Annotated in this window: 47 protein-coding genes and 3 pseudogenes; 9 read left to right on the top strand and 41 right to left on the bottom strand. The window is 49.2% G+C overall.

The window, feature by feature from the left end; all coding sequences use genetic code 11:
- Positions 1 to 299 precede the first annotated feature (299 nt).
- Positions 300 to 701, top strand: a complete 402-nt coding sequence (locus tag BGX12_RS10825; RefSeq protein ID WP_109736064.1) for a phosphatase PAP2 family protein — start codon at positions 300 to 302, stop codon at positions 699 to 701.
- Positions 702 to 727: 26 nt separating this feature from the next.
- Here the strand turns inward: BGX12_RS10825 and BGX12_RS10820 are convergent, their stop codons facing one another.
- Positions 728 to 1288 (bottom strand): flavodoxin, encoded by a 561-nt coding sequence (locus BGX12_RS10820; RefSeq protein WP_233246368.1) that lies wholly within the window; start codon positions 1286 to 1288, stop codon positions 728 to 730.
- 171 nt (positions 1289 to 1459) lie between these two features.
- Between BGX12_RS10820 and BGX12_RS10815 the strand changes: the two genes are divergently transcribed.
- From BGX12_RS10815 to BGX12_RS10805, 3 genes are all read left to right on the top strand, one after another.
- Complete coding sequence (locus BGX12_RS10815; RefSeq protein WP_109736073.1) at positions 1460 to 1999, top strand: nitroreductase; 540 nt, start codon at positions 1460 to 1462, stop codon at positions 1997 to 1999.
- Between the two features lie 144 nt (positions 2000 to 2143).
- The gene (locus BGX12_RS10810) at positions 2144 to 2791 is read left to right on the top strand and encodes a DUF4405 domain-containing protein (protein WP_109736063.1); all 648 of its coding nucleotides are present in this window, start codon (positions 2144 to 2146) and stop codon (positions 2789 to 2791) included.
- A 37-nt stretch (positions 2792 to 2828) separates the two neighbouring features.
- Entirely contained in the window at positions 2829 to 4247 is a 1419-nt protein-coding gene (locus tag BGX12_RS10805) for a flavodoxin (RefSeq protein WP_109736062.1), read from the top strand.
- A gap of 55 nt (positions 4248 to 4302) precedes the next feature.
- Here BGX12_RS10805 and BGX12_RS10800 read toward each other — a convergent pair whose 3' ends face one another.
- From BGX12_RS10800 to larE, 12 genes and pseudogenes are all read right to left on the bottom strand, one after another.
- Positions 4303 to 4650, bottom strand: a complete 348-nt coding sequence (locus BGX12_RS10800) for a MerR family DNA-binding protein (protein ID WP_233246367.1) — start codon at positions 4648 to 4650, stop codon at positions 4303 to 4305.
- Between the two features lie 26 nt (positions 4651 to 4676).
- Positions 4677 to 4799: pseudogene (locus tag BGX12_RS15815) on the bottom strand (TIGR02147 family protein); the annotation flags it as partial.
- A gap of 20 nt (positions 4800 to 4819) precedes the next feature.
- Complete coding sequence (locus BGX12_RS10795) at positions 4820 to 6193, bottom strand: SGNH/GDSL hydrolase family protein (RefSeq protein ID WP_233246366.1); 1374 nt, start codon at positions 6191 to 6193, stop codon at positions 4820 to 4822.
- 113 nt (positions 6194 to 6306) lie between these two features.
- Positions 6307 to 7566: a nickel pincer cofactor biosynthesis protein LarC gene (larC, locus tag BGX12_RS10790; protein WP_109736061.1), complete on the bottom strand. Its 1260-nt coding sequence runs from the start codon at positions 7564 to 7566 to the stop codon at positions 6307 to 6309.
- Between the two features lie 35 nt (positions 7567 to 7601).
- The gene (gene larB / locus BGX12_RS10785; protein WP_109736060.1) at positions 7602 to 8309 is read right to left on the bottom strand and encodes a nickel pincer cofactor biosynthesis protein LarB; all 708 of its coding nucleotides are present in this window, start codon (positions 8307 to 8309) and stop codon (positions 7602 to 7604) included.
- A gap of 28 nt (positions 8310 to 8337) precedes the next feature.
- The gene (tatC, locus tag BGX12_RS10780; RefSeq protein ID WP_109736059.1) at positions 8338 to 9246 is read right to left on the bottom strand and encodes a twin-arginine translocase subunit TatC; all 909 of its coding nucleotides are present in this window, start codon (positions 9244 to 9246) and stop codon (positions 8338 to 8340) included.
- A gap of 99 nt (positions 9247 to 9345) precedes the next feature.
- Complete coding sequence (locus BGX12_RS10775) at positions 9346 to 9558, bottom strand: twin-arginine translocase TatA/TatE family subunit (protein WP_109736058.1); 213 nt, start codon at positions 9556 to 9558, stop codon at positions 9346 to 9348.
- Positions 9559 to 9602: 44 nt separating this feature from the next.
- On the bottom strand, positions 9603 to 10586 hold the full coding sequence (locus tag BGX12_RS10770; protein ID WP_109736071.1) for a DUF362 domain-containing protein: 984 nt from the start codon (positions 10584 to 10586) through the stop codon (positions 9603 to 9605).
- A gap of 13 nt (positions 10587 to 10599) precedes the next feature.
- Positions 10600 to 11607 carry a DUF362 domain-containing protein gene (locus tag BGX12_RS10765; protein WP_109736057.1) on the bottom strand — a complete coding sequence of 336 codons (1008 nt, stop codon included), beginning with the start codon at positions 11605 to 11607 and terminating at the stop codon, positions 10600 to 10602.
- A complete protein-coding gene (locus BGX12_RS10760; RefSeq protein ID WP_109736056.1) occupies positions 11608 to 11907 on the bottom strand; it encodes a hypothetical protein in 300 nt (99 codons plus the stop codon).
- A complete protein-coding gene (locus BGX12_RS10755; RefSeq protein ID WP_109736055.1) occupies positions 11907 to 12302 on the bottom strand; it encodes a hypothetical protein in 396 nt (131 codons plus the stop codon). Before BGX12_RS10755 ends, BGX12_RS10760 begins: the two co-directional genes overlap by 1 nt.
- A gap of 77 nt (positions 12303 to 12379) precedes the next feature.
- Entirely contained in the window at positions 12380 to 13231 is an 852-nt protein-coding gene (gene larE / locus BGX12_RS10750) for an ATP-dependent sacrificial sulfur transferase LarE (protein WP_109736054.1), read from the bottom strand.
- A gap of 132 nt (positions 13232 to 13363) precedes the next feature.
- On the opposite strand from larE, the gene BGX12_RS10745 reads away from it, so the two are divergent.
- A complete protein-coding gene (locus BGX12_RS10745; RefSeq protein WP_109736053.1) occupies positions 13364 to 13828 on the top strand; it encodes a MerR family transcriptional regulator in 465 nt (154 codons plus the stop codon).
- A gap of 18 nt (positions 13829 to 13846) precedes the next feature.
- Here BGX12_RS10745 and BGX12_RS10740 read toward each other — a convergent pair whose 3' ends face one another.
- Both BGX12_RS10740 and BGX12_RS10735 read right to left on the bottom strand, forming a co-directional pair.
- Complete coding sequence (locus BGX12_RS10740; protein WP_109736052.1) at positions 13847 to 15598, bottom strand: right-handed parallel beta-helix repeat-containing protein; 1752 nt, start codon at positions 15596 to 15598, stop codon at positions 13847 to 13849.
- A 154-nt stretch (positions 15599 to 15752) separates the two neighbouring features.
- Positions 15753 to 16004: pseudogene (locus tag BGX12_RS10735) on the bottom strand (KilA-N domain-containing protein); the annotation flags it as partial.
- Between BGX12_RS10735 and BGX12_RS10730 the strand changes: the two are divergent.
- Both BGX12_RS10730 and BGX12_RS10725 read left to right on the top strand, forming a co-directional pair.
- A pseudogene (locus BGX12_RS10730) lies at positions 15996 to 16286 on the top strand (DUF1349 domain-containing protein); the annotation flags it as partial. The pseudogenes BGX12_RS10735 and BGX12_RS10730 sit on opposite strands and share 9 nt — an antisense overlap.
- 32 nt (positions 16287 to 16318) lie before the next feature.
- Positions 16319 to 16939, top strand: a complete 621-nt coding sequence (locus BGX12_RS10725) for a flavodoxin family protein (RefSeq protein WP_109736051.1) — start codon at positions 16319 to 16321, stop codon at positions 16937 to 16939.
- A gap of 6 nt (positions 16940 to 16945) precedes the next feature.
- Here the strand turns inward: BGX12_RS10725 and BGX12_RS10720 are convergent, their stop codons facing one another.
- Positions 16946 to 17791, bottom strand: coding sequence for a DUF3737 family protein (locus BGX12_RS10720; protein WP_109736050.1), 846 nt, complete (start codon positions 17789 to 17791; stop codon positions 16946 to 16948).
- Positions 17792 to 17831: 40 nt separating this feature from the next.
- Here BGX12_RS10720 and BGX12_RS10715 point away from each other — a divergent pair, with 40 nt between their 5' ends.
- Positions 17832 to 18437, top strand: a complete 606-nt coding sequence (locus BGX12_RS10715) for a hypothetical protein (protein ID WP_109736049.1) — start codon at positions 17832 to 17834, stop codon at positions 18435 to 18437.
- A gap of 30 nt (positions 18438 to 18467) precedes the next feature.
- On the opposite strand, the gene BGX12_RS10710 is transcribed toward BGX12_RS10715, so the two are convergent.
- The 18 genes from BGX12_RS10710 to BGX12_RS10625 form a co-directional block, all read right to left on the bottom strand.
- Positions 18468 to 19880 carry an SO_0444 family Cu/Zn efflux transporter gene (locus tag BGX12_RS10710; RefSeq protein WP_233246364.1) on the bottom strand — a complete coding sequence of 471 codons (1413 nt, stop codon included), beginning with the start codon at positions 19878 to 19880 and terminating at the stop codon, positions 18468 to 18470.
- An 11-nt stretch (positions 19881 to 19891) separates the two neighbouring features.
- A complete protein-coding gene (locus BGX12_RS10705; RefSeq protein WP_199220761.1) occupies positions 19892 to 20299 on the bottom strand; it encodes a helix-turn-helix transcriptional regulator in 408 nt (135 codons plus the stop codon).
- Between the two features lie 136 nt (positions 20300 to 20435).
- Complete coding sequence (locus BGX12_RS10700) at positions 20436 to 22862, bottom strand: DUF4859 domain-containing protein (RefSeq protein WP_109736067.1); 2427 nt, start codon at positions 22860 to 22862, stop codon at positions 20436 to 20438.
- A 105-nt stretch (positions 22863 to 22967) separates the two neighbouring features.
- Positions 22968 to 24158: a LamG-like jellyroll fold domain-containing protein gene (locus tag BGX12_RS10695; RefSeq protein WP_109736048.1), complete on the bottom strand. Its 1191-nt coding sequence runs from the start codon at positions 24156 to 24158 to the stop codon at positions 22968 to 22970.
- Positions 24155 to 25003: a TIGR02147 family protein gene (locus BGX12_RS10690; RefSeq protein WP_233246363.1), complete on the bottom strand. Its 849-nt coding sequence runs from the start codon at positions 25001 to 25003 to the stop codon at positions 24155 to 24157. Before BGX12_RS10690 ends, BGX12_RS10695 begins: the two co-directional genes overlap by 4 nt.
- A gap of 20 nt (positions 25004 to 25023) precedes the next feature.
- Positions 25024 to 26058 (bottom strand): alcohol dehydrogenase, encoded by a 1035-nt coding sequence (locus tag BGX12_RS10685; RefSeq protein WP_109736065.1) that lies wholly within the window; start codon positions 26056 to 26058, stop codon positions 25024 to 25026.
- Positions 26058 to 26450, bottom strand: coding sequence for a hypothetical protein (locus BGX12_RS10680; protein ID WP_109736047.1), 393 nt, complete (start codon positions 26448 to 26450; stop codon positions 26058 to 26060). Before BGX12_RS10680 ends, BGX12_RS10685 begins: the two co-directional genes overlap by 1 nt.
- Positions 26451 to 26612: 162 nt before the next feature.
- On the bottom strand, positions 26613 to 27494 hold the full coding sequence (locus tag BGX12_RS10675; RefSeq protein ID WP_109736046.1) for a phosphatidate cytidylyltransferase: 882 nt from the start codon (positions 27492 to 27494) through the stop codon (positions 26613 to 26615).
- Positions 27487 to 28197 carry an isoprenyl transferase gene (locus BGX12_RS10670; RefSeq protein ID WP_109736045.1) on the bottom strand — a complete coding sequence of 237 codons (711 nt, stop codon included), beginning with the start codon at positions 28195 to 28197 and terminating at the stop codon, positions 27487 to 27489. The genes BGX12_RS10675 and BGX12_RS10670 overlap by 8 nt, the downstream gene beginning before the upstream one ends.
- Before the next feature lie 39 nt (positions 28198 to 28236).
- Positions 28237 to 28770 carry a ribosome recycling factor gene (frr, locus tag BGX12_RS10665; RefSeq protein WP_109736044.1) on the bottom strand — a complete coding sequence of 178 codons (534 nt, stop codon included), beginning with the start codon at positions 28768 to 28770 and terminating at the stop codon, positions 28237 to 28239.
- A 34-nt stretch (positions 28771 to 28804) separates the two neighbouring features.
- On the bottom strand, positions 28805 to 29512 hold the full coding sequence (gene pyrH / locus BGX12_RS10660; protein WP_109736043.1) for a UMP kinase: 708 nt from the start codon (positions 29510 to 29512) through the stop codon (positions 28805 to 28807).
- 203 nt (positions 29513 to 29715) lie between these two features.
- Complete coding sequence (tsf, locus tag BGX12_RS10655; protein ID WP_109736042.1) at positions 29716 to 30600, bottom strand: translation elongation factor Ts; 885 nt, start codon at positions 30598 to 30600, stop codon at positions 29716 to 29718.
- Positions 30601 to 30602: 2 nt separating this feature from the next.
- The gene (rpsB, locus tag BGX12_RS10650; RefSeq protein WP_109736041.1) at positions 30603 to 31337 is read right to left on the bottom strand and encodes a 30S ribosomal protein S2; all 735 of its coding nucleotides are present in this window, start codon (positions 31335 to 31337) and stop codon (positions 30603 to 30605) included.
- Between the two features lie 217 nt (positions 31338 to 31554).
- Entirely contained in the window at positions 31555 to 32295 is a 741-nt protein-coding gene (locus BGX12_RS10645) for a ThiF family adenylyltransferase (protein ID WP_109736040.1), read from the bottom strand.
- 70 nt (positions 32296 to 32365) lie between these two features.
- Positions 32366 to 32746, bottom strand: coding sequence for a 30S ribosomal protein S9 (gene rpsI / locus BGX12_RS10640; RefSeq protein WP_199220764.1), 381 nt, complete (start codon positions 32744 to 32746; stop codon positions 32366 to 32368).
- A 45-nt stretch (positions 32747 to 32791) separates the two neighbouring features.
- Positions 32792 to 33220, bottom strand: coding sequence for a 50S ribosomal protein L13 (gene rplM / locus BGX12_RS10635; RefSeq protein WP_109736039.1), 429 nt, complete (start codon positions 33218 to 33220; stop codon positions 32792 to 32794).
- 471 nt (positions 33221 to 33691) lie between these two features.
- Positions 33692 to 35539 carry a cellulase family glycosylhydrolase gene (locus tag BGX12_RS10630; protein ID WP_109736038.1) on the bottom strand — a complete coding sequence of 616 codons (1848 nt, stop codon included), beginning with the start codon at positions 35537 to 35539 and terminating at the stop codon, positions 33692 to 33694.
- A gap of 163 nt (positions 35540 to 35702) precedes the next feature.
- Positions 35703 to 37607 (bottom strand): endo-1,4-beta-xylanase, encoded by a 1905-nt coding sequence (locus BGX12_RS10625; protein WP_233246362.1) that lies wholly within the window; start codon positions 37605 to 37607, stop codon positions 35703 to 35705.
- A gap of 353 nt (positions 37608 to 37960) precedes the next feature.
- Between BGX12_RS10625 and BGX12_RS10620 the strand changes: the two genes are divergently transcribed.
- The gene (locus BGX12_RS10620; protein ID WP_109736036.1) at positions 37961 to 39475 is read left to right on the top strand and encodes a PHB depolymerase family esterase; all 1515 of its coding nucleotides are present in this window, start codon (positions 37961 to 37963) and stop codon (positions 39473 to 39475) included.
- A gap of 381 nt (positions 39476 to 39856) precedes the next feature.
- Here BGX12_RS10620 and BGX12_RS10615 read toward each other — a convergent pair whose 3' ends face one another.
- From BGX12_RS10615 to BGX12_RS10585, 7 genes are all read right to left on the bottom strand, one after another.
- Positions 39857 to 42856: a glycoside hydrolase N-terminal domain-containing protein gene (locus BGX12_RS10615; RefSeq protein WP_109736035.1), complete on the bottom strand. Its 3000-nt coding sequence runs from the start codon at positions 42854 to 42856 to the stop codon at positions 39857 to 39859.
- Between the two features lie 248 nt (positions 42857 to 43104).
- Positions 43105 to 47028 (bottom strand): glycoside hydrolase family 2 TIM barrel-domain containing protein, encoded by a 3924-nt coding sequence (locus BGX12_RS10610; protein ID WP_158278225.1) that lies wholly within the window; start codon positions 47026 to 47028, stop codon positions 43105 to 43107.
- 195 nt (positions 47029 to 47223) lie between these two features.
- Entirely contained in the window at positions 47224 to 49368 is a 2145-nt protein-coding gene (locus tag BGX12_RS10605; protein ID WP_109736034.1) for a family 43 glycosylhydrolase, read from the bottom strand.
- A 163-nt stretch (positions 49369 to 49531) separates the two neighbouring features.
- Entirely contained in the window at positions 49532 to 51097 is a 1566-nt protein-coding gene (locus BGX12_RS10600; protein WP_146196318.1) for a hypothetical protein, read from the bottom strand.
- Positions 51094 to 51924 carry a TIGR02147 family protein gene (locus tag BGX12_RS10595; RefSeq protein ID WP_109736032.1) on the bottom strand — a complete coding sequence of 277 codons (831 nt, stop codon included), beginning with the start codon at positions 51922 to 51924 and terminating at the stop codon, positions 51094 to 51096. The genes BGX12_RS10600 and BGX12_RS10595 overlap by 4 nt, the downstream gene beginning before the upstream one ends.
- Before the next feature lie 232 nt (positions 51925 to 52156).
- Complete coding sequence (locus BGX12_RS10590; RefSeq protein WP_109736031.1) at positions 52157 to 54799, bottom strand: carbohydrate-binding protein; 2643 nt, start codon at positions 54797 to 54799, stop codon at positions 52157 to 52159.
- Positions 54800 to 54965: 166 nt separating this feature from the next.
- Positions 54966 to 55667 (bottom strand): hypothetical protein, encoded by a 702-nt coding sequence (locus BGX12_RS10585; protein WP_109736030.1) that lies wholly within the window; start codon positions 55665 to 55667, stop codon positions 54966 to 54968.
- Positions 55668 to 56177 lie beyond the last annotated feature (510 nt).

The raw sequence follows: 56177 nt of genomic DNA, 5'->3' as shown, positions 1-56177 counted from the left end.
TGTAGATGTAAAGATAGCCTACGAATGGGAATCGGAATCGAGAGAATCATCTAGCAAGGCTGCCTAAATGCTTCCACACATGTTGATGATGCCTCAAAAATTTAGATAATTACCATTATGCAATCATCGTCAATTAGCCAAAATCCCACAAAAAAAGCCTAACCAATCAAGACCATTTTTTTCACTTGACAGGAGGCGGGGCAACCTATCTGCTCTCCACCAATGATGTGGTTTTAAAGGTGGCTCGGTTTGCCGCTCGCTAGAACGAAACCGCATTTGGCATCGCCTTTACGCCCGGCATGATGATGGGAACCTTCTTTCCAATTCTTGTGCCCGGCTACATGTATTTCATCAGCAACAACAAGTCCCTGAACAATACTGGTGCGGTGGCAGCCCAGGCGACAGCAGTGGCATTTCTTTATAACAATATCCTGAAGGCTGTTTCTGGTCGAGCCCATCCTGATGCAGAAAATAATAGTGGGTCTCTTTCTCGGGATTTCAAGTGGGGCTTTTTCAGACGAGGTGTTTTTTACGGCTGGCCTTCGGGACATTCCATGACCAATGCCGCCCTCGCCACGAGTATCGCCAGTTACAATCGTGACAACCCCTTTGTGGTTGCCGGCTGCGGACTATTCGCCGGCTATGTGGCTACCAGCATGGTTCTTGGGGGAGAAAGGGGAGGCGCATTGGTGCAGTTCTAGTCTGCGAATGCCCAAATATCGCACCTTTACTTAATCCACTTTTCCACGTCTTTTTCGGCCTTGGACTTTTCGTTCTGGGCAACGTGACCATAAATGGCGAGACCCATAGTAACATTGGCGCCGGTCAATTTCTTAAGTCGGGCTACACCGCTGAGACCGCTACCTTCGTGAGTGACAAAAGGATGAATAGTTTTACCCTTCAGATTGTACTTTTCGAAGAAGGTTACCATGGGCATAGGCATTTCGCCCCACCACACGGGATATCCGACATAGATTTCGTCGTATTCTTCCGGATTGACACTAACCGGTTTAATTTCGGGACGGGCGTCGTTTGCCAATTCCTTTTTTGCAACCGCAATACACTCATCGTAAACCTTCGGGTATTCCTTGGCGGGTTCCACTTTCAGAAGCGTTGCGCCAGTCTTTGCCGCGATGATTTCGGCAATGATTTCTGTATTGCCTTTTTTGATGTAGCCCACACTGTAGTTTTCGTCAGCGCGAGAATAGTAGACGACTAGTTTCTTGGATTCAGCAGCCATGGCAGCCCCCATAAGGATTGTTAAAAAGATGAGGATGATCTTTTTCATTGAAACCTCTTTTTGTGCTATAATATATCACCTAGAGTTGACTCTAGGTCAAGACCTTATTTGAATAAATTTCAATTTTTTTAAAGTCGGTTATTTGAAAATGCTATTTTTATAATGAACGTGGTGCCGAATGGCCCTCGTCAAAACTTTTTCGCCATAGGTAAAGCAATGATGAACGAAACCCTGATGACTCTGGAAACTCGCCGCAGCTGCCGCAAGTTCAAGCCCGACATGATTACCGACGAGGAATTGGAAGCCGTGCTTCGCGCAGGCACATTCGCCCCTTCCGGAAAGAACCAGCAGTCTTCCATCATCATTGCCGTTACCAACAAGGAAGTCCGCGACCAGATTGCCGAAGAAAACCGCAAGATTGGCGGCTGGGAAGAAGGTTTCGATCCCTTCTATGGCGCGCCCGTCATCCTGATTGTCATCGCCGATCGCGATGCCAATAATGCTTCTGGCACCTACATCAACGATGGCAGTCTTGTTATGGGAAACCTGATGAATGCCGCAGCCAGTATCGGCCTGGGCAGCGTCTGGATCCACCGTGCCCGTCAGGAGTTCGACAGCGAATTTGGCAAGGCCCTTCTTGAAAAGCTGGGCATCAAGGGCAACTACGAAGGCATCGGCCACGTGGCATTAGGCTACCGCCAGACTCCCGAGCCCAAGGCACTCGCCCGCAAGGAAAACTACGTCTATTACATTAAATAAGTACAGATTGCGCGTCGCGGCACTTTAAAAATAATTTTCTAAAAAATGCGATGCAACCCTTGACCTAGAGCTAGCTCCAGGTCTTATATTTATGGGAAATTCTTTTGATGACCAAATCCATCGGCAGGGAATATTTGCACCTAAATGAAACGAACTGCAAAAATCATCATTGACGTATTGATGTACAGCTGCTTTCTGTACCTCATGAGTTATGGAGCCATCCATGACCTTACCAGCCATGGGTATGTGGGCATAGCTCTCTTCGTTTTATTTGTGGTTCATCATGGGATGAACTTCTGGTTTTATAGATCTATGGCCAAGGGAAAATGGAATGCCCGACGTATCGCCATGAACGTTATGGACTGGATCCTTTTCGCCCTGATGATTACCATGGCTGTCAGCTCCATTTTCATGACGGGGCTTGTTTTTGAATGGTCCCCTATGAAGGCGACGCAGACTGCTCGCGAAGTTCACTTGGCTAGTTGCTGTTGGGGCTTTATGGTGATGCTATTTCATTTAGGATTCCATCTTGACACGAAACTGGATAAGTTGGAAAATTTCTGTCGCAGCCGTATCTGGAAAATGTCATTGTTGTCTATCGCCTACGGACTGTTGATTTCTGCCGGCGTTTACGGATTTGTACAGTCCCAACTTTATGTATACATGTTCGTTACCGGCGGTTGGAAGCTGGCCGCAGAAAGCGTCTCCGCTGCAGTTTTACAGTTGCTTGGGATTTCAGCAGGCATGTGTATCATGACCCATTTGGGAATGAAACTTCTTAAAAAATCTTGATTAATCCACGAGCCTTAAAATTCGCAAAGGTCGTTTTATGAAAAAATGCGTTATTGCAATCGGCATATTCAGTCTTGTCGTTTCTGCATTTGCAGAAAGTAAGATGATGCTTGTAAAGGGCGGAATGTTTACCATGGGAAGCCCCACTACGGAACGCCAGCGTCAACTGGACGAAAAACAGCATTCCGTAACTCTCGGCGATTTTTATGTGGACGCCTACGAAGTTCAGCAAAAGGATTACGAAAAAATCACCGGCAAAAATCCCAGTACCTTTAAAGGCGGGAATCTCCCTGTTCAGAACGTCACCTACTACGACGCCATTGAATTTTGCAACGCCAAAAGTCGAGCGGAAGGTTTGCAGGAAGCCTATAGGGTCAGTCGTGGCGAATCTGGCAGGGCCCGCGACATAACTGTCACCTGGAATCGTGGTGCCAACGGCTACCGTTTGCTTACCGAGGCGGAATGGGAATACGCCAATCGTGCAGGAACTACAACAGTTTTCAGCACCGGAAACTGGAACCGCGTTGAAGACGCCAACTATTACGGAAGCTATCCGTACCTAATTGAAGAAAACTATATGCATCACACCAACAAGAATGTGGTGCCCGGCTCCGTTATTGATGAACCCGTTGCCGTTGATTCCTACAAGCCAAACGCTTTTGGATTGTACAATATGCACGGCAATGTCAGCGAATGGGTCTTTGACTACTACGGTGAATATAATGAAACGGAAAAGCTGAACCCTGCAGGACCGCGCGTTGGAATTTACCGTGTGAATCGTGGCGGTGCCTACAACGATTTTGGAAAGCACCTGAGAAGCGCCTACCGTTCTGCCACCAATCCGCTGGATAATGATCGTAATCTCGGCTTTAGAATTGCACGCAATGCAAAGTCTGGAGATGCAAATTCCGCCGCAATCATTGAAACGAAATTCAATCCCGAAATCAATGCCATCAGCATTCCAAAAAATCTGAAAATTCTCATAGCCTACTTCAGCTATTCCGGCAACACCCAAAGTGCAGCGGAATACGTTTCAAAGCAGATGAAAAAGAAGTACGGCGACGGAAATGTTGACCTTGTGGAAATCGAAATGGCAAAGCCTTACCGCGGTGGCATTTACGAAGTTACCCAAAAGGACTTGAATAGCGACGCTCGCCCTCCTCTCAGGACAAAAATCAAAGACATGTCCAAGTACAGCGTTGTCTTGCTGGGGTATCCTACCTGGTGGGCCACCATTCCCATGCCCGTATTCACCTTCCTGGAAAGCTATGATTTCAAGGGCAAGACCGTTGCCGGCTTTTCCAGCCATGGGGGCACCCGCTACGGCGACAGCGTTTCTGACTTAAACAAGAAACTGCAGAAAAGCTATGTAGGGTTCCCCTTTGAATTCTACTACAGCGGCGGAAGAGACCTGAATTCTCGTATAGATCGCTGGCTGAAAAGTAACGGCCTTTAAAAAAAGTCCCGGGCGTTGCCCAGGATTTTTTGTTTGTGAAAACTTGATTCGTCTGCTATTTGTCGGTGAAATGATTAGCCGGCGACTTTCTTGTCAAAATCATCCGGAGAGTCAAAGAGCTTTTTTTCAGGCGCATGATGGTCTTGTCGTTGTCGGCAGCGGCGAGACTTCCCAACTTGAGGGCTGTGGTGTACAAGGTTTCCTTGAAGGTGATCTTGTTCATCACGGTCTGCATGCGGGCCATTTCTGCTTCCAGGGCCTTACGGCGGTTCTGGAAAAGTTCAAGACGCTGTTGAAGGGTAGAATCTCTCTGACGGAACCATTCGATGTACTGGCGGATTTCCTTAATCTGGAGGCCGGAATCCTTGAGGCATTCAAACGACCACGAATCACATTCAGACAATAGGAGGATGTCTTGAAACCGGCCTTCGCCGCAAAAAAACGGTGAGAAAATACAGCACTTTGATTTTTCTGCTCTTCAAAATAATCCTGCAGAAACTTACGATAATCATCGTATTCAAAGAGACGTTCAATCACTTTACTTGCGGCCATAGGTCCATCCAGCAGAAAATTTACTTCACCGTAACTTTCGTCGTGTAGGAAACTCCTGCGGCGCGAATGACAACAAAGTAATTTCCATTGGGCAAATTGCGATTTGTAACCGCATGGCCCATGGCGTCCATCACCGTAATGTCTGCGGAACTATTCACATTGGAAACGGTGATCGCCTTGTCCGCCACGCGAACCTGGGGTACAGCAAAATGGGCGTTCTTGAATTTGCGAGCATCAAGACCTTCGGAGCCTTCGCCTGCATTTTCACCTTCATAAAGAGGGGCTACAGCCTCGGCCCACAAACGATGCATACTGGCAGCGCCCTTTTCGTTAGGATGAACACCATCAGTAGAAGAAAGTTCTTCCGGATGCTTGGAGAAGTAATCAAAGAAATCCGGACCCTTGGGCAAATTATTCTTTGTAGTCAATTCATCAATGGCATCTAGGTAACCTTGGTAAACCTGCCACTTGGCAACTTCAGGATTGGTAGCAATCATGCGGGCAATAATCGGAGTAACACCACTTCTCTTTGCCACATCGATAATATCCTGCATGTTGCTTGCAAAGTGTTCAACGTTCCATCCAGTCTCATCACCCCAGGCATCGTTGGTTCCCATTTCAATGGCCCAGTACTTCACGTTGCTCACATATTCAGTATAAGAGGAAAGACCGTCGATAATGCCGTCGGTATTCACGCAGCCGATACCACCGCGAAGCATTGCCGGGTAGTAATCCGGATAGCGAGCGTGAATCAACTGTGCAAAATTGGAGTCAACTTCAATGGATTTCATGCCCATCTGACTGATGCTCGTGCCCATAAAGAACCAAGTGTCGTTTCCGCCATTGCTAATATCGTATGCGCCCACTTCTTCAAGATTTTTCACAGGAGATTCAGCGACTATCCTGAACCAGGATTTCCCGGCAAAGTCGATGGCCATACCGCGGGACATGGCGCCGCTCTCGCCGACTTCCGCAGCAACTTCCCAATCGCCGTCCACACCGTTGGTGGAATTGGCAGAAGTCATGATCTTGAAATTTTGCAGAGACGCATCAGCCTTAGGGTTGTGCTGGCAAGAAGCCGCATGCACATACTGGTCGCCAATCCAGGCTTCGTCACCGCGGGTTTCCCAAGTCACGAAAAGTTTGGTGGGACCCTCCCCCACATTCAATGCGAAATCAGATGCAGAAGCCACCTGATTAAAATCCAGATGGCCGTCGGTATAAACTTCCGGCTTCCAGTTGGAATTTACAGCACCGCCCACATAAAGGTTCTTACCCATGCTCACATTAGGATTTGCCGTAATTGCAAAAGCAGAGGTCGCAGCGCCAAAGGCAACTGCTACAAAAATTGCACCGAAATTCGATGAACCAACACCTTGAAAAATTTTTCTCATATCACCATCTCCATAAACACAAGGTTAAATTACCCTATTTCGGAAGGCAATGCACCTTTTTTTTTCGATGGTGAGAACAAAACGTAGAGAAAGTCTCAACCAGCCGCCTGATTTTACCTTTTTGCAGCTTCTGAAACTTCGCGGAAGGTAACGCCAGCCTTTTCGGCAACTTCCTTCACGCTTTCGAATTCGGGTTTACACTTTTCGATGTCGCCCAGTTTGCACTTCTTGACTTTCACTGTTCCATAGGGAGTTTCTACGTCGGCAAAAGTCCGTCCCATACAGGTGCGGGTGACGGGATAACGACGGATGCCCACCGTATTCGTGTGACGCAAAATGGCGGTTTCCACCTGGGGAAGCTTTTCGCTATCCGCAAGAGCGTGAAGAACGACGGCCGGGCGGTTCTTCTTCATGTAGCACGGAACAAAGTAAACGTCCTTGGCTCCAGCTTCGAAAATCTTGTCCATGGCAAGACCCAGTTCTTCGGGACTCTGGTCATCGATATTGCATTCCACCATGAAGACTTCATCACCCCCGCGATTTTCATCTTCAACACTTTCGATGATTTGGGCACGCAGGAAATTGGCTCGACCGAAATCGCGTTTGCCAAGTCCGATGCCGGATTTCAAAATCTTGTAACTCACAGGAAGTTTTTCGCAGGTACGGATAGCGGCTACCACGCCGATTCCTGTGGGAGTTACCATCTCGCCTTTGGTATCTGTTATGTGGAGCGCGATGCCTGCGGATTCTGCAATGCTTGCCACCGCAGGAACAGGAATCGGGAGCATTCCATGCTGGGTCTGCACAAATCCGGAACCTTCGTTAAGGCCCGTCACCACCACTTGAGAAACGCCTTGAGTTTCCTGCAGGTCTTCTACCAAAATAGCCACCGCCATGATATCCACGATGGAGTCAATGGCACCTACTTCGTGAAAATGGACATCTTCTACTGCAACGCCGTGAGCCTTCGCCTCGGCCTGGGCAATCATCAAAAAAATTTTCTTGGCTAGGGCAAGGGCGTTCTGGGAAAGGGTACCATGGCTAGCCACATGTTCCAAGATACCGTAGCATTCCTTCAGGTGGCGGTGCTCATGGGAATGATGATGTTCATGGTGATGTTCTACGTAGCATCCTTCATGGGCGTGAACATGATCTGCGCTTTCTTCACCATGATGGGTATGAACGTGAACATCAAAGGTTGCCCCGGCAATACTGTAAGAATTACCACGACCGAAATGGCAGTGCATTTCCTCAAGATGCATGCTGTTGATGGCGGCATCCAGCTTTTCACGGGAAGCACCCAGGTCCAACAAGGCGGCAACAGTCATGTCGCCACTAATTCCGCAAGATCCATCCAGATAAAGATATTTCATAAAATCAAAATTCCGCGAGCTACGCCGCACTAAAGTTATTTGATGTTCAGCATTCTAACGGCACTCACTGCCGCACCAAAACCATTGTCAATGTTCACCACGGAAACGCCTTCGGCACAGGTATTCAACATGGTCAAAAGCGGAGCCACGCCCTGAAAAGAAGCGCCGTATCCAACAGACGTCGGTACAGCAATCACGGGAGCCTTGACGAGTCCAGCAATGACACCAGCCAGCGCCCCTTCCATACCAGCCACAGCGATAACCACATCCGCCTTGCGGATTTCCTCAATCTTAGAAAGCAGCCGATGGAGCCCGGCGATGCCCACATCATAATGGCGCATGACCTTGGCCCCGAAAAATTCCGCTGTCAAGGCGGCCTCTTCGGCAACGGGCAAGTCGGCAGTACCGGCACAGCAAACCGCGATGGTTCCACGATTCTTGCCTGATTTCTTTGAAGCGTTGGGAGCGGCCTTGCCTGCTTTTACAGAGATGATTTTGGCAATTTCGTTGTAACAGGCCTTCGGCATTTTCGCTCTTACAAACTCATACTGCTCGGCACTGCACTTGGTTCCAAGTACGGAACAGCCATTCTCCTCGAAAGTCTGGAGAATTTTCAGAAGTTGCTCCTTGGTTTTTCCCGCGCAGTAAATCGCCTCGGCAGTACCAGTACGCTTTTCACGGCTCACGTCCAACTTTGCAAAACCAATGTCTTCGTAACGATCATTTGCAAGAGTATTCTTCATAATCAAAATCTTAGGCAGTTTTTAAATATCAATTAGGCTTCCACTTGTCTGCGTTTCGCTCTGTTCCTACCTGATAAGGAGAGGCTGGGGCAGCAAAGTCGACATCCTCGGATTCACCAAATGTTGCGTCATGCGAATTTTGCGATTTTTTTTGCGAAAGAGAGCCTGATTCGGCCTCCACATGAACAGGCGAATTTTCTTCATTACATTCCTTGAACTGTTCGCCTTTATGTTTTCGAGCAGCAAACAAACCCGCTTCAAAAAGTAGATAGGTAGGAGCGCCCAGAATCAGCTGGCTAATAATATCCGGCGGAGTCAGCAAAGCCGCCAACACAAGGATTCCCACCACCACATAAGGGCGTGCGTGACAGACTGTTTCGTAATAAACAACGCCAGAGCGAATCAGAGCGTAAGTCACCAGCGGGAACAGGAACATGCATCCAAAAGCTAGGGAAAGCCACAAAGCCAGCGTAACGATGTTTTCCACACCGAAAATTGGCTGTAGAGTTTCGCTTTCAAAACTCATACCGAAGCGCACCACCAGCGGGAAGCAAATTCCTAGGCAGAACACCACGCCCGAAATAAAAAGCCCACTGGTCATCCACACAATGGAACGGACAAACTTCCGTTCGTTATCGTAAAGGCCCGGTAGTACAAACTTCCACAAGTTCCAGGCAATGTACGGAGAACAGATGACGCAATCCATAAGTGCCGCGATTTTTAGCTGCAGCAGGAACACTTCCATGGGAGAGAAGTAATGAAGGGTTGCGCCGCTCTGGGCAACAAGCTCTGCGCTGAACCAGTCAAGAATATAGGACGACAACAAAAACATCGGGATAATCCCGATGCCTAGCGCCACAAAACAGTGAATCAACGCCGTACGCAAGGCTTCCAGGTGAGAAACCAGCGTCTGTTCCTGAGAATCTTTACTAATCATAGTAGGAAGTAGGAAGTAGGAAGTAGGAAGTTTTATCTGGCACGCACCAGCGTGCGATTATAAAAAAAACTGTCTACCAACTACTGTCTACTAAACAGTCTAATCCTGCTGTTCCTTCTTCGCTTCTGCTTCGCCGACCTTTTCAACGGTCTTCTGCAGGTCTTCAGCTTCTTCCTTCAGGGCGTCCTTTGCCTTCTTGTATTCGTGCTGGGCACGGCCAAGAGAGCGGGCCAGTTCAGGAATGCGCTTGCCACCGAACAGGAGCAGAACAACGACAACAATCAGAATGATTTCAGGAATTCCAAGAGACATGCTAACCTCGGCACTTGTTATAGAAATTTCCGTTCAATGGAAAATTACAAAACTTCCACCAGTTTGTACTTGCGGGAACCCATCTTATGGTGTTCCATGGCGTCAAGCTGATGCAAACCTTCGCGGGATTCGATACGTTCCTTCAGGTCGGCAAGTTCCTTGGGAGGAAGCTTGTAAACCATGTCAATGCTAGCCTGGTCCACAGCCAAAATGTCGGTAGAAGCAAGGATACCGATATCGCGGCAGGTAGGTTCTGCAGCACTGGTGCCTGCACAGTCGCAGTCCACGGACATACGGCGCAGCACGTTGATGAAGCACATCTTGCCCTTGAAATGATCGCAGGTAGCCTTAGCGGAGTCGCCCATCAGTTCCATGAACTTGGCGCCCATAATCCAATCGGCAGAAGAATTTACATCGGATGTATTCAAGTGGACTTCGCGCTTACCAATCTGGCCGCCGGCGCAACCGATGGCGATGTTCTTCATGGAGCCGCCGAAGCCGCCCATGGCATGACCCTTGAAGTGGGTGAACACCACCATGGAATCGTAGTTCAGCATGTGCTTGCCTACATGCAATTCCTTGAGCCAGTAACCGTCCTTCACAGGAATGGGAGTTTCGCCATCTTCGTCCATAATGTCCACCACGGTGAACTTGGTGAAGCCATTGACTTCCAGGGCCTTGCGGTGATCGGCGGTAGTATAGCGGCCGCCTTGATACAGGGTGTTGGTCTCTACGATGGTACTGTTGGGAATAGCCTTCTGCAAGGCTTCATCCCATTCGCGGGGAATAATGTTGGGACCGTTGGGTTCGCCAGTGTGGAGCTTGATGGCCACCTTACCAGAAATATTCTGCTTCACCTTTTCGTAAAGTTTCAGAACGCCAGCGGCGCTGAGATCCTTGGTAAAATAGACGGTAGACACCTTGTCCTCCTTGGAGTTTTTTGCGGGAGCAGCGGCGTTTGCAGCACTTGTAAGACCAGCCACAGCAACGGCACCTGCAGAAGCCTTCAGAAAATCACGACGATCCATAACGGCCTTTTTATTAAAGTTCAATGATACGATACTTGCGGTTGCCCATCTTCAGAGCTTCCATGGCAGGGAGCTGATGAAGTCCTTCGCGGCTTTCAATGCGTTCCTTGATATCCTTCAGTTCGCCAATGGGCAGCTTGTAAACCATGTCTACGCTGGCCTGGTCCACAGCGAGAATATCGGTGGAAGCAAGGATACCGATGTCGCGGCAAGTGGGTTCAGCAGCGCCAACGCCAGCACAGTCGCAGTCCACGGACATACGGCGCAGTACATTGATAAAGCACATCTTGCCCTTAAAGTGATTGACGGTTGCCTTGCCGGATTCGGCCATGGCTTCCATGAAGCGCTTGCCGCTGTTACTCCACTTGGGGTAAAGTTCCGGCTTTGCGTTGAAATCCGGATCTTCCATCTTTTCGTGAATCATCTTCTTGCCCACATTGGCGTCGGCACAGCCGATGGCGATGTTCTTGAGGGAACCGCCGAAACCACCCATGGTATGGCCCTTGAAGTGGGTCAGCACCACCATGGAATCGTAATTCACGATATGGCCGCCCATGCTCATTTCCTTGAAGTGTTTGCCGCCAGGAACAGGGAGCATCACCGTACCTTCTTCGTCCATGATGTCCACGGGGCAGAAAGTCCAGCCGTTTACCTTCAAAGTCTCGCGATGCTTTTCGGTGGTGTCGCGGTCGCTGGGATGGTAGTATGTGTTGGTTTCCACAATGTTGGAATTGGGAATCAACTGCTGCACAGCTTTGACCCATTCGCGGGGCAAAATGTTGGGGCCGTTCTTTTCACCGGTGTGAACCTTGATGGCCACCTTGCCGGAAATATTCTGGTTCACCTTGTTGTACAACTTGATGAGGCCTTCGGCAGAAAGATCCTTGGTGAAGTAAACGTTGGAAACATCCTTGCCGGCTTCCTTCACTTCCTGGTTCTTGGGCTTACCAAAAACGGGAGTAGCCATGGCGCTAATCAAAGCGGCAGAGCCTACAGTCTTTATAAAATCACGACGATCCATTTAAGCCACCTTATGGAAACGACCCTTGGGGTCTTTAATGAGGAGCATGGCAAGCCAAATCACCAGGCCAAATGCCACAGCGGAGAAACCCAGGAAAGCGTCATTCAGCATGTCGCCTGCAGCCGGGGTGAAAAATTCAGCGCGAAGTTCTGCATATTCAAAAATGGCATCTACGAACCACATGAGGGATGCGCCCCAGTACATGTAGCACAAGGGAGAAAGACGCATCTTGTTCTCAACATCGCGGTACCAGAGCACGGTGCAGAAAATCGCTGCAAAAATGGTTATGAGCAAAGCCATTACTTGCGAGCCTCGACTTCTGCAGGAACAGCCTTGTGGAACTTGCTGCGGACTGCCATAAGAGCGGCCCAGGCCACTGTAACAAGGCCCGCCATGGATGTACCCACGGTAGCGACTTCATGCCACATCTGGCTCATGGCTTCGGGGCTGGAAGCCGCAGTCAAAAACGGATAGAAGGCCTGCAGTTCGCCGTGCCAGACATGTTCAAAAGCCAACAGTACAGAACCGCCCCAAAGCATCTTGGAAAGGACCTTCAGGTTCTTGCAGATGGCCTGCTTCTTGGTGGCAACCTGAAGATCAGCACCCTGCTTGGCAGACTTGTCGGTCTGTTCCAAAACGATGGTGGTGACGGTGGTAACGATGGCTTCGGCCATGGGGGCGACAAAACAGCACATAAGTACTCCTTTTATTAAATAACCTAATGCGTATTTAACGCAACTTTATATTGGAAATATAATACTTAGAGTTAACTCTAAAGCAAGATATTTTTTTGAAAAATTTTTTCGTTTAAACTACCGGTACGGTAGCCCTTTTCGTCCAGTGCAACGTCCGAAAAACCCAGACGAACGAGTTTTTCTGTAATTTCCCCCTGTTTTTCCCTGAAAAGGGGAAATTGCTCCGGCAGGATTTCTATGCTAGCCATATAGGTTTCTGCAGCAGGCGATTTTTGCGGAACAAGACGGCAACGAACTCGATATTGAACAAAACCCAAATCCTGCAGATACTGCTCGGCCCGCTCCACCAGCCGCAATTTTTCTTCCGTAATTTGTTCTCCGTAAGGAATGCGGCTGGCAAGGCAGGCAAATGAGGGCTTGCTCGCCGTCGGGAGCCCAAGTTCCCGGGACAACGTGCGGATGCCTGCCTTGGTGAGGCCCGCCTCACGGAGCGGGCTCTTCACGTTCAGTTCCGCAATCGCCTTCAATCCCGGGCGGTAATCTCCAAGGTCATCCACATTGGAGCCTTCACAAACTGCAGGAATCCCATGCTCCGCGGCCGCCCCGATGATGGCCTTAAAAATCGAACGCTTGCACACATAGCAACGGTCAGGAGGATTCTCCCGAAAGCCGTCCACATCCATCTCGTTAAAATCCAGGACCAAATGGAGAATGCCTTCTGCCTTGCAAAAATCCAGAGCCTCCTGAATTTCGCGGCCAGGAACCACCCTGGACTTTATCGTAATGGCAACCGCATTCACTCCCAGTACATCATGAGCCACCTTCAACAGAAACGTAGAATCCACGCCGGCAGAATAAGCCACGGCAACCTTGCCGAGACCTCTCAACTGGCATTTCAACAACTCGAATTTCTGATGCAGTTCATCCATTTTCAAAAACCTGGAATTTTCAAAACCTTTAAAAAACGCCTCTTAAATATAAGATCTAGAGTTGACTCAAAGTCAAGACTTGCCGTAGAAAATTTATTTTTTATTTTTCAAAAAAAACAAGGCAGGACCATCATGGGATTTTCTATCGGAGAAGTTGTAAAGAAAACAGGACTTAGCGCCCACACCCTGCGCTACTACGAAAAGGAAGGGCTCCTCCCCTTCGTCACCAAGAGCAGCTCTGGTCTCCGCGTTTACACTGAATCCGATTTGGGCTGGCTCACCATGATTGAATGCCTCAAGTCCTCGGGCTTGCAAATCAAGGAAATCGCACAGTACATCAAGTGGTTCCAAATGGGCGATTCCACCTTGGCCGAACGCGTAGAAATGTTCCGCAAGCGCAAGGCCGCCATCGAAGAAGAAATGGCCAACTTGCAGATAGTGCTGGATAAAATCACCTACAAAACCGCCCTTTACGAAGAAGCACTCAAGTGCGGCAGCTTGGATACTGCCACCAACCTTCCCAAAATGCAAAAGCTGAAGAAGATGCTTTTCGAAAAACCCACCGACTTCGACAAGATCATGGACCAGGTTGGCTAAGTTCCGGTTTAGTCCCGATTACTTCACATTCACTTTCTGGATTTCGTGACCGATGCGAACCAGGTATGCGCCAGGCGTACGGAACTGAGTGCGCACAGCATCGACTACGTTTCCACCACGAAGCTGTTCTGCCTGCAAAGCCCCCAGGTAACGTCCCTGCAAGTCAAACACCACAGCCGTGCCAACGTGTGCGGCAGACCCGACGAAATTCGCAACGATAGAAGTTGTGTTGCCAATGGAACTGCTTGATTCAGCCGCAGAACTAGAAGAACCGGGATCCGCGACAGAACTACTCGAAATCACAGAACTACTAGACGGAAGCCCGAATTCATAAGCCCCAAGATCCGGTGCAGCGCCGGCAAATACCGCCCCCACATCTTCGCCCTTGTCGATGGCGCGGCTACCATCCTTCAACTTCAAAAAGTCCACATTAGGAACGCTTCCATCAGGATTTCGCGGTCCCAAAATCCCAGGAATCTTGGAAAGGTCTTCGCCCGTCACCGTCATGCTGGGGTCGTCAATACTCATAAAGTCGTCTTCCGTCAAATCCAACTTCAGGTTCCAAGTGTTGTTTTCGCCAGCGGCACAATTTTCATCATGCCCAGCATCGCTGTCATCGATTTTCACCCAGCACACACCAACCTGGGAATTCAGATTAGGGAACGCAATGTTGTTTTTCAGCACATGGGCATTGTCGCCTGTCAATACGGCTACATCGGCTGTGCGCCTTCCTTCAGCATCAAATGTGGTGGATGCCATGTTGAAGGCCCGTTGACCATTCTGGAATGACGTATTGCTGATCCATTGAGTTCCCGCACCTGTATAGTTGGCATAAAAACCGAAAGTCTCATTCTTCCAGGCGACGCTGTTTCGAATGATATGATGTCCACCGCCAAATGTACTTTCGCCCAACTTGAATCCGGAACCATTTCCATTTTTCGGCATCTTTGTACCGTAGTCGCTATAGCCGCTTCCCATGGCGTAGCTGTTTTCTATGACAACAGGGAATTCCTGATTGATTAAGTCGTAGGCATCATCGCTGTTCCACCAGGAACGACAACCGAAAAATTTCGTGGTGTCGCCGTCATACTGGTAATGCACGCCAAAACCGTCGGCATTTTCACCATCGCCCTGACGGCCAGTGGGGTCATAATTATCGTGGGCGTCGCAGTTCAAGAACAGATGACCACCGCCGTTAAGGCCCCTTCCGCCTTCATTCACAAAGAAGCCCGGACCCGCATTGTGATGACTTTCCATCTGCTCCAAAATCACATGCTTGCATCGGGTAACATATACACCCGAATTGGAATTATGCTTCATGGGAACATTGCGGACCTCGATCCCCTTCAAGTGCAAATAGCTTGCATAAATCAAGATGCCCGCCGTGTATTCCAGATCCGTAGACGAAGTGGTTTTATCCAGGGCCTGACCGATGGGAAGATTTGTGCCGTCAAAAATCGGACGTTCCCCAGGGTAGGCAAAATAATGGATTCGCTTGTCGTCACTTTCGCCGCTGGTAGTCAACAAAACACCTGCAGACATTCTGGCGCGTTCACAATAGGAGGTATCGCGCATATCATAGACACCGCCGCGGATCCACACCGTATCACCGGCAGCCACCACCGTATTGGCCTTCTTTAAAGATGCAAAAGGCTTTTCCTTTGAACCTGCGGCAGCGTCATTCCCGTCAACAGCAACATAATATGTTGAACCGAATGCCTGCGCTGCGCACAAAGCCAGCGCCGGCATAATTAAGAACTTCTTGTCCATAAACACCTCTAAAACCTGATTGTAATATATATGATTTTCGAGGTAAACGGACATAAGCATTGTTTATGGAGCTGCCATTTGCGCAGAATATTGAACCAGGTTCAGTTGCCAACATGCTGTATTCGCAATTGAAATGACTGCGCGAACACTTCTATTTCAGCAGGCGTTCGGATTGCAGCAGGCCTTCGTTAATCAGCACGGAGTTTAGCGACTCCATATTGGAAAGACAAATCAGCTGGTTGATGGAAGCGTGGTCACGAACATTTCCGTCTAACATCGGATTCGCCTCACGCCACTGTGCAGCAGTAAACCCGAAAAGGGCCTTGTTCAAGACATCCGCTTCTGATGCATAGACAACGGCTGCATCCTGGGGCGTAATCGCCGCGGGAATCAAATTCTGCTTAAGTACTTGGATAGTGAAAACTGGCTGAAAGCTTCCATTGAATTCGAGAACGAATCCTTCCAGCATTTAGGAAGCGTCGTCACCAACATGGGCTATTCCGATTGGGCAACCACAGCAATTCCCGCCGATGTAATGAGAATTTGCCACATGGCCCGCGCCACCGACGAAATCCAGTTCGGCATTTACGCCTGCAGCCCAGAGGATTCCTCCTTTGACGCCACATTCACAGAAATGGAAATCACGGAATGCAAATGGCTCGCCCACGTAGGGCAAAAGCCGGATTGATTTGATTATATTTTTAGTCAATTGGAGTAATCATGAAAGTTCTTTTAATTAACGGTAGCCCCCGTAAAAACGGCAACACTTTTACCGCTCTGAATCAGGCAGCGGAACAGCTGAACAAGAACGGTATCGAAAGTGAAATCGTGTGGATTGGAAACAAAGGCATCCGCGGATGCATCGCCTGCAACGTTTGCAAGAACAAGGGCAACAACCGCTGCGCCTTTGACGAAGACATCTGCAACGAAATCATCGCCAAGATGGAAACTAGCGACGCCCTGATTGTAGGCTCTCCGGTTTACTGGGGACAGCCCAACGGTTCCGTACTTTCCCTGATCCAGCGCATGGCTTATTCCGCCGGAAGCCTGATGCAGGGCAAGCCCGCCGCCGCTGTTTGCTGCTGCCGTCGTGGTGGCGCAACCGCCGCCTTCCAGACTTTGCAAATGCCCTTCCAGATGCTGAACATGCCTATCGTCACTTCCCAGTACTGGAACATCGCCTACGGCCGCAACGAAGCCGAATCCGCACAGGACGTGGAAGGCATGCAGACCATGCGCACCCTCGCAAACAACATGGCATTCATGCTGAAGAAATTCGCCACAGGCACCGCCGAAGTGGAAGCCAAGGAACCCTGGCAGCCCATGAACTTCGTGAGATAAGAAAATTTATCTGGTTTTGACGACGCCGTTGCAGGGCATCACCGGGTCGTCCCAGATGATTTCGCCGACGGAGTCCACCACGATGGTTCCGGATTTCGGATTCTTGATGGAAATGACATCGCCCTTCACGTCTGCTTCGACATCGGAGTATTCGAAGGCTAGATCCGCGCCTTCCATGGTGCAGTTGATGAGCTTCAGGCCCTTGCAATAGCACAGGGGCTGGGTTCCGGAAATCTTGCAGTTTTCAAGAGTCAAGTTTTCAGAAAACCAGGCGAGATATTCGCCCTTCACTACGGAATTTTTCACCGTAATATTTTTGCTGTGCCAGAAGGCATCCTTTGTATCCAGCACAGAATCTTCGATAGTTAGATTTTCGATGTACTGGAAAGAATACTTGCCTTTCATCTGCACATTTTTCAGGGAGATGTTCGTGCAATCCAGGAAAAGATATTCCGCTTCGATTTCAGAATTTTCAAGGGAAATATCCTGACTCTTCCAGCCGAATTCCTGGGAAACAATTTTGCAGTTTTCCAGAGAAATGCGGTTGCATTCACGGACAGCCTTGATGCCGCCAAGAACACTGTCCTTGATGACACCGCCGTCGGCATACCAAAGGGCAGCGCGGGTGAGTTCATCCATGGAGGATTTTTCCAAGGTGAATTTCTTGACGTGCCACATGGGATAGCGCAGAGAAAACTTGCAGTCAATGACATTGATGTCGCGGGCTTCCTTCAGTACAGACTCACCATCGGCGGGGCCTGCGAAAACGCAGGACACCACGTCGGAATTCTTCAAGTTGTATAGGGAGCGTTCTTCGTCGAACTGCTTATTTTCTACCACATTTCGATTCATATAATTAAATATAGAATGTTATTTCACTATTTTTATTTCCGTGAACAAACTCATTTATAAAAAATCAGTATTCATCATCTGGGCTATCCTTGAACTTATTTCCGCGGTCGTTGCAATCGTGATGAATACAAAAAAGGTTGCCAATGATCCCAAGGGGATTCTCATCGACGACAACTTTTTAAGTAGTTTGGTTCAAACTGAATTTTACGAAACCATTGAATTTATAGCCTTAGGTTTCATCATCTTTTTCGGAGCAGGTTTACTCCATTATGGCATCGCACTTCTTAAAACTCAACGAAGCTCCTTTAAAGGAAACGACAAATTCTTGTTATTGGGTGCGATAGGTTTGCCTCTAGCAGGCATAGCATTAATCATATTGCCAGAGTCTTTAACTCTTCCAGATAGGCTTAACTATTCGCCAACCGTTCAAACCGAACAACTGCAAGAAAAGAACACAACATTAAGCAGATGGGGCGACAAATACTGTTTCTACTTTAGCAGCGGAAATTCAGAAAAAGTCCGTAAAGACGAATATCTCAATACACCCATTGGAGCAAGCTTCTACATCATATATCAGGGTAAAACTTTGATCAAGATTTACCCCGCCGATAAGTACACATATAAAAAAGCCAGCCAAATTTTTTGACCAGCCTTTCTTTGAATTTATATGTAAGCGTCACTTTGCGCCGAGGAAATCGAAGCCGGCTTCTTCAATGGCCTTCTTCAATTCCGCCTCGTCCACCGAGCCTTCGATGGTGAGGAGATTTTTGCCCACATCGGCTTCGGCGTGAATAACTCCGGGGAGAGCGGCGGCAGCCTTTTCCACACACATTTTGCAGTGGTTGCAGCTCATACCCTTCACGGTGTATTCCTTTACCCTAGAAGTTTCAGAATCCTTTTGGATCTTGCTCTTCTTCGGTAGCTTGGTGTAGATCATGAGCAAAGCGAGAACGCCTGCCATCACGTAATCAAATACGCCCAGGGCTTCTGCGCCGGCACAGTGTTCCGACATGCCGCCAGGAATCATTGCGGAGAGGAAGGTGTCCATCATGAAGGTGTCCACCACCCAGCCGAAGAACAATGCGCCGCCAGCGATGGTAATCAGGTATGCGGCCAAGGTGCGCTTACCGAAAGCCTTACCCACAACCATCATAGATGCGATACTAGTTGCAGGACCAGCCATCAGCAAAACAAGTGCTGCGCCCGGAGTAATTCCCTTTGCCACCAATGCCAATGCCAGAGGAATGGAGCCCGTAGCGCAAGTGTACATGGGCATGGCCAACAGCAAAACGGCAATCATGCAGAGGAAGGGATATTCGCGGAGAGCCAAGAAGAAATCGTTGGGAATGAATGCTGCGATCAATGCGCCCAGCACAAGACCAATCATGAGCCACTTGCTGACATTGGCAACCATGTCCACTAAGCCGTAACGGAAGGTTTCCAGAATCTTGCCGCCGATGGTCCCCGGAATTTCGCGATCTTCGCAATCGTCATCGCCACAGCCGCACTTAATTTTTCCGCAACCGCAATGGTCATCCTTACAACCGCAGTGATCGTCGTGATTGTGGTCGTGGTCGCCACATTCGCAATGGTCGTGATCGTGGTCGTGGCCACCGCAGCTGCAGTGTTCATCAACGCAAACGGCCTTGGCGTCTGCAGCAATTTCGTTCTCACCCTTCGTTGCAAAGTTCGTCACCACGCCGCCAAACAATGCCGTAACAAAGGCCGCAATGGGGCGCAAAATTGCGAAAGGCAAACCCAACAAAGAGTAGGTTGCCAAAATGGAATCCACCCCCGTCGCCGGAGTAGAAATCAAGAAGGACACGCTTGCGCCCTTGCTGGCACCTTCCCTGCGGAGAGCCACAGCGGTAGGAATCACGCCACAGCTGCAAATAGGAAGCGGAACGCCAAAGAGTGCCGCCCACAAGCTAGACTTAAAAGTAGGCTTGGAAATTTTCGGGATATAAAGGGCCTGCGGAAGCCATACGTGAATGATTCCCGCCAGCAAAAAACCGAGCAGCAGGAACGGGGCCATTTCCGCAAAGAGAGTTATAAATTCAGAAACAAAAGTCGATACGATTTCCATCATAATTTTCTCCTTTACTTTCCTTCCTTTTTATGGAGAATATGAGATAGACCAATTTTGAAGATGGATCCGATGTGTTCATCGTCCAGGGAGTAGAACATCTTGCGGCCATCGCGGCGGGGCTTAATCAAGTTCGCCGTACGGAGAATTCTCAACTGGTGACTTACCACGGACTGTTCCAGGTTCAGCTTGCCGGCAATGTCATTCACGGAAATTTCACCGCCAAGAAGAATCTGGAGAATACGGATTCGAGTGGTATCGCCAAAGAACTTGAAGAATTCTGAAAGTTCAAAAAGCGTATCTAGGGGCACGTTCATTGCCGCCAGCTCCATATCATAGCAATGACTGCAATGGCATTCATGATGGTCGCAATTATCGTTACAGTCGCATGCCGCAATCTTTATGGATTCTTTCTTTGCCATGTCACCAATCCTTTTGAATATATGAACAGCTATTCATACATTCATATATAAAAAAGGGAATTCGATTTGTCAAGAGGTTTTGAAAAAAAAAGGCTGGCTTCAAGATTGAGCCAGCAAGTTTTACTCGTATTGGACCTTATTTTACAACTGTAATGCTACGAACTTCTCGGTAGCTCCCTGTAGATACCTTCACGATGTAGGTTCCCTGGGGCAAGCCTGCATTGTTCAAGTCCAGATATTCTCGATATTCGCCAGGAGCCTTGCTACCAGAAATATTTTGGTACAGCAAGTTACCGAAACCAGAATACAAGCTAATTTTCACATTGTCATGCTGTTTGATGGCGTACCTTATTTCAAGAATTCCGTGGCGGTTCTTTAAGGACATGTATTTTGCAGGACCTTGATTCTTAAAGGCGATTGCCGCGGTATTTTCAGAAGGTTCTTCTGGGTCGGAATCATTTGCAATTTGCACCGTGATCTTATAGATGACAACCTTGTTTTCATTCTTGAAGCCCTGCGCAAAACTATAGCGTTCTCCTGCAGAAACCCTGTTGGGATAGTGTCCTAACGAGATTTTACCGGCATTCAAGTTCCACTCTGCAAATACATAGGCATTCTCGCCCCACTCTACCACCTGCCCCTGCTTTCCGAACCAATGGCCGGGTGCGTTGGCTGTAGAATTTGTATTGAGCGAGCCATCTCTATCCACGGCAAAGAAAGTAGCTTTACCGAGATTTGCAACAGAAACACCCAGAGACTTGGCGAGTTTATCGACGTCGAAACCTACACTGGTCACTCCATAGTTTTCACTAATCTGCACTGTTGCGGAAACATCAAACTTCACAGTATCTACTACCACATTGGAAGAACTGCTACTTGAAATTACGGAGCTGCTTGATACAATGCTGGAGCTACTTGCGGGCTTTACGCTTGAGCTACTCTGAACCTTGCTGGAACTGCTGTTCTGCACAGCAGAGGAACTGGAAACACCCGGTCTAACGGATTCACCGATTTCAGGCCACTTGTAGTCAAGTACAAAATTATTGTAGTACTTGGTGTTGGCATCGCCTGCGCCACTCAAACCTTCCTCAAGTTTAATCTTGTAGTTGTAATGATTCTTGCGAATATCTTCGTTGCCTGTATACTGGTAATCGGTATTTACAACTACCGCAAAAACCATCTGGGTACCGTTTGTCGTAGAAGGAGCCTTGTCTAGACGGAGAGTTACCGCACCTTCACCAGTAATGGGCTCGCTGTAAACTGGCGTACCATCAGCAGCGCGATAGCAAAGCAGATAATTCATGTTGGTGTTGTTGGAATTGCCGCCCACATTGTAGAAGGACACCTTCACCTGTTTTGCACCGGAAGAAACTTTCAGCGGAATAACATTGGAACCAGACCATCCCGGGGTAGTCGCTTCATCGGGAACAAGGAACTCGCCGCTTGCAGTCATCGTCTGGTAGGGAGTCATTTTCCAGGTATTTCTGTACTGGCCGTTATCCCAGTAATATTGTTCTTCGTAGCTTGTTCCGCCAAAGTTGTTATTCAAGAGGTTCTTGATTTCACCGGACCATTTCTTCATATCCAGCAAGGCCATCCTTGCGCGGAATTCAGTAATAAGCCTACGGGTAGCGTCAGGGCCCAAGCCCTTTTCCAAGGCGTAGGTTTCCAGCAAATAAGTTGTCTTGCCGTAGGCATTGCCGTAAATCCATCGCACAGAACCGGTACCTAGCCATGTTCCCATGAAGGTGGGGAAAATATTGCTGTACTGGGAGCCGCCTAAAAGATAACGCTGATTCTTTCCAGTAACGCCCTGTGCCCCCGGGCCGCCAAATGTTCCATCCACAAGCCAGCCGGAGTAGCATTCAATAGGCATAAAAGGCGCAATCACTGTGGCTGCGTTCAAGAAACCCATTCCGTTATAAATGCCCTCGCGATGGGAGAACATATCCTGCTGAATCCAGGTATTACCCGCCTCTTGAAACCAGTGGGCCTGTTTTGCACCAGGATAGCCGTTGGTCATGGAATGAATGCCCTCGTGGATCATGGCGTCCATCTGTGAAACACGATCACGGTAAGGGCAACTGGTATTGAAGCTGTAAAGAGGATAGAAGGACGCCGCCACCGCGGTGTAGCCAGCCACAAATGTCTGCCATCCGCCAGTGGTATCTGTCTTGGCGCCACCCGCGCAAGTGCCAGAGCCGTAATAATAAATAGCGCTGTACTGCCCCTTCTGTGCCTGTGCATCGGGAGCCCAACCCAAGGTGTCGTAGAGATAAGTAAAATCCGTGTCGTATTTTTTCAAGATACTGTCGATAGTCACATCCGTAATTCTTGAATCACGATCCTTGCCCCAGTAAAAAGCCCACCACTTGCCGGCCTTCTTGCCAGTAACACCAGAGCAATTGTTGTTGAATTGTGTAGGAGGCTTAATTTCGCCTAGATTTGATTTTGTATCGTAATCCAGGTCAGAACGGTAAGTAGGCCATGTATAGGCATCGCCATTGGCGGCGAAGGAAAATGCGCTTGCAACAAGTACAGCGCCAAGTACTGTTTTTTTCATAATCCAAAATCCCAATTTCAGGAAAGCGGCAAATGCCACTTCACTCCCGATCCAAAATGTATTTCACTAATTTGGATCCTACAAGATTTTGGAATATTCCAAGTTTTAAAAGTGTGTTTGAAATGTGTTAATAATCCATTCAAGATCCCGGGCCACGTTTTCCACCCGAACCTCATCAAGAAGGCCATTCCAGGTTTCCGTGGGAATTTCGTTTCCACCGATACGGAACGGTACAGCTTTTTCCAAGAGATTCGACGTGAAGGAACTTGTTTCTCCAACCTGCTTGCCATTGACATACATGGAAACCTGATTATCCTTCGAGACCAGCACCAAAAAACTCCATTCATCCACAGGCACAACAGAGGAATCACCAAAGGTTATTTCCACAGGAACCTTCGGGGCACTTTTCATCACTGCAAACTTTCCATCCACATTATCAAAATGCCACTGGAATTTTGATGTGCTGTCACTCCAATAACTGCGCTGCGCCGCAAGAATCTGATGATTACCATTGGTACCCTTCCACTTGGTCCAAAGAGAAATTGTGAAGTCACCATTGGTTGGGTCAAGTTCGCCAAGGTCAATGAACTGGCCAGGCTTCAAGGCAATGGCCTTTCCAAAAATTCCGTCCACATAATCTACGCTTTCCGCAAGAGTGGAATCATTTTCAAAGACCCTTTCTTTTCCATCCATGGAAAGATAGGTCTCGATAAATTCCGGCAGGGCAATAGAATCAGAGGTGCCTGCTGTAGATACAGCAAAAGTTGCAACAGCAAGATCGTCGCGAACATACTGCAACAGAATCCTTTTTCCTGCAGGGGCAAGGTCAAATTCAAAACTTCCATCATCTGCAATTTTCGCCTTCAATGAAGTACCCTTGATTCTAACAAAGCCAGAATTTGCACCAGACACACTGCCCACCAATTTCTTCTTGGCAGAAACCTGCAAATCAAAGTTCTGAGACGACTCAACATTTTCAAGAGCAACAAGAGAATCCAGCTCCGCATAAAGCATTACCGTATCACCGGAAACATCGCGATTGAAAACCAGTTCGTAATTTCCCTTTGCATCCGAAACCGTTTCCACAGAATCTTCTACCGCAGTGGAATTATCAATGTAGGCAACAACTCTGGCATGAGCCACGGGAGAACCCGCCACATCCAAAACCCTTCCCGCCACGGAATGGTCAATATCGGTAATACCGCCTGCAACGTCCTTCTTTTCGCTACAAGCACATAAGGTAACTAGCCAAGATAAAATCACCGCAAGGATTTGAATGGAATACAACTTTTTCATTTTTCGTCCTTTGGAATTTTTGTGCTCATAGGAAAAGTCATAAACATCATCTCGTAAACCCGCTCCACATCTGCGTCGTTGGAAATTTTCGCCATGATTTTTCTTCGGGCTTCCCTCATGACTTCAACAACATAATTAAAAGAACTTTCGCTCATGGCAAGGGTTGTAAAGGCGGCATATTGCTCATCTCGAGGAATGCACTCCACAGCGCGCAAAGCGTGCTGGATATAGTCTCGGCGAATTTGCTTCAAGGCAATGGGAGAAACATCAGTGGCATCCACCATCAAGGAGGTTTCCTCATAGCGTAGCCCCGTTTTCTTGATAAGGCCAAGCTCCATCAAGTTTTTTACTGCATCCTTTGCTTCGGCAACCGTTATGGCAGGAACCACCATTTTCGCAAGAGCCCTGTAGTCTTCATTCCAATTGGATGTCACCACAAGCTCACGGATAATAGGATGATACCATTTTGAAAAATAAGTCTGTTCCCGATTTGTCAAATGGGTAAATTCTGCCTGCCTCTTGATTTGAGAAATCTGCTCCCAGGCGGCGTCCCGCTTGTCTATTTTTTCCGACTGGTTAAACTCAACAAGTGACAAGAAATATGCCTGCTGAAGAGCGCCAAGGCCTAGAGCCTTCGAGATCTTTTCTGCAGATTTCTGGGTCAACTTAAACCGGCCACGAATCACATTCAGGCAGTAGGAGGAGGTTTTAAACCCAGCCTTTGCCGCAAAAAAACGGTGTGAAAATGCCGTGCTCTGGCTTTTCTGTTCTTCAAAATAATCCTGAAGAAACTTACGATAGTCATCGTAAGAAAAAAGACTCTCAACTATTTTACTTATACCCATAACACCAATCCCGTACCAAACTATTCTACTATAGCAACTTTTATCACATTGTCAAGCCTGTTTTCAAAAATCCGGTAGGCTTCCCCGATATTTTTTAGAGGAAACTTGTGGGTAACCAAAGGCGTAGTGTCAATCTTCCCCTGTTCGATGAGAGATAGAATTTCGGCGCAGTCGCAACCGTCAACGCCACCGGTCTTGAACGTGAGATTCTTGCCGTACATATCGGGCAATGGCAAAGTCATGGGCTTGTCGTAAAGGGCCACCACCGTCACGATGGCGCTCGGCCTTGCGTTTTCCCAAGCCATGCGGAAAGTCTCTTCGGTACCAGCAACCTCGATGACAACGTCGGCGCCTCCGTGGGCGCTTTCCCGCTGCACCACAGCACTGCATTCCTCCGGCGTAGTCACAATCACCTGAGGATAATGCCTGCGGACAAATTCACGGCGGGTTTCGTCTTTTTCGCAGACGATAATCTTTTGTGGATTCTTCAGCATCACGCAAAGCAGCGTGCAAATGCCCGTGGGGCCAGCGCCAATAATCAGCACCGTATCCTCGGTCTTGATTTCAGAAATGCGGGCGGCCCAGAAACCTGTAGCCAGCACATCGCCTACAAAAAGCGCCTGCTCGTCGCTAACAGAATCAGGAATCCTGTTCAGGCCCTGATCTGCAAAAGGCACCCGCACAAATTCCGTCTGGCCACCATCAATGCGGCAGCCCAAAGCCCATCCGCCGTTCTTGTCGGTGCAGTTGTTCACGAAACCCTTCTTGCAGAAAAAGCATTCACCGCAAAAAGTTTCCACATTCACCGTCACGCGGTCGCCCACCTTCACTTTCTTCACATCAGCACCGACGGATTCCACAACGCCCACCATTTCGTGGCCCACGGTAATTCCCGGCACCGCCCGCGGCACAGAACCATGCTTAATGTGAAGATCGCTAGTGCAGATGCTCCCCATGGTCACACGGACAATGGCATCCCTCGGGCCCTGCAATTCAGGCTTCGGCTTTTCTACCAATTCAAACTTCTTGTGTTCTTTATAAACGTAGGCTTTCATCACATACCCATCGGATCAGCACCGAACCATGTTTGCACTTCATTTTCTTCGGTACAATTATTTAACCACGCAACACCAAAAACAAATTTCTCCGTTTTTGTTTTAGGCAAAATTAAATACGCAACTCCATCATCTAGATATTCATTTTCATAATCAAAAGTTGATAAGCCGCTGTCCCCTATCATCCCTATAGATAGTTTGACATTTTCTTTATAAAAACTTTTTAGTTCTAAATATTCACCAGATTCAATACCATCATTTAACGAAGCTGAATAGTTTTCAATTTGGCAAGCGATTGTGTGACAATCTCCATTAGGAGCAAAAGGAACAATTATGGCATATCGACCATCAATGGTTACATGCAACTTCCCTAATGGCGTGACAAGTCCCATCTTAAACCTTCTCGATTTCTTCGTAAGTCAGCTTGAAGGTCGCAGCATTATTAGCTGCGGCGTCCTTCACAAATTTCCAAAGCGGTTCGTATTTACTCATATCGTAAATATACGAAAAGACCCGGTTTTTACCGGGCCTTTTCAACACAGTTTGCTTTTTGTTTATGCAACCTTTTCCATCATGTCCAGCAGAATATAGAGCATGGGTGCCGTGAGGTAGAAGGAGTCGCAGCGGTCCAGAACGCCGCCGTGGCCCACGAACAGGTTGCCGGAATCCTTGGTGCCGCTCCAACGTTTGAGAGCACTCATCAAAAGGTCGCCAGCCTGGCCGGAAATCGCAATGAGCAAGCCCAGGACAAGGCCCTTCACAAGGTCAATGTTCACATTGAATGCGGACAGAGCGGAAGTGCAGGAGCCCCAATAAGCCACCCAGGCCACAGTAGCGACCGTTCCAGCAACGGAACCTTCCCAAGTCTTCTTGGGGCTAATGCTGGGTGCAAAAAGATGACGGCCGAAGGGGCCCTTGCCTGCAACGAACTTTCCGAAGAAGTAAGCCACGGTGTCACAGAGCCACATGGAGGTCATCACCAGGATAAAGGGATAGCAGTGCTCAAGGCCCTGGCCGTTACCCATCATAAGGACGTTCATGCCTCCCCAGAGGCCCACATACAGCGGAGCCGCAATATGCATCACCAGCCAGGGGAACAGCACTTCGATATTCACCTTGGAGTAAGCCATTCCGATGTAGCCTGCAAAAATGACAACGCAGGTCATGCCCACAACGCAAGGCACAGCGGGCAGTCCAAAGAAGCCGCCCTTGGAGAGAGCCCATGCAAGAGTCAACGCAAAGGATGCGACAAAGGAATATGCTCGCATATCCGGGCCCTGGTACATCTTGCGAGCCATACCAGCCCATTCCCAGGCGCCAACGCCACCCAGGAAGCACATCAGTGCAATACGGGAAATATCGTTAAACCATAAAAGGCCAAACACTAACGGAATGGCAATAAACGCAGTAATCAGTCGCTGTGCTAAATTACTCATGAAGAACCTTCCCAAACCGGCGTTCGCGAGTATTAAAGAACTCCACCGCCTTCATGAATTCTTCCTTGGTAAAGTCCGGCCACAGAGTGTCCGTTACATAGAACTCACTGTAGGCGGCCTGCCAAAGCAAATAGTTAGAAAGTCTGAATTCGCCGCCGGTACGGATAATGAGATCCGGATCGGGAGCTCCCTTCAGGTAAAGATTTTTTGCAAAGAGGGATTCGTCGATGTCCTCAACCTTGAGGGTGCCTGCGGCAACCTGGGCGGCAATGGACTTGACAGCACCTACGATTTCCTGTCGGCCACCATAGGAGATTGCCAGGTTCAACTGCATGCCAGTATTATTGGCAGTCACATCAATAGCGGACTGCAGGCTTGCGCGGGGCTTTTCGGGAATGCGGTCCATATTACCGATCACCGTCAACTTCACATTCTTTTCCATCAGGTCGGGAATTTCCTTCACCACCATCTCGATGAGAAGGTTCATCAAATAATCCACTTCCTTGGAAGGGCGTCCCCAGTTTTCGGAACTGAACACGTAAAGTGTCATGTGCTCGAGTTTGAGGTTTACGCCCATTTCAACGGCATCGATGGTAGACTCAGTCCCCTTACGGTGACCGAAGAAACGTTCCATACCGCGGCTTTTGGCCCAACGGCCATTGCCGTCCATAATGATGGCTACATGTCGAAGCTGATTTGCCACGCTTTACCCTTAGAATCCCTATTTCCAACAAACTAAGGATTAAACCTTAAGGATGTCGGCTTCCTTTGCTGCGAGAAGAGCGTCAATCTGAGCGATAGCCTTGTCAGTAGCCTTCTGGATTTCGTCCTGCTGCTTCTTGGCTTCGTCTTCAGGCATTTCCTTATCCTTCTTGATGGCATCGTTTGCATCGCGGCGGATGTTGCGGATGGCAACGCGGCCGTCTTCTGCATGCTTGCGAGCGATCTTAGCCAGTTCCTGACGACGTTCGGTAGTGAGAATCGGGAGGCTGACGCGGATGGAGTTACCGTCCTTCATGGGGGTAAGACCGATGTTTGCTGCGTAGATAGCCTTTTCGATCAGGTCAACGAGAGCCTTTTCCCACGGAGCGACCAGGAGCATACGAGGTTCCGGAACGGAAACCTTTGCAACCTGGGAAATGGGAGTCGGAGTACCGTAGTAGTCGATACGAATGTCGTTGAGAATAGCGGGAGAAGCCTGGCCAGCACGGATCTTGGAGAATTCGCGTTCAGTAGCTTCAATAGCCTTAGCCATCTTTTCAGAATAATCTGCCATAATAAGACCTTAATATAAAGTTTGCGGTGCGCGATTAGCAGTGCACCAGTGTTCCTAAATTACCTTCAACGGCGGCCTGAGTCAAGCAGCCCTTTTCCATTTTGAACACAAAAATGGGCATATTGTGTTCCATGCACAGAGCGACGGCAGCGGTGTCCATCACCTTAAGTCCGCGGGCGATCACTTCCTGATAGGTAATGTCGTCAAAGCGGGTTGCTGTAGGATCCTTCATGGGGTCAGCAGAATAGATGCCGTCCACCTTGGTCACCTTCATGATCACGTCGCATTCACTTTCAATGGCGCGAAGTGCTGCACAGCTGTCGGTGGTGAAGAACGGATTGCCGGTACCTGCGGAGAAAATAACCACAGAACCATTTGCAAGAAGTTCAATGGCGCGACGGCGGTTGAAAAATTCGCAGATGGGTTCCATGCGGATGGCGCTCATGACCACAGAATTGATTCCCTGCTTGTCCAGGGCATCCTGCATGGCGAGACCATTCATCACAGTACCAAGCATGCCCATGGCATCGCCCTGAGCGCGGTTCATGCCACCTGCGCTGGCGCTTACGCCACGAATCATGTTGCCACCGCCAATGACCAGAGCAACACCTACACCCTTGCGAACAACGTCGGCAATTTCAGACGCCATTTCGTTCAGGATGTCGTTGTCGATTCCGTGGCCCTTGGCTCCGGCCAAAGCTTCTCCGCTCAGCTTGAGCAAAACTCTATTAAACTTAGCCATAATAAAACTCCGTATTTAGGAGCAATATAGTAAAGTGATTAGTGGTTAGTGGTTGAGAAATGAAAAAGACCGCTCCCGGGGGAACGGTCCTTTCTAAAAGTGACTTGCAACCAAGTGCAAAAATCTCTTTTACCAACTCGTGATGAAAGTCGGAAGCAGCATCAGACACTACTGTCTACTGCCAACTTCCTACTGTCTACTCGTTAGTTACCGCGTTCGAAGCGGATGAAGTTTACGACCTTCAGGGAAGAAAGGCCAAGCTGCTTTGCAACGACTTCCTGGAGGTAGTCCTTGACAGCGAGCTTCTTCGGGTTCTTTTCAGACATGAAGAATTCCTGGTCTTCGAGAACGATTTCCTTCAGAACCTTAGCCACGCGGCCTTCGATCTGACGTTCAACGAATTCGGGCTTGGTAGCCTTACCAGAAGCTTCGATCTGAGCCTTAGCGATTTCGCGTTCCTTTTCGATAGTTTCGGCAGGAACAGCAGCGTCGTTCAGAGCAACCGGAGCGAATGCAGCAGCCTGCATTGCGATGTCCTTAGCAGCAGCCTTGAGAGCAGCTTCGTCGGCAGAGCCTTCGTAAGCCAGTTCGGTGATAACGCCGATCTTGCCCTTCATGTGGCTGTAAACACCGAACACGGAGTTTGCAGACTTCTTGAGTTCAGCATACTTACGGAAGTCGATGTTTTCCTGAATCTTAACGAGAACGTCCTGGAGAACGTCGTTAATCTTCTTGCCATCAACGGTAGCAGCCTTCAGGTCTTCAACAGAAGCGATAGCCTGAGTTTCCACAGCCTTCACAGCGAGAGCTGCGAGAGCAACGAAGTCATCGTTGTTGGAAACCGGTTCGGTTTCGCAGGACAGTTCGAAAGCAGCAGCCTTATCAGCGGTTTCGACCAAGTAGATACGACCTTCCTTGGCAGCCTTGTCTGCGCGCTTTGCAGCAACAGCAGCACCCTGCTTACGGAGAAGTTCAACTGCCTTGTCCAGATCACCGTCAGTTTCGGTGAGAGCCTTCTTGCACTGCATCATGCCTACGCCAGTCTTCTGACGGAGTTCATTTACGAGAGAAGCGGTAATAGCAGCCATGATTACTTGTCCTCACCGTTATCAAACTTCTTGATTTCTTCCTTGGACTTCTTTTCGACAGAGCGAGGAGCAACGTTGGAAGCAATGTAGTCCACGATGAGCTTCAGGGACTTCACTGCGTCGTCGTTAGCCGGAATCGGGTAGTCAACGAGGGTCGGATCAACGTTAGTATCGCAAATGCCGATGATAGGAATGTGAAGACGACGTGCTTCAGCAACGGCGATCTTTTCGTGAGCGAGGTCGGTCACGACCAGGAGGCCCGGAAGGTTCACCATTTCGCGGATGCCACCGAACACTTCGAGGAGCTTGGTGCGTTCGCGAGTCTTGTCCAGGACTTCCTTCTTACCGAGGACCTGGAAAGTGCCGTCCTGTTCCATAGCGTCGATCTTGTCAATCTTCTTGATGGACTTACGAACGGTCTGGAAGTTAGTCAGCATACCGCCCAACCAACGGTTGGTAACGGAGAACTGGTTGCAGGATGCAGCTGCATCGAGAACGCACTGACGAGCGGTCGGCTTGGTACCAACGAAAAGAACGGTCTTACCGGATTCGGAGATCTTCTTTGCAGCAGCGGCAGCAACTTCGAGGAGGTCGCGAGTCTTGGACAGGTTAAGAACGTAGATGCCGTTCTTTTCAGCCAAGATGTAGGGCTTCATCTTCGGATTCCAACGCTGAGTCTGGTGACCAAAGTGGGAACCTGCAGCAAGCAGGTCTTCAACGGAAGGCAGATTTGCCATAATGATATTCCTTTTTTCGGTTGTTTCTACCCGGTCTGGGACTAAGGCGCCAAGCACTCTCGTGCCACCGAAGCGACTCTCACAGACCGGTGATTTGATTTACACCCGGGCGTAATTGTCCGAGCTGGCACAAATTTAGAAAAAAGAAGAATCTTTGAAAGGGTCCAATGCACCTAACGAAGGGAAATTAGGGGTATTTTTCGCGGAAATTTTACCCCTAACGGCAAATATCCTGCATAACAAGTCCTGCGATGGTAAAACCGAAAATGGCAACAGCGTGAGCCATGGTGCCGTTGTAGGCCACCTTATGGAACTCCGCCGGGGCGCCGTCGTTTTCGGGAATGCCACCGAGGTTTTTCAGCAGTTCCTCGCTATAGACACACTTGATTTTCTTGGCGGGTTTCAATTGCCACTTCTTGAACTTGTCCCGAAGGGCACGGGCCAGCGGGCAGCCTTTGACATCCCAGAATTCCGCCACATGGATCTTGGTGGGATCCATCTTGAGGGCAGCCCCCATGGAGGAAAACACCTTGGCCTTCGTGCGGGAAGCGTTCATCAACAGATGCATCTTGCAATCCAGGCTATCAATGGCGTCGATGATGTAGTCGTAATCTTCCAGATGGAAACTCTCGCCGGTCGCTTCGCTGTAGAGTTCCGCCCGAGCCTCGATTTGTGCGTCGGGGTTGATTTCCAGCAGACGGTCACGAAGCACATTGACTTTTACCTGCCCCACCGTCCTGGTGGTAGCCATCAGTTGGCGATTTACATTGGTGACATTTACGTCGTCTGAATCCACCATCGTCAAGTGATGGATTCCGGAACGGATCAGGCTTTCGGCACACCAGCTACCGACACCGCCCACACCAAAGATAATCACCCGCTTCTGGGTGATGGCATCCATCGTCTCGTTACCCACAAGACGGATGGTGCGATTGAAGATTTCGGTATTTAACGCCATATATCCAATGATAGAAAAAAGAAAAGCCCCCGCAGACGCGAGGACTTTCCTTTGAAAATCGAATGATCGATTAGCGCTTGGAGAACTGGAAGTTCTTACGAGCCTTCTTGCGGCCGAACTTCTTACGTTCAACGGCACGTGCGTCACGAGTCATCAAGCCTTCCTTCTTCAGAGCCGGCTTAACTTCAGCGTCGTTAGCAACGAGTGCGCGTGCAATGCCAAGACGGACAGCGCCCATCTGGCCGGCGATGCCACCGCCACGAGCGGTAACTTCGACGTCCCATTCTTCTGCGTTGCCGAGGATGGCGAACGGAAGGTTGGCGATCATGTTCTGCACTTCAGAGTGGAAGTAATCCTTAAAATCACGACCATTGATAGTGCGCTTGCCGGAACCCGGCTTCAGGATCACAGCAGCAATAGCGTTCTTGCGGCGGCCAGTGCCACGGTAGATCTTCTTATTCTTTGCGGTAGCGATAGAGGTATCCTCCGTTCTAAATTACAAGTCTACGACTTCGGGATTCTGTGCTGCGTGCGGATGTTCTGCACCGGCATAGATTTTGAGTTTCTTGATCATCTTGTGACCGAGAGCGCTGTGCGGGAGCATGCCCCAGATAGCAGCTTCAAGCGGTGCGGTCGGGTGCTTAGCAAGAAGGTCTGCGAAGTTGATCCAGCGTTCACCAGAGATCATACCGGTGTGGTGGAAGTATTCCTTCTTCAGCATCTTGTTGCCAGTAACTGCAACCTTTTCTGCATTGATCACAACCACGAAGTCACCAGTGTCGACATTCGGGGAGAAGATGGCCTTGTTCTTGCCCATGAGGATACGAGCAACTTCAGTTGCAACGCGACCCATCGGCTTGTTAGCGGCGTCCACAAGCTTCCACTTGCGTTCGACCTTGCTCGGGTTTACCGTAATAGTCTTCATGTAAATCCTTTGATAAGTTATTCCGGGGCGACTTGCCCCGTGAAATTGCTGGGCTAAATTTAGAAGAAAAATACAAGGGAAGCAAGGGTAAAAAAGTTCGTTTTTTATAAAAAGTCCGTAGTTTACGGGTTTTTGATTCCGTCAATTCATATAATCATAACAATTATAATAGCTTTTTTATCAAATTAAAGCGTCAAAACACTAAGCGGTCAACGCAAACAATTTCTGCACGACCTGGGGCTGCATGACATAAAAAAGGGACCCGCAGCGTACGCCACGGGGCCCTTTGTTTGGTGTTTTGGATTAGGATTTCTATTACATCCTTAAAGATATTTCCGATTGGATTATTGTTACCTGGCATAAACAAAGTTTCTATGGACAAAATATCCATACCGCCCCAACCAAAAGAAAAGCCCTCGGACCAACCATCCGAGGGCTATTTATTTCGAGAGAGAATGCGTTACAGAGGAATTACTTCACATTACGTACAGCCTGCATCTTGCCGGTAGTACGATTGCGCAGGAAGAACACACCCTGATTCTTGACACGGCGATCCCCCTTAACGCTTTCAACAGCCTGACCAAAGCTATAGGCGCTCATACGGCCCATAAAATTGCCATGCATATCATACACGTCGTAGTCCACCATACCCTGGGCTCCCATACCGACATTCATGCCGATTGCAAGGGGACTGTCCTTTTCGATGGGTTCCGGATCTTTTTCGCCCTTGGGAACGAAGGTCATGTAGTCTATATCGAACCAGGCGCCAGTGACGGTCAAGCGGAGGATGTGCTTGCCAGCTGCGAGGTTCACATCAGCGTTGACCTTGTTGTAATCACTGTAGTTTTCTTCACCCGAGGAGGCCTTCGGAACGGAAATAGCTTCCGTCACGTCCTTGCCATCGATAGAAAGTTTGAAGCTAGAGGTACTGTTCGCAGAGGCTACAGCAGCATACATGGTGTAAGTGCCAGTTTCCTTCACATCAACAGTATATTCGTACCAGTTGCCTTCATCGTTGTAGCCAATGACCACACCGGTCGCATTCTTGTAAAGGTTGACGCTTTCTTCCTTACGGTAGTCGGAATCACCGTTACCCGCATTCGCAACGCTGTAGGACTTATTTTCCAGGCCGATACCCGGAACGTCAAAGTTTTCGGCTTCGATCTTGCCAGGGATTTCCCACGCGACACCACCGAACGGTTCCTGCGGGACAGGTTCTAGCGGTGTAAAGTCCGCCGTATTCTGACCCTTGGAAAGATTCTGGGCAAAATACTGCTTAAGCCAGGTCATGGCCGCACGATCCTGCCCGGCTTCGGTCATAATACCCGTATTCTGGCGCCAGGTAGAGCCGTTGATATAGCCCCAGATGGTGATACCCGCGATCCAGGGCGTTTCCCACATGAAAGGAATCTGGTTGGCAAAGTCATTTTTCTGGGCCTGATCGTCCGCATTGCCAATGTCATATTCCGTAATGAACAGAGGAAGTCCCGTTTCGTTATGGATTTTCGTCATCTTGGTCTCAAAGTCAGACTTGCTCATGCCACCACAGTCGTGAGCCTGCTGGCCATAGGCATCCACCGGGGCGCCATTCTTGATAATCGTCTGGACCAGCTCAATACCTTCGTTCATCTGCCAGGAAAGGGTATTGTAGTCGTTGTAGATGAGGACCGCTTTCGGCCAACGTTCACGAGCCATCTTGAAAGCCGTGGTAATAAAGTCGTACTGATGCTTGCCATTGACAACTCGGTCACCGCCAAGAGCGTCAATAATATAGGATCCACCGCACTTTACATCATCGGTACTTACACCTTCTGCTCCCTGGGCAGGAGCAAGGTAGCCAGAATGGTAGTTTCCGCCTGAATAGATAGCTTCATTTACCACATCGATGTATTCAAGATCCGGGAACTTGGCTGCAACCGCATCAAACCATTCCGTTATGTACTGCTTGGTCTTTTCTACTGTAATCCCCGGGTTTTCGCCCTTGCAGAGAAACCGCGGGTACTGGGAGCCCCATACCAGGGCATGGAACTTGAAGTGGCGCTGACCGGGCTTTTCCTTAGCCCAGGTATATGCACTATAGCACTTATCGTAATTATCCCAGGCAAACTGGCTTTTTCCGTTGTTATCGAGAGAATGGATAGATCCCCACTTACAGCCGTTTTCGGGGGTTATCTGGTTCCAGTACTGGCTGAAATCAGAACGAATCTCGCCTTTAGTGGTAATATTGCCCACAAACTTGGCGCCGCCATCGGCAAAAGCCGCATAAGAAACAGAGGCCGCAGCAAGTCCTGCAGCAGCAAGCGTTACAAACTTCTTCATACACACGTCCTTTTTATGGTAATCCCATACCACTTCCGTAAAGTACTCTCGGAAAAGCTTTTTTTTGAAAAAAAACGGCTATTGGGCCATCCAAAACGGAATAACCCCCGGACTAATCCGGGGGTTATTCCTCATATTCGAGAGAGTTTTTGGCTAGATCGGATTACTTCACGATGCGGAAGCTCTTCATCATGCCAGTGCTACGGTTACGGACGAAGTAGGAGCCCTTTGCGAACTTGCGATTGCCGTTCTTGACGGTGCTGATAGCTTCGTTGAAGTTGTAGGCGCCCATGCGGCCCATGAACATACCCTGAGCAGTGAACACGTCGTATTCTGCGAACTTGTCGACATCCATGTTCAGGTTCTGAGCGATAGCGTCACCACCTTCGATAGAAGAGGAGGATGCAGGAGCCGGATCACCAGCAGCGCTAGAAGTCGGAGCGGGATCAGCGGATGCAGAAGACTTGGGAATCGGATTCGGGTCAGCATCGCCCTTCTTCACGATATTGAAGTAGTCGATATCGCACCAGTCGCCAGTGATTTCCAGACGGAGGATCTGCTTGCCCTTGGTGAGGTTCACGTCAAATGCAACCTTGTTGTAGTCGTTGTAGTTTTCTTCACCGGAAGCTGCCTGGGGAACTGCGATTTCTTCGGAGATAGCCTTGCCACCAACAGACATCTTAAAGCTGGAAGTGTTGTTAGCGGAAGCAACTGCAGCATAAACGGTGTAGGTACCAGTTTCAGCAACGTCGATGGTATATTCGTACCAGTTACCAGCGTTGTTATAACCGATGACAACACCAGAACCGCTCTTGTACAGATTGACGCCTTCGCCCTTACGGTAGTCGGAGTTGCCCTGACCGGAGGTTGCTACACTATAGGAAGCATTGGTAGAGCCATCTTCGTTGCGGCCCTTACCCGGAACGTCAAAGTCTTCAGCTTCGATCTTGCCAGGGACAGCAATGGGCTGGCCCTTGAACGGAGTCTGCGGTTCCGGATCAACAACGGTGCCACCGGCGAGGCCAGTAGTATTTTCGCCCTTGTTGCTCTTCAGGTAGGACTTCAGCCAGGTCATAGCTGCACGGTCAGTGACTCTTCCGCCACTTTCCTTAATGATACCGGAGTTACCGTTAGTGGTCCAGGTTGCACCATAGAGGTAGCCCCAAATGGTGATACCTGCGATGTACGGAGCTTCCATGAAGAAGGAAATCTGTTCCTGGTAGCACTGCTTCTGAATGTTATCGTCATCGGTAGCGATGTCGTATTCAGTGATGAACAGAGGAATACCGACCTTGTCGTGAATTTCCTTGATGGTGCTCTTAAGAGTGTTGATGTTCAAGCAGACGCCACCGCCACCGGTACCGCCAGCGCCACCGCCCTGGCTCATCATGTCGTGAGCCTGCTGACCGTAGGCGTCCACCGGAGCGCCATTCTTAAGAATGGTCTGGACCAGCTGAATACCTTCGTTCTTCTGCCACTGGACAGTGTTATAGTCGTTATAGATCAAGATTGCATCCGGCCAACGTTCACGGGCCATCTTGAAAGCGGTAGTCACGAAGTTATAGTCACCATTGTTATCGCCACCAAGTGCGCCAATGATGTTGTTGTTCTTGCCGTAGCCAGAGTGGTACTGGCCCTGACCGGTACGGATAGCTTCGTTCACCACGTCGATCATTTCCAGATCGGGGAAATTCTTCTTAACAGCGTCGAACCACTGGGTAATAGCAGTCTTGGTATCGTTAACACTCATGCCATTCAACCAGTTCGGATACTGGGAACCCCAAACCAGAGCGTGGAACTTGAAGTGACCGCCGTTCTGCTTTGCCCAGTTATAGGCAGCCTTACAGCCGTTAAAATTATAATTGCCGCGAGAGCCTTCAATAGAAGCCCACTTACATTCGTTTTCTGCGGTAATCTGGTTCCAGTACTGACCGAAGTCAGAACGTACCTGGCCGCGAGTAGTAATGTTACCCACGAACTTGGCTGCACCATCGGCGAGACCCGGGCCAGCGAAAGACGGCACTGCACATGCAGTAGCAAGAGCGAGTGCTGCGAGAGACTTTTTCATAATCCACATCCTTTTTTATGTTTTATTGGATTGTTTTTCCAACCATTTTCAAATCTATTTCGCCCAAGTCGGAATATCTCAAGTTCAAATGCAAGTTCCATGGACAAAATGTCCATAAGAAGTACAACACGATGTGAAATATGCCGTTTTTCGTTAAAATTCGCCATTTTTAAAACAGCACGTTTTTGGATATTTTTACAACACGCAAACTTGTAAAGAAAATCTTGTTAGCATTTTGCTAACGGTAACTTCATTTTCTGTACGTCCAGATATTCCAACTTGGAATTACTTTTTGCATTGTGTGTTTGGTATTGAACGGGTTTGGATCAACCGCAACAAAAGGAGTGTTTGCTATGAAATTATCCCGCATCATGGGAATGGCTGGCGGAATCGCCATGTTTTCCTCAATGGCATTTGGCTGGAGCCTATCCGGGCAGGTCGTCTCGGAAGACGGTCTTGGAATTCCCGGAGTAGCCATTAATTCATTCAATTATGCAGGTTTGGCAGCAGAATCGGACGCAAATGGCGTTTTTTCCATCTCTAACGAAACCGACGCCATTTTCGGCATCGCCCCCAAATCCGGGCTTTCCGTCCAAAAGCAGGGAAACTTACTGAACATTGTTAACCAGAGCGGCAAGGAAATCAGGGCTACTCTGATGGATGCCCTTGGCAAAATCACCTTCCAGGACAACTTCAGCTCCCCGAACGCCACTATTGACTTACAGAAACTTGGCAACCAGAAAATGATGATTCTGCGAGTTTCCGTCCAAAACGCAAGCGAAAACTACGTGATTACCAAGCAGGGCGTCGCAAAGAACGCTCTCTTAAAAGAGGGCGACCCCATGGCAACGCTGCAGTTTTCCAAGGACGGATACGCCAACACCGTCTACACCATGGCAAGGGATGTGGAAACCAACGTGAAAATCACCATGAGGAAATCCAGCCCCAATCCGTTTATTCCTTTCCAGTCCAGCTCAAGCACCAAGCCTGTTTCCAGCTCCAGCAAGCCCCAGGTGGCATCAAGCTCCAGTGCAACACCCGTCCAGTCCAGTTCCAGCAAGATTCCTGAATCCATCAGCTGCATCGGGAAAACTTACCAGGCCGGAGACCACAGGATGAGTGTGAATGTGGACGGCAAGAGCCGTACTTTCATTATGCACGTCCCCAGCCAGTACAAGGGCGACAAGGCTGTACCTCTGGTTGTTGACTATCACCCCATTGGAGGTTCCGGCCAGGGACAGCTCAGCGGCACCACCTACAAGAACTTGACCGACCAGGAAGGCGTCATTTCTCTGTACCCCGATGGTACTGGCGGAAAGTCCATGATGGGCGCCGGCTGGAATGTGGGTCCCTGCTGCTCCAACGACGATGACGTGAAATTCTCCCGAGAAATGATTAAACAGGTGGAAGAAAAAGTCTGTATTGACACCAAGCGCGTTTATGCAACTGGATTTTCCATGGGCGGCGGCATGAGCAACCACGTAGCCTGCTACATGTCCGACATCTACGCGGCAGTGGCACCTGCCGCAATGGACTTGAATAGAACTAACAGCGCCACCTGCAATCCGGAACGTCCCATTTCCATCATCATGTTCCGCGGCACAGCCGACAACGTTTGCCGTTACCAGGGTGGTGACAGTGGTTTCAATGACGGTTTGAACTTCCTGGGTGCCGAAGGCAACTTCAAGTTCTGGGCAGAAAAGAACGGTTGTACCGGCAGCCCCACAACCAATTCCAATGGTTGCCAGGAATACTCCAACTGCAAGGACGGCACCAAGGTCGTTCTCTGCACCAAGCAGGGTGGCGGCCATGAACAGGGCGACGGCAAGGTCGGTTGGCCTTTCCTGAAGTCCTTCACCATGCCGTAAGAATTATCATTCTCTCCTAACAAAAAAAGGTCTCCGCCAAAAGCGGGGACTCTTTTGCATAACACTAAGGTTCACTAGTGACAAAACGCCATGGCTATCCCCAGCTGCAATACGCCATGGCTATCCCCGACACTAGTACCAATCGCTCTCTTTTTTCAATTTGATACTAGCTTTTAGTACCGATTTTGTCTTGTCACTAGTACGAACAGCTATTTTTCCAAAATTCGTACTAGTTTTTAAGGAAAATTCGTCCAATTACAGTCAAAATCATAGTATGAATTTGACATTACATACATTTTAGTACTAGTCGTCCCTCTACTATACAGCAAACGCTAGTACTAATATCCTCCTTTCTGAGGTTTAGTACTAGCGTCCGACAGATTAATAGGCTGAGACACGAAGCGTTTTCTGGAAGGAACCGCTCTTGACGATGGCGATGTAGTTACCCTGAGGAAGAAGACTTGATGCGCCGAATTCCACCAGAGAGATAGTACCGCCGAGGCCGCGGGAGATGGCCACCTGGCGGCCATCCATATCCAGAAGCCGAACCGTAAAGCTTTCGCCGGCGGGGGCCTTGACCATCAGGGCAATGCTTGCGCGGGACATGGGCATGCGGGAAACTTCCAGAGAGTTGACGCTTTGGCTGGCAACGGAAATGCCGTCGGAAGCAACTGGATCCAGGGAGAAGTTGTCCACATTCATAAGGAACCCTGTTCCATTGAAAGTGAAGCGCAGGGTTTGCTCGCCTGCAGGAAGTTCCAGTTCAGTTTCCTCTTCGTACCAGTCATTCCAGCCCTTGGTCTTTGCGGGATCCACCGTGATAGTGCCAAGGGTCTTTCCTGCTTCATTGGCAACAGTAATAGTGCTCTTTTCCTCGGAGCCGGAAGCTACGCGGACCTTCAGGTTGTAGCGGCCAGCGGAAGGAGCCTTCACGAAGTATTCGGACCAGTCGCCGTCTTCAATCCAGCCGATGTTAGGTTCGCCAGATTCATCCGGTTCAATGACCACGCCATCCATCGCCACGTAATCTTCCGCTTCAATCTTTGCGGGAAGAGCTACAGCTTCGAAAGGTTCATTGGTCAGCTTCAAGTTACCATCGAATTCGTACTTGCCGCCAGCCATGGTAGTGGTGCTTGCGATGTTGCCGTTGTATTCAATGGTCAAGTTATCCTTATTGGTGGAGCTCAAGCCAAGATAAGTCAGCTTGCCGTTATTCCATGCAAGGGAATCCACAGTCACGCCACCGCGAGCCTTAAGGCCAGCAATGCTACCGCTAGACCACTTGGAAGGAAGCGCAGGCAAAACACGGATCTTGCCGCCCTGGCTCTGGATGAACATTTCGTTAATGCCAGAGACTGCACCGAAGTTACCATCAATCTGGAACGGCGGATGAGCATCAAAAAGGTTATTGTAGGTACGATCCGGAGTCAGCAGGTTACGAACCAGCTTGTAAGCATGATCGCCATCCTGGAGACGGGCCCACAGGTTAATCTTCCAGGCCAGAGACCAACCGGTAGCATTATCACCACGCTGAGTCAAAGTGGTCTTTGCGGCTTCCGCTTCATCCTTGGTGCCGTCTACAGAAATCTGTGCACTGGGAAAAAGCCCATAGAGGTGAGACACATGACGGTGATCGCTGCGAGGATCGTCCCAGTCTTCAAACCATTCCATGAGCTGGCCATACTTACCAATCTGATTAGGCGGCAGGCGCTTTACAGCAGATTCAAAATCAGCGCGAAGATCTTCGTCTACGCCCAGAATCTTGGAAGCTTCAATCGCATTATTGAAGGCATCACGAGCAATCTGGATATCCATGGTGGGACCAAAGCAGACGTTGTAGCCTCCATGAGTATTTTCCGGAGAATCACTGGGAGCGGTAACCAGGTACTTGTGGCCGCTCTTGGGTTCTTCCACCATAGTGGTGAGGTAGAATTCAGCGGCGCCCTTCATGGTTTCGTAAGCATCCTTTAGGAACTGCTTATCACCGGTGTAAAGGTAATGTTCCCACAGGTGGGTGCTGAGCCAGCCTGCGCCAGAGGGCCAGACACCCCAGGAGCCATCCACAGGTCCTGTACGGTTCCAGAGGTCGGTGTTATGATGGACAACCCAGCCACGGTCGGTGCCCCAAATTTCCTTGGCGCTCTTGGAACCCTGAGTTACCAAAGCCTTGATCTTGTCAAACAGAGGAACTCCGCATTCCTGGAGGTTGGCGGATTCCACCATCCAGTAGTTCATTTCCAAGTTAATGTTGGTGGTGTACTTGGAACCCCAGGAAGGATTCATTTCATTATTCCAGATACCCTGAAGGTTGGCGGGCTGGCCGCCCTTACGGGAGCAGGAAATCATGAGGTAGCGACCGAACTGATAATACAATTCCACGAAGGAGGGGTCGTCAGTAGTGTTAAATGCCTTGACGCGGCTGGAGGTAATGTCGCCAGCATTGGAGGCTGCGGATCCCAGGTTCAGGCGAACACGGTTATACAGTTCCTGATAGTCCTTCAGGTGGGCAGACTTCAGCTGGTCATAAGTTTTTTTGCTGGCTGCGTCAACTGCGGCAGCGGCGCGTTCGCCCGGATTGGCCGTAACATTATTGAAGGACACAAAGTTGGTACCTGTATTCAAGATGATGTAGGCGGAGTTTGCCCCTTCCACCTTGACGGAACCATTGCCAGCGGAAACCTTACCGCCATCGGCCTTGATTACAAAGCGGGACTGGAACTTGATGGAATTGATGGTCGCATCCAAAGTGAGGCCATCGGAGCCCACATTCTTTATACTCTTGTTGGTGTGGGGGCACGTGAAGGAGGCGTCAAAATTGACCTTGCCATTTGCGTCTGCAGAAATGCGAACCACAATCACATTGTCCGGATAGCTGGCAAAATATTCGCGGGTGTACTTGACTCCGCCAGAAGTATAGGTGGTCTTGGCTGTTGCTGTTTCAAGATCCAGTTCACGGCGGTAATCTGTACCGGTGTGACCGAAATTCAAAATCAAATCGCCAACGGGCTGGAACTTTGCAATATCGTAGGTGGAGAAGCTGCCGGTCATATCTTCGGCAGTCTTGTAGTCCCCAGAGAACAGGGCATTACGAATCTGGCCCAGCTTGCTCGCGGAACCGCTCTTGTTGTTGCTGCCGGGGCCGCTATTCCAGACGGTACCTTCGTTCAGGTTGATGACGTCCTTGCTGACGCCGCCATAGACCATGCCGCCCATATAGCCGTTACCAATAGGCAATGCGTTGGTAAACGTGGTGCCGGCATCACTATTGTACCAAAGTACATGGGATGTTTCGGGAGCTGCAGAAACAGACTCCACAAACATGGGAGCAGAAAGAGCGGCAAAGCTCATTCCCAAACCGAACATCATGTTTTTGAGAATCATACAAAACCTCTTTTTTTAACCCAACTTTATAGTTGTAAAAATACCCAAGGCTGTTTTGAATTACAACATCGTGAAAAAAACATTCGTGGACAGTTTATCAAAGCAATCAATGAACAACAAAACAGCCGATGCTGAGTTTCCTCAGCATGACATTAAGCGGCAAGACATGGCTAGGCATGAAAAAACACCGCGGGATAATCCCGAGGTGTTCTTATTTGGGTGTGGAATTTTTTGATTACTGTTCGAAATTATCTCGTAACTTTCATCACCTGCTTCACAGCACCATTGGCACTGCGGATGATGTAAGCGCCAGGCTGCATGCCCATATCCTGCAGTTGTTCGCGGACCTGGTTCAGGTCAACAGCGTTCACCTTGGTAAGCATACGCCCCTTGGCAGAGAATACGTAGAAGTCCTGGGATTCACCCACGTCCAGTTCCATACGATTCTGGGCAATCGGCAAGCTTTCTTCGGTAATGCCAAAACGGATCCAGTCAATATTTGCATAGGCCCCAGTCAATTCGACCTTGAGCACATGCTTACCGGCCGTGACGTTACCAATCTTTCCATCGACTGTTCCATAGGTATCCCAGTCTTCACCCTTGGGGACCTTTACCGTATCTGTAACAGCCTTTCCATCTAGGTAGAGCTTGAAGCCGCTGCCTTCAAGACCGCTCGCCACGTTTGCACGGAACAGATAATTACCAGTTTCCTTTACGTCAACAGTGAATTCAAGCCATTCACCAGCCTGTGTGTAACCGATGGCATAACCTTCGCAGTCCTTGTTGTCTGTACCGCCCAGGCAAACCACATCTACACCGTCTTCGCGATAGACGCCACCTTCATTTTCCATATCGGCATCGTGGAAACTCAGGCCTTCACCGCCCTTGTCGTAGTTTTCCATTTCGATGGTACCCGGGAAAGTATTGTCGGCAAAAGCTTCCTGCTTGACTTCACCGTATTCAATGGAGGGATACTTGGCATCCACAAGGCTGGTTTCCAAGTTGGGGAAACCGATGTTTGCAAGTTCGTTTGGATCTTCCATCAGGCCACGTACCGGAGTAATGCGGAACTTGTGCTTGAAGGTGTTCTTTGCAAACAGTCTGTACTTGTCCAGAGGCTTTGCACCCCAGCTGTTGATGCCACCAAGGCCCATCTGCTGCAGGTCTACACGGAGGGTAATGTCCTTGTCACGCTTCAAATCCCAAGGTAGCTTCACGTCGGTCAGCTGTTCCGGAGTGTAATGCAATGTGTTGAATTCCATACGGGGAGAGCCAACAACCATAAGGCCCTTGCCCTGTGCGTTGGTCATCATCATCCACTTCACATCGCTACGCTGGCCAGTTTCACCCACTTCCATGTAGGGAACAAAGAAATCGTCTACGTTAGCCTTGTAAATGCCTGCATAGCTACCTTCACGACGACCCACGTAGTTTTCGCTGGGGCCGCGGCCATACCACTGGACCTTTTCAAAGCCGCCAGGAATAGTGAAGAGGGTACCCACATTGGGAATTGCAGGCTGTGCTGCATCCGGGGTAAAGGTGTAATCCACCAGGATATCGCCAGAACCGTAAACGGTGTAGCTAAGCTTCATGGTAGAGTAGCCAGCGGAAATTCCCAAGTCAAAGTCGAAGCGAGTTTCGTTATCGGAAACCTTGGTGACCTTGGAGCTATTCACCTTGCGAGTGCTACCGGCCTTGCGCCAGACACCGCTTTCCTTTTCCATATTGTAGCCCTTATCGTTATCGGTAGGAGCACGCCAGAAGTTGGGAACACCACCTGCGGAAATCAATTCCAGGCCGTTCAACTTGTAGTTTTCAATAGTTGCATTTGCCGTATTGATGGTAACGGAGAAATCGTCACCTTCCACGACAGCCTTGCCATTGCCTTCGGAAACCTTATGCTTAGGCAAGCTGGAGAAATCAACCTGAGGAACTTTGTCTTGACCCAGCTGCACCATGAACTGTTCGTGGGCAATGCTAAAGCCAACGTCGGCCCAATCCTGCTTGTTCTTCAACTGGAAATCAATATCCAGATAGTATTCGGAGCCAGCCTTGAGAGTGGGCTTCTTGAGATCGATGGTAATTTCCTTTTTAGACAAAGGAGCAACATCAAGCTGAGTGCTAGAAAGAGTGCCCTTGGCCACTTCCTTGCCATCTTCCTTCAGGGTCCAAACTGCAGTGGCGTAGTCCTTCAGGTTCACGAAGTCAAAACGGTTCTCGATTTCCACAGCGCCCTTTGCGGCACCCTTGTCGCGAACAACTACGTTACGGTACTGGTGCTTGACTTCCCACATTTCGGGCTGCAAGGTACGATCCGGAAGAACCAGGCCGTTGGCGCAGAAGTTATCGTCGTTAGGCTGATCGCCCCAGAGGCCGCCGAAATTAAAGTACTTGGTACCGTTGCGGCGCAAGCCCTGGTCGATAAAGTCCCAAATGAAACCACCGAAAACGCGGGGGTTGCTGTAGAACGCGTCTACATATTCCTTAAGTTCACCCACGGAGTTACCCATGGCGTGTTCGTATTCGCAAAGCATCCAGGGCTTGTTATTGTTGTTGTAGGTGGCGGCAGTCCAGTCGCTACAATACATGCAGCTCTGAACGTCGGCATTGTTGTTGTCGCCTTCGTAATGCACCGGGCGAGACGGGTCTGCCTGATGGGCATATTCACGCATGGAGGCAAAAACGTCACCGTATCCGGCCTCGTTACCCAAGGACCAAATGATAATGGAGGCATGGTTCTTGTCGCGCTGAATCATGGAGCTGATACGTTCCAAGGAAGCGGGGCGCCAGTTGTCATCGCTCTTGGGAACCTTATCGTTTGCACCGTGAGTTTCCAAGTTCGTTTCATCAAGAACGTAAATACCATACTTATCGCAAAGATCGTACATGTACGGGTCATTGGGATAATGGGAAGTACGCAAGGCATTGATGTTAAACTGTTTCATAAGGAACACGTCTCGTTCCATCAATTCGCGACTAATGGTATGGCCGTAATCCGGATCGATTTCATGACGGTCCACACCGCGCAAAATCACAGGCTTGCCGTTCACCAGGAACTGGGTAATGCCCTGGGCGTTCTTCTTCAATTCCACCTTCTTAAAGCCAATGCGGTTACTTTCAACCTGAACAGTCTTTCCAGAAGCGTCCTTCAAGGTAAGCACGAAGGTATAGAGGTTCGGAGTTTCAGAAGCCCACAGCTTAACGCCAGAAACGACCTTGCTAAAGGTGACCTTTTCTTCCTTGCCTGCGGCAATGGAAACAGATGCCTTGTCAGTCACCACGGCAGCGCCAGAAGCATCGTACACACCCATCTCCAGAGTATAGGTGCCAGAAGCTGCGGAACTAGTATTCCTTATCCAAATGCTAGGATCCAAGGTACCGTCGGTGTAGTTGCTTGCCAAGGAAGCGTTAACCTGGAAATCCTGAATATGAATCTTGGGAGTGGCGTAGATGTACACGTCACGCTGGATACCAGACAAACGAATAAAGTCCTGGTCTTCCATCCAGGAGCCATCGCACCAGCGGAACACCTGCACGGAGATGTTGTTTTCGCCACTGCGAAGCTTGTCAGTAATATCAAATTCGTGGTCGGTAAAGGAGTTTTCGCTATAGCCAACGAACTTGCCGTTCACCCAAACATAGTAAGCGGATTCCACGCCTTCGAAGTGCAGGCGAATGCGCTTGCCATCCCAATTCTTGGGCACGGTAAAGTTACGGCGGTAATGACCCACCGGGTTAAACTTTGTGGGAGCTGCAGGAGGATTAATCCAGTCGTTCTTGTTCCACGGATAAATCACGTTACTGTAAATGGGATGGTCGTAGCCATAAATCTGCCAGTTCCCAGGAACCGGAATTTCATCCCACTTGGAAACGTCGTAATTGTCGGCAAAGAAGTCGTTGTTACGCTGAGCCGGGGCATCCACATGGAAGAACTTCCAGGTGCCAGACAGACTCTGGTACCATTCAGAAGCTCGACGATCCATCTTCAAGGCTTCTTCAAGCGTATTGTACGGCATGCTGGTCACGTGAGGAGAAAGCACGTTAATGCCAAAAGTCTTAGGATTTCCGTTCCACTCGTTAAAATTCTGAGCGGACGCTGCGGACGGAGAAAGCATCATTGCAGCAAAGGCCGGGCCTAAAACCGCATTCAAAACCAAACTACTCTTTTTCATAGTTTCCTCGTTATTACCAAACCATTAAGAAAGATACCCCTTTTATCCACCCTAAAACACATTTTTTAATAAAGTCTTATGGACAGTTTATCCAAATATATCCACCATGGATAAGCAAGTGATAGAGTCTATCCTCAAAAAAGCGCCCCCACTTTCGCAGGGACGCTTTCCACTCATTTAAGATAAAGTATTCTTTTATTTTAAGTTCACCAGCTGAGACTTCTTGCTGGTAACCCCACGGACCATGTATACACCCTTGACAAAACCAGCCTGCATCATGGCCGCAGAAATCGGCATACCGTTGCTACGTACAATTCCAAGCTTTTTGCCCTGCATATCAAACACATGGTAAGTTGCGTTCATATCGAAAACGCCCTTAACCTTGGCAATCGCAAGTTCTTCACCAGGTTCAGTGTTAGAACCGATGGGAGCTTTATCTTCGGCATCCTTACCGCTCTCGAAGTTGAAATAGTCTACGTCAAACCAGTCAGCGGTTGCGGTAAAGCGAAGGATATGCTTACCAGCAGGGAGTGTAACGTTAGCCTGAACCTTGCTATAGTCGTCAAAATTCTGTTCGGCACCTTCTTCCTTCTTGGCAGCAGGAACTTCAATGTCAGAGGTAATATCATCTCCATCCAGGGAAAGCTTGAATTTGGAGCCTCCATCAGATGCAACTGCGGCAAACATGGTGTAATCACCCTTTTCTGCAACATCTATGGTGTATTCCAGCCATTCACCTTCCTGAATGTAACCTACAACTACGCGGTCGCCAGACTTCTTGTAAAGATCAACTGCAGGCGCGTCGTCCTTACGCATGTCGCCATCGCCATGATTTTCAGCATCCTTGTCGCTGAAAGACTGATTTCCGCGGCCCTTGCCCGGCTTATCGAATTCTTCAGCCTGAATAATGCCAGGAATTGCGAAAGCCTTGCCATTGAACGGTTCCTGGGGAACAGCCTGTGCGGTGCTTTCCATATACCAGTAGTCAAACTTGAAGTTACCGGATTTAAATACGAAATACAGGTCAGCAACGCCATCAGCGCCTGTTACAGGGAAAGAATTTTCCTGCCAATCGGAACTTGCAGGAACGTCGATGGTAGACATCAGCGGGCCTGTTGCAGAACCGGAATGTAGTTCAATCTTACCGGAACCGCCCTTAGTGCAAACCACGATATTGTCGGCACCATCGCTCATATCCACAGAACGAACCTTAGTCCAGGAACCAGCATTCATGTTGGTAAGGAATACAGTCTTGCCTTCAGCATCCACATTCTTGATAATGGTGTAGCCACCAGCCTTATCCACAGTAATGCCTTCGACCCAGGCCTTAGTTTCGGCTTCTACGCGGGTATACGGATCCAGATTCTTGATAGGCTTGGTAACGCCTTCGTCTGTCATGCGGATGGTGGGAATGGTACCATCGGCACCCCAGGTAAATTCTTCTACAGCAGAAGTACGGGAATAGCCGCCTGCGCTGGGAACGCGACGCTGGTTATGATAGAAGAAGAAGCTGCGGCCCTTGAAATCCACAATACCGGAATGAACCGTAAATGCAGAACCCGGTTCGGCACTGGGCATAATCACACCCTTGTATTCCCACGGTCCGGTGGGAGAATCACTCCAGGAGTAGTCAATGGATTCCGGAATGCCGCCGGCGGCGTAAATCATGTAATACTTGTTGCCGCGCTTGTGAATCCACGGACCTTCGGTATACTTGCCGTTAAAGGAAGCCATGTCGGTGACCTTTTCCTTACCGTCACATTCGATCATGTTGTCCTTGAGAGGGCAATAGTAAAGCTTGGGGTTACCCCAGTAGAGGTAAGCCTGGCCGTCATCGTCAATCCATACGGTGGGATCGATGTAGTCCCAGTTGGGACCAGCCAAATGCTTGCCATTCAAGGCGTCCTTAAAGGGGCCTTCCTTGTAATCGGAAACAGCCACGTTAATGGCGCGGCCACCGCGGGTAGATTCCACGGTTACGTAGTAGTAATACTTGTAAACACCTTCCGCATTTTTACGACGGATAACCTGGGCGGCCCAGTCGCTATTCTTCTTAGCGCTACCGTTAAAGTCGCCAGCTTCAAGGATCAGGGTGTTCATGTCGGTCCAGTTCACCATATCGGTAGTACAGGAAACACGCCAACCGTGCATGGTAAAGAAGGAACCGCCTTCGTCATTACCGGAATAGGAGCAAAGGGTATCACCAAAAACAACCGGAGCCGGGTCCGGGGAATAATAAGTTTGGATAAATGGATTATCAGCCATGGCGGAGGGCACCAAACCAAAGCCAAACAGACCAAATGCAGCCGGGGCAATCCACTTCTTGAAGTTCTTTTTCATACAAAACCAACCCTTTTACAAGTTACAAGATGAAAAATATGTTTCAAAGGAGCCTTTTTCACTAGTCTAAAAAGAAATCCCATTGACAAGTTGTCAATGGGATAAATGATAAAATCGCTAAAATTAAGCTAAAACAGCGAATCGCTAGTATAGGAAATAAAAATCAGTTGACCATATCGGGCACAATCCATTGGCCGTAGGGTTCTATACGTTCCAGACTTTCGGGATCATTACAGTTCCAGAGCGGGCTTTCGAAAACCTGGCGTCGGACCGTCTTTCCCGAAACATCCCAGTCGGGATTGCCCTTCACGAGGAATGCGGAATAATAGACCGCCTCGTCGGCGGGGCAGTCACCAGACTTCACCACATCCGTCACAAGAATTTCGTCCAGCCCGATGGACCTCAGGACATGTCCCTTGGCACCCACATCCTTCAGGACAACCATAAAGTAGGTTCCGGAGTTTTCGTCATCCGTCAGCTTTTTTACCATACGGGGATTATTCAATACCTCGGGGAAGAACTTCCCTACCAGCGTATCGTTCAGCGGATACATTCCTTCCGTTCTATAACCTATACTTGCATCCCCTTCCAGCAAGGTATTATAAGCAAAGCCATCTCCGGAGTTTAATTCGGGATAATTTTTCAGGTAAATCATGGTGTCGGTGACAATCTCCCATACCGCAAACTGCTTCCTATAGGCGTCATAAGTCCGTTTCACATTCAGTCGCCAGTCGTTGTAGATGGCGTTCTCCACCGGATCAGACTTGTTTCCCCCTTCCAGACCGCTCAGGTCCATAGGATCCCCATTCAGGTAAAAACATTCCGTATAGCTATAGGACTGTCCATTTTCATCTACACCACCGCGCCCCATGCAACTGCCGGGCGTATGGTCGGGATCATCCTTGGGAGCATACCACAAGGAATCTTTCTTACAGAAGTCAATCAGTTCCTGTTCGTAGTTGTCAATGTAGGACTGGGTTGTGGCACCTTCCGGCAGGAAGAAGGCGCAGGACACGATAGGCTTGCCATTGCGGCAACCGTCACCAAAATCCTTGAACAGGCCATTTTGTTTTTTGCAATCGTCCTTGAAGTTCTGCAAAAATTCCGCACAGCTGTAATCAAGGCCCCAGAATCCGCTGGTAGCAACCATGTCTGTACCCACCGACTTGATGACGACCGTATCGCCCTCTTCTACCGTATAGCGGGCAGATTCAATGCTAGTCAAATGATCATAACGGAATCCATTCATATAACGGGGATTCTTCTGGAATTCGCGAGTGGAAAATACGGCAGACCCGCTGGAATCACTTTCCACAAAGCATTCGCGAAGATAATCTTCACTCCTGTATCGATACTGGCTACGGCCACCACCCCAACCGCCAAAAGGAGCGAGAATTTTATCCGTGACATAGACATATTGGGGATCCGGTTCTATCCACATGTCGTCATCGGAATTCACCGGGCCACCAGAACTATTTTCTACGTAAGTCGGTTTTTGGCCCTTGAATATGTCGAAGCTCTTTTCCAGAATAGCAACCTGTTCATCCGTCAGCGTAGAATCGCCCGCTACCGCGTTGGGTTCATTGGTGGAACCACTCAATTCCGGGTCAGTGGAACTGGAATCAGAGCAGGCGATGAGCCCGGCGGCGCTCAATGCAGCAGCACAAGACAGCGCTACTTTACTAAACTGCGCACCCCTTTTGAAGTTCGCAAAGTTCAACATTTTCATTTTTCTTCCTCCTTTGTAACGTCCTTCGTCAAAGGGAACATCTGTAAATTCACGCGGTACACCTGAGTGTAGCTTTCTTCTTCGGCGGCAATGGCCACCAGTTTCTGGCGGAAAGCATCCATCTCTTGAGCGATGCGTTCGTAAGTCTTCGGCGAAATACCCAAGGTGACGCCTGCCATAAAGCGCTCCGTCACAGGGCGGTCATCAATGGCTTCGGTAGCAAGCTTTGACATCTGGCGGTGCATGGAACGGAGCGCCAGCGGGATTGCCTCGGCAGAGCCCGTTACCGACTTCTCCGTCTGAACGTACGCCTCCCCCTCTTTCTTGAGAAGTCCCGCAGACACCATGAAATCCAGAGAATGACGGACCTCGGCGGCACTGACCACAGGGTAGCACATGCGGGCAATTTCCAGAGGTTTTGCCCCAGGCATAAGCGGAGCCAACTCGCGCAAAACCGGATTCACCCAGGATTCAAAATAATGGTAGGCGTCGGCATCGATGACCCGCATCCGATTTTCCTTGGCGATGTCCTGCATCCGTTCAAAGGCAGCCTTCTTTTTCGCCTCCGTCTTCGCATCCTCAAAATCCACCATGGCGGTAAAGTATTCCACCTGAAAACCTTCCAGCCCCATGGCGCGGGACACACTCTCCACCCCCGCCTTGCTGAGGCGGCTCTTGCCCTCGCAAACCACCTTCATGTAGTTAGGCGAAGAAAATCCAGCAATCTTCGAAAATTCACGCCAGGAAAAGGCGGAACAGCGCTTGCGCTCCTCGTAAAAATCCTGCATATACTTTCGATAGCTATGGTATTCGACAATTTCCTTCATGCCTATAATTTAGGTTTTGCTTTCAATGCTCGCAATAGATTTTATACTACAAAATTAACGAATTTAAAGAAAAATAAACAAGTATTTAGATAAACATCAAAAAATTTAATTTTTATACTACAATTCGTAGCATATAGAAAAATCCCGAAGTTTTAAAAACCTCGGGATGATTTCGCCATTTTCTTGAAAGTCCAGCCGATGCTGACCTTCGTCAGCATGACATTCCGGATTATTACTTCACGTTCATTCTGAAGGCGGAACCGTTGGGCGTCTTCACCATGTAAATACCGGCGTCCATAACGCGGCTGCGAACCATGTCGCGGGCCTCGCGGGCGGATGTGGCATTCACATAGCCCATCAGGCGGCCTTGGGAGTTGTAGATCCTGTAGGCGCCCACATTGGAAACATCCAGATTCAGGTTGTAACTTCCACGAATTCCGTCGGGATCAGGAGTATCCAATTCCGCTTCGGTGAGCGCAAACTGAATCCAGTCCAGATTGCCATAAGCGCCCGTCATCATGACGCGAAGAACATGTTCTCCCTTGGCCAATTTCTCGGTCTTGCCATTGATTTCGGTATAGGTGTCCCAGTCTTCGCCCTTGGGGATAGAGATGGTATCGCTTACAGCCTTGCCATCCAGGAACAGCTGGAATCCTGCAACATCCAAACCGCTAGCCACGTTGGCACGGAAGACGTATTCGCTTTCGAGAATCACATTGACGGTGTATTCCATCCATTCGCCGGCATCGGTATAGCCCACGGCATAACCCTTGCAATCTTCCGTAGCGGCAGAATCAGCACAGTCAAGGCCAACTACGTCCACACCGTCTTCGCGGTAGGCGCCGCCCTGGTTTGCAGCATCCTTATCGCTGTAAGAAACTGCCTGACCGCCTTCGTCGTAGTCTTCAAACTGCAGGCGACCGGGAATGCTATGAACCACATCGTTGAAAGGAGCCTGAGGGACAATATTGGAGAAATCTGCCACAGGAATTTCCTTGATACTACGAATGTACTGGAAATCCTTCTCGATGCCAGCATTGTTTACCACATCGGCGTTGTAGTAATCGTTGGTCTGCTGAAGAGTATTTTGTCCAGCCTGGTTCTGGCCCACACCTGCGGGAGAATTCTTGAACACGTTTTCCTTCACGGTAAAGCCGCTGGAGCCTTCGTCCAGATAGATGGGCACGTTCCAGTAGTCAGCCCACTTGGAAGTCCCATTGTCGTGAATGTAGTTGTGCTGGATTTCACTGCCCGTGCCCTGGTTGGACAAGGTGTAGATCGGACCGGAATCGCACAGCAAGCGGGCGATGTGGTGGATGTTATTCCAGTTAATGTGATTGTTGGTCATGGCAGTTTCTTTCTTGGTCCAGCCAAAGCCAACAGAAATTCCAGAGTAGTAGGTGTAGGAAACTTCGTTATGTTCAATCACCACATAGCGGGGATAGCCTGCACCAATACCTACTGCCCCCTGATGCTCGTTGGTCACGTTTGTCACCAGGTTATTCTTGATGGTATCGCGAGTACTGATCTCGTCCTTGTCAGAGGGGTTGTAACCTTCATGAATTTCGCTGAGGGAGTCGGGAGCGAACTTGCCCAGCATAATGCCTGCGGCACCCACTTCAAAGAAGGCGTTGCCCTGAATCAAGTCGTCGTTTGTTCCGCTAACAAAGTCAAGGCCGGTAGCCGCAATCTGGGAGAAGACGCAACCCTGCACCAAAAAGTGATGGGCATTTTCTACACGGAAGGCGGCATCGGGGCGCCACAGCAAATACTTGTTACTGTTCAGCTTTTCCCAGTTTCCGCGACCCGGATCCGGCAAGACATCCACGTTGAAGTTGGCGGCCTGCAGATCCAGGAAGCCCTCTTCGCTGGGGCGAGTGTAATTGGAGTGGGCGAAGTACAGGCCCTCGAAAGCCATATAGCCCACCTTGGTCTTGGTATCCTTACCAAGAACGTTAAACAGCGTGTTCACGCGGGGAGCCACCACATTGGCTGTACCCATGTTTTCGCCCTTGCGGGCCTTATAGTAAAGCACATGTTCCTTTTCGTCCAGGTACCATTCCCCTTCCGCATCAATGAGGTCATAGGAATTTTCCAGATAGAAGGCCTGCTGCTTGGGCGGATTGCTCATGAAGGCGGTGCCCAGCATGGGGTAAGCACGATGGAACAGCTTGGTTCGTTCAGGATCCTTGGGAATAAGCTTTGCGGTGCCGCCGTTCACCTGGGCCTTTTCAAGACGCAGGATATTTTCGGACCAGGCGATCATCAAGTGAATTTCAACATCCTCGATGTTCTTGATATTCTTGATGTAATCCGCAGACACATCGAAAGCGCGACCCGTAGAGTCCACCTTGGTAAGGCGCACAAAATCATGGTCAAAACCGCCGACGCCCTTGTCGTTTGCCGCAATCACGTTGGGGAAACAAGCGCGAACAGCCTTCTGGTTGTTCACATAAAGCTGACGGAAACGGCCCTCAACACCTTCGGCCTTCCAGATGTTATTGGCCTCGTCGTGAAGGGTCCAGCCCGTAATGGGCATGCCGCCGGTAATCAGCGGGTGTTCCCCTTCTGCAGCTTTGTAGCGAACGTAATGACCATTCTGGCCACCGTCACGTTCGTCAAAGTTAATGGTATTGGTTACCTGGTAGGTGCCTTCGCGAAGAATCACCTCGATGTCGCCGGTCATGGAACCGTTAATGGCGCGGACAGCCTTCTGGGCCGCACCAATAGTCTTAAAGGGAGCATCCTTGGTACCCTTGGCAGCATCGCTACCATCGGGAGCCACATAGAATGTTGCCTGGGTTGCGGCCTGTGCAGCGCCCAAACCAAAGGCAGCACAAAGCACAGCCTTACTAGCCAAACTCTTCAAAACCATATTTCCTCGCTTTTTTGCCCACACCAAAGGCATCCTTTATAAGCCTAAAGATATCTTTACAAGCAAGAAAATGAAATGGCGTAAAAAAACATCCCATGGACAAGTTGTCAATGGGACGAAGGGAAAAAACGGGGATTTTTAGTCGAAAAAGGGAGATTTAGCGAAATCAATTGGATTCCAGTTTCAATACTTGCTGGAACATTTGCGGCGCCTTTTCACGGATTTCCACTTCCAGAGAATCAATATCTGTTTTCTTGGCACTGAAGCTAGACATGAGCTTCCCGGTTCTTGTATCGTACAGTTCCACGGTAATCGTTAGACTCGTTCCGAACGTATTTACGCGGGCCTGCACCACATAATTAGCAGCAATGTTTCGGCCCGTCTCAACCAGGCAGGAACCTTCACAATCTTCGATATTCTTATCCGGCGGAAGCATTGCCTGAATATTTTCCCGAGTCATGATGGTATAGTTCAGACTAGGATCAAGAACCTTCACGGCTTCTTCGCGGAGTACATCCGTAAGGAACTGATTTTCATTCGCCTGGATCACGCCATCAGAAATAGTTTCCACCACCGCTACGTATACAGGGTTTTCCAAACGCTTGGGAGTTTGAACATCCGACTGACCAACTTCCGTCGGTATTGCAGCAGCATTCGGATCGGACAGCGGACCTGCAGCAGGTTCAACAGCCGCCGACTTCCTTTCCTTTGCTGCAGGCGTCCCGATGGGAGATGCCGTGAACGCATCCGACCGAGCACGATTTCCTTCCGGATCAAAACCTCTTGACGCCGCAGGGGAATTGCCTACAAGACCACAGCCAGTGAGGGATAGCGCAATCAGGAAAGAAATGAGAATCGGTTTTAACATGTAAGAGAATATAGATAAAAACCTGCGGAAAAAACTTTCCGCAGGTAATATCGTCTATACCGAAAGAGGCTATTCTTTTGCCCCTCTTCTTAGCAATCGTCCAATTTTTATTAAAGACGATGGTAGTATCAGCATAAGGTATACCAAAAATATTAGAAATATAAACTTCGTCATTACGCAACGTCTTGACGTATTTTTCGATATTATACCGCCCATTAATTCTCACTATCAACATCCACTGCCATATATAATAAACTCAAAAATTGTATACAACATAAATAATACATTTTACATACAAAGAAAAAAAGAGGAAGCCATCCACAAAAAAATTGTGTATATTTGCATCCCGTGGCATCTTTTTTGTAATGTCACGATTAACATAAACTGGGAGTTAAAATGAGGACATTGAAAAATGGAGGCATCATCAACATGTGTGGAAGCATTTAGGCAGCCTTGCTAGATGATTCTCTCGATTCCGATTCCCATTCGTAGGCTATCTTTACATCTACA

It is taken from the genome of Fibrobacter sp. UWR4, assembly GCF_003149045.1.
In the GTDB taxonomy this organism is placed as follows: domain Bacteria; phylum Fibrobacterota; class Fibrobacteria; order Fibrobacterales; family Fibrobacteraceae; genus Fibrobacter.
This window is presented reverse-complemented; position numbering and strand designations above follow the sequence as displayed.

Coding starts and splice junctions, on each gene's coding strand:
- BGX12_RS10755 (WP_109736055.1), bottom strand. CDS start 12,302: ATGTGCTGTTTTGTCGCCCCCATGGCCGAAGCCATCGTTACCACCGTC.
- tatC (WP_109736059.1), bottom strand. CDS start 9,246: ATGATTAGTAAAGATTCTCAGGAACAGACGCTGGTTTCTCACCTGGAA.
- BGX12_RS10745 (WP_109736053.1), top strand. CDS start 13,364: ATGGGATTTTCTATCGGAGAAGTTGTAAAGAAAACAGGACTTAGCGCC.
- BGX12_RS10825 (WP_109736064.1), top strand. CDS start 300: ATGATGATGGGAACCTTCTTTCCAATTCTTGTGCCCGGCTACATGTAT.
- BGX12_RS10795 (WP_233246366.1), bottom strand. CDS start 6,193: ATGAGAAAAATTTTTCAAGGTGTTGGTTCATCGAATTTCGGTGCAATT.
- BGX12_RS10620 (WP_109736036.1), top strand. CDS start 37,961: ATGAAATTATCCCGCATCATGGGAATGGCTGGCGGAATCGCCATGTTT.
- BGX12_RS10740 (WP_109736052.1), bottom strand. CDS start 15,598: ATGGACAAGAAGTTCTTAATTATGCCGGCGCTGGCTTTGTGCGCAGCG.
- BGX12_RS10725 (WP_109736051.1), top strand. CDS start 16,319: ATGAAAGTTCTTTTAATTAACGGTAGCCCCCGTAAAAACGGCAACACT.
- BGX12_RS10625 (WP_233246362.1), bottom strand. CDS start 37,607: ATGAAAAAGTCTCTCGCAGCACTCGCTCTTGCTACTGCATGTGCAGTG.
- BGX12_RS10765 (WP_109736057.1), bottom strand. CDS start 11,607: ATGGATCGTCGTGATTTTATAAAGACTGTAGGCTCTGCCGCTTTGATT.
- rplM (WP_109736039.1), bottom strand. CDS start 33,220: ATGAAGACTATTACGGTAAACCCGAGCAAGGTCGAACGCAAGTGGAAG.
- BGX12_RS10720 (WP_109736050.1), bottom strand. CDS start 17,791: ATGAATCGAAATGTGGTAGAAAATAAGCAGTTCGACGAAGAACGCTCC.
- tsf (WP_109736042.1), bottom strand. CDS start 30,600: ATGGCTGCTATTACCGCTTCTCTCGTAAATGAACTCCGTCAGAAGACT.
- BGX12_RS10770 (WP_109736071.1), bottom strand. CDS start 10,586: ATGGATCGTCGTGATTTTCTGAAGGCTTCTGCAGGTGCCGTTGCTGTG.
- pyrH (WP_109736043.1), bottom strand. CDS start 29,512: ATGGCTAAGTTTAATAGAGTTTTGCTCAAGCTGAGCGGAGAAGCTTTG.
- BGX12_RS10615 (WP_109736035.1), bottom strand. CDS start 42,856: ATGATTCTCAAAAACATGATGTTCGGTTTGGGAATGAGCTTTGCCGCT.
- BGX12_RS10805 (WP_109736062.1), top strand. CDS start 2,829: ATGAAAAAATGCGTTATTGCAATCGGCATATTCAGTCTTGTCGTTTCT.
- larB (WP_109736060.1), bottom strand. CDS start 8,309: ATGAAGAATACTCTTGCAAATGATCGTTACGAAGACATTGGTTTTGCA.
- BGX12_RS10680 (WP_109736047.1), bottom strand. CDS start 26,450: ATGGGACTTGTCACGCCATTAGGGAAGTTGCATGTAACCATTGATGGT.
- BGX12_RS10675 (WP_109736046.1), bottom strand. CDS start 27,494: ATGAGTAATTTAGCACAGCGACTGATTACTGCGTTTATTGCCATTCCG.
- BGX12_RS10820 (WP_233246368.1), bottom strand. CDS start 1,288: ATGAAAAAGATCATCCTCATCTTTTTAACAATCCTTATGGGGGCTGCC.
- BGX12_RS10705 (WP_199220761.1), bottom strand. CDS start 20,299: ATGGCAAAGAAAGAATCCATAAAGATTGCGGCATGCGACTGTAACGAT.
- BGX12_RS10590 (WP_109736031.1), bottom strand. CDS start 54,799: ATGGTTTTGAAGAGTTTGGCTAGTAAGGCTGTGCTTTGTGCTGCCTTT.
- rpsB (WP_109736041.1), bottom strand. CDS start 31,337: ATGGCAAATCTGCCTTCCGTTGAAGACCTGCTTGCTGCAGGTTCCCAC.
- frr (WP_109736044.1), bottom strand. CDS start 28,770: ATGGCAGATTATTCTGAAAAGATGGCTAAGGCTATTGAAGCTACTGAA.
- larC (WP_109736061.1), bottom strand. CDS start 7,566: ATGAAATATCTTTATCTGGATGGATCTTGCGGAATTAGTGGCGACATG.
- BGX12_RS10775 (WP_109736058.1), bottom strand. CDS start 9,558: ATGTCTCTTGGAATTCCTGAAATCATTCTGATTGTTGTCGTTGTTCTG.
- BGX12_RS10605 (WP_109736034.1), bottom strand. CDS start 49,368: ATGAAAAAGAACTTCAAGAAGTGGATTGCCCCGGCTGCATTTGGTCTG.
- BGX12_RS10610 (WP_158278225.1), bottom strand. CDS start 47,028: ATGAAAAAGAGTAGTTTGGTTTTGAATGCGGTTTTAGGCCCGGCCTTT.
- BGX12_RS10685 (WP_109736065.1), bottom strand. CDS start 26,058: ATGAAAGCCTACGTTTATAAAGAACACAAGAAGTTTGAATTGGTAGAA.
- BGX12_RS10815 (WP_109736073.1), top strand. CDS start 1,460: ATGAACGAAACCCTGATGACTCTGGAAACTCGCCGCAGCTGCCGCAAG.
- BGX12_RS10595 (WP_109736032.1), bottom strand. CDS start 51,924: ATGAAGGAAATTGTCGAATACCATAGCTATCGAAAGTATATGCAGGAT.
- BGX12_RS10690 (WP_233246363.1), bottom strand. CDS start 25,003: ATGGGTATAAGTAAAATAGTTGAGAGTCTTTTTTCTTACGATGACTAT.
- BGX12_RS10695 (WP_109736048.1), bottom strand. CDS start 24,158: ATGAAAAAGTTGTATTCCATTCAAATCCTTGCGGTGATTTTATCTTGG.
- BGX12_RS10600 (WP_146196318.1), bottom strand. CDS start 51,097: ATGAAAATGTTGAACTTTGCGAACTTCAAAAGGGGTGCGCAGTTTAGT.
- BGX12_RS10760 (WP_109736056.1), bottom strand. CDS start 11,907: ATGGCTTTGCTCATAACCATTTTTGCAGCGATTTTCTGCACCGTGCTC.
- BGX12_RS10645 (WP_109736040.1), bottom strand. CDS start 32,295: ATGGCGTTAAATACCGAAATCTTCAATCGCACCATCCGTCTTGTGGGT.
- BGX12_RS10810 (WP_109736063.1), top strand. CDS start 2,144: ATGAAACGAACTGCAAAAATCATCATTGACGTATTGATGTACAGCTGC.
- larE (WP_109736054.1), bottom strand. CDS start 13,231: ATGGATGAACTGCATCAGAAATTCGAGTTGTTGAAATGCCAGTTGAGA.
- BGX12_RS10630 (WP_109736038.1), bottom strand. CDS start 35,539: ATGAAGAAGTTTGTAACGCTTGCTGCTGCAGGACTTGCTGCGGCCTCT.
- BGX12_RS10700 (WP_109736067.1), bottom strand. CDS start 22,862: ATGAAAAAAACAGTACTTGGCGCTGTACTTGTTGCAAGCGCATTTTCC.
- BGX12_RS10585 (WP_109736030.1), bottom strand. CDS start 55,667: ATGTTAAAACCGATTCTCATTTCTTTCCTGATTGCGCTATCCCTCACT.
- BGX12_RS10710 (WP_233246364.1), bottom strand. CDS start 19,880: ATGATGGAAATCGTATCGACTTTTGTTTCTGAATTTATAACTCTCTTT.